This is a genomic window from Caldimonas hydrothermalis (assembly GCF_056746695.1).
This window is the reverse complement of the sequence record NZ_JBWQXA010000007.1, coordinates 57,672-113,078: the sequence shown is the minus strand read 5'-3', so window position 1 is coordinate 113,078 and position 55,407 is coordinate 57,672. Positions and strand designations below refer to the sequence as shown.

Annotated in this window: 52 protein-coding genes (2 of these 52 running past the window's edge); 13 read left to right on the top strand and 39 right to left on the bottom strand. The window is 69.9% G+C overall.

Features of this window, described 5'->3' with window-relative positions; translation table 11 throughout:
- The 3 genes in view from tolQ to tolA are tightly spaced (at most 27 nt apart) and all read left to right on the top strand, a layout consistent with a single transcriptional unit that may run on beyond the window.
- Nucleotides 1-456, top strand: the 3' portion of a protein-coding gene (gene tolQ, locus AC1ECW_RS10600; RefSeq protein WP_481201783.1) for a protein TolQ. The gene continues 258 nt to the left of window position 1, outside the view; the window shows 456 of its 714 coding nt (coding positions 259-714); its start codon lies beyond the left edge, outside the window; the stop codon is at nucleotides 454-456.
- A 13-nt stretch (nucleotides 457-469) separates the two neighbouring features.
- The gene (locus AC1ECW_RS10595; RefSeq protein WP_481201782.1) at nucleotides 470-898 is read left to right on the top strand and encodes a biopolymer transporter ExbD; all 429 of its coding nucleotides are present in this window, start codon (nucleotides 470-472) and stop codon (nucleotides 896-898) included.
- 27 nt (nucleotides 899-925) lie between these two features.
- Nucleotides 926-1,798: a cell envelope integrity protein TolA gene (tolA, locus tag AC1ECW_RS10590; RefSeq protein WP_409710210.1), complete on the top strand. Its 873-nt coding sequence runs from the start codon at nucleotides 926-928 to the stop codon at nucleotides 1,796-1,798.
- Nucleotides 1,799-1,998: 200 nt separating this feature from the next.
- On the opposite strand, the gene AC1ECW_RS10585 is transcribed toward tolA, so the two are convergent.
- The 10 genes from AC1ECW_RS10585 to AC1ECW_RS10540 form a co-directional block, all read right to left on the bottom strand.
- A complete protein-coding gene (locus AC1ECW_RS10585; protein ID WP_481201781.1) occupies nucleotides 1,999-3,123 on the bottom strand; it encodes an FAD-dependent oxidoreductase in 1,125 nt (374 codons plus the stop codon).
- Nucleotides 3,120-3,857: a DUF3047 domain-containing protein gene (locus AC1ECW_RS10580; RefSeq protein WP_481201780.1), complete on the bottom strand. Its 738-nt coding sequence runs from the start codon at nucleotides 3,855-3,857 to the stop codon at nucleotides 3,120-3,122. Before AC1ECW_RS10580 ends, AC1ECW_RS10585 begins: the two co-directional genes overlap by 4 nt.
- 46 nt (nucleotides 3,858-3,903) lie before the next feature.
- Nucleotides 3,904-6,057: an FAD-dependent oxidoreductase gene (locus AC1ECW_RS10575; protein WP_481201779.1), complete on the bottom strand. Its 2,154-nt coding sequence runs from the start codon at nucleotides 6,055-6,057 to the stop codon at nucleotides 3,904-3,906.
- Nucleotides 6,054-6,689, bottom strand: coding sequence for a CDP-alcohol phosphatidyltransferase family protein (locus AC1ECW_RS10570; RefSeq protein ID WP_481201778.1), 636 nt, complete (start codon nucleotides 6,687-6,689; stop codon nucleotides 6,054-6,056). Before AC1ECW_RS10570 ends, AC1ECW_RS10575 begins: the two co-directional genes overlap by 4 nt.
- Nucleotides 6,682-7,326: an ATP-binding cassette domain-containing protein gene (locus AC1ECW_RS10565; RefSeq protein ID WP_409704080.1), complete on the bottom strand. Its 645-nt coding sequence runs from the start codon at nucleotides 7,324-7,326 to the stop codon at nucleotides 6,682-6,684. Before AC1ECW_RS10565 ends, AC1ECW_RS10570 begins: the two co-directional genes overlap by 8 nt.
- Nucleotides 7,323-8,999 (bottom strand): ABC transporter permease, encoded by a 1,677-nt coding sequence (locus tag AC1ECW_RS10560; protein WP_481201777.1) that lies wholly within the window; start codon nucleotides 8,997-8,999, stop codon nucleotides 7,323-7,325. Before AC1ECW_RS10560 ends, AC1ECW_RS10565 begins: the two co-directional genes overlap by 4 nt.
- On the bottom strand, nucleotides 8,975-10,165 hold the full coding sequence (locus AC1ECW_RS10555) for an ABC transporter substrate-binding protein (RefSeq protein WP_481201776.1): 1,191 nt from the start codon (nucleotides 10,163-10,165) through the stop codon (nucleotides 8,975-8,977). Before AC1ECW_RS10555 ends, AC1ECW_RS10560 begins: the two co-directional genes overlap by 25 nt.
- Entirely contained in the window at nucleotides 10,162-10,725 is a 564-nt protein-coding gene (locus AC1ECW_RS10550; protein ID WP_409704073.1) for a DinB family protein, read from the bottom strand. Before AC1ECW_RS10550 ends, AC1ECW_RS10555 begins: the two co-directional genes overlap by 4 nt.
- Before the next feature lie 128 nt (nucleotides 10,726-10,853).
- Nucleotides 10,854-12,149, bottom strand: coding sequence for a GGDEF domain-containing protein (locus AC1ECW_RS10545; protein ID WP_481201775.1), 1,296 nt, complete (start codon nucleotides 12,147-12,149; stop codon nucleotides 10,854-10,856).
- A 4-nt stretch (nucleotides 12,150-12,153) separates the two neighbouring features.
- A complete protein-coding gene (locus tag AC1ECW_RS10540) occupies nucleotides 12,154-13,359 on the bottom strand; it encodes a GGDEF domain-containing protein (protein WP_481201774.1) in 1,206 nt (401 codons plus the stop codon).
- 214 nt (nucleotides 13,360-13,573) lie between these two features.
- Here AC1ECW_RS10540 and AC1ECW_RS10535 point away from each other — a divergent pair, with 214 nt between their 5' ends.
- Entirely contained in the window at nucleotides 13,574-16,090 is a 2,517-nt protein-coding gene (locus AC1ECW_RS10535) for a GspE/PulE family protein (protein ID WP_481201773.1), read from the top strand.
- Nucleotides 16,091-16,238: 148 nt separating this feature from the next.
- On the opposite strand, the gene AC1ECW_RS10530 is transcribed toward AC1ECW_RS10535, so the two are convergent.
- The 7 genes from AC1ECW_RS10530 to AC1ECW_RS10500 all read right to left on the bottom strand — a co-directional run bounded on the left by AC1ECW_RS10530 (nucleotide 16,239) and on the right by AC1ECW_RS10500 (nucleotide 22,107).
- Nucleotides 16,239-16,859 carry an ATP-dependent Clp protease proteolytic subunit gene (locus tag AC1ECW_RS10530; protein WP_409704065.1) on the bottom strand — a complete coding sequence of 207 codons (621 nt, stop codon included), beginning with the start codon at nucleotides 16,857-16,859 and terminating at the stop codon, nucleotides 16,239-16,241.
- 46 nt (nucleotides 16,860-16,905) lie between these two features.
- Nucleotides 16,906-17,781 carry an SAM-dependent methyltransferase gene (locus tag AC1ECW_RS10525; RefSeq protein ID WP_481201772.1) on the bottom strand — a complete coding sequence of 292 codons (876 nt, stop codon included), beginning with the start codon at nucleotides 17,779-17,781 and terminating at the stop codon, nucleotides 16,906-16,908.
- 79 nt (nucleotides 17,782-17,860) lie between these two features.
- Entirely contained in the window at nucleotides 17,861-18,160 is a 300-nt protein-coding gene (locus AC1ECW_RS10520; RefSeq protein WP_409704061.1) for a hypothetical protein, read from the bottom strand.
- Between the two features lie 5 nt (nucleotides 18,161-18,165).
- The gene (gene thiS / locus AC1ECW_RS10515) at nucleotides 18,166-18,420 is read right to left on the bottom strand and encodes a sulfur carrier protein ThiS (protein ID WP_409704059.1); all 255 of its coding nucleotides are present in this window, start codon (nucleotides 18,418-18,420) and stop codon (nucleotides 18,166-18,168) included.
- A 7-nt stretch (nucleotides 18,421-18,427) separates the two neighbouring features.
- Nucleotides 18,428-19,702 (bottom strand): NAD(P)/FAD-dependent oxidoreductase, encoded by a 1,275-nt coding sequence (locus tag AC1ECW_RS10510; protein ID WP_409704057.1) that lies wholly within the window; start codon nucleotides 19,700-19,702, stop codon nucleotides 18,428-18,430.
- A 68-nt stretch (nucleotides 19,703-19,770) separates the two neighbouring features.
- Nucleotides 19,771-21,618 carry an aldehyde ferredoxin oxidoreductase family protein gene (locus AC1ECW_RS10505; protein WP_409704055.1) on the bottom strand — a complete coding sequence of 616 codons (1,848 nt, stop codon included), beginning with the start codon at nucleotides 21,616-21,618 and terminating at the stop codon, nucleotides 19,771-19,773.
- Between the two features lie 12 nt (nucleotides 21,619-21,630).
- Complete coding sequence (locus tag AC1ECW_RS10500) at nucleotides 21,631-22,107, bottom strand: 4Fe-4S dicluster domain-containing protein (protein WP_409704053.1); 477 nt, start codon at nucleotides 22,105-22,107, stop codon at nucleotides 21,631-21,633.
- A gap of 305 nt (nucleotides 22,108-22,412) precedes the next feature.
- Between AC1ECW_RS10500 and AC1ECW_RS10495 the strand changes: the two genes are divergently transcribed.
- Nucleotides 22,413-23,579 carry a sigma-54-dependent Fis family transcriptional regulator gene (locus AC1ECW_RS10495; protein ID WP_409704051.1) on the top strand — a complete coding sequence of 389 codons (1,167 nt, stop codon included), beginning with the start codon at nucleotides 22,413-22,415 and terminating at the stop codon, nucleotides 23,577-23,579.
- A 7-nt stretch (nucleotides 23,580-23,586) separates the two neighbouring features.
- Here AC1ECW_RS10495 and AC1ECW_RS10490 read toward each other — a convergent pair whose 3' ends face one another.
- From AC1ECW_RS10490 to AC1ECW_RS10480, 3 genes are all read right to left on the bottom strand, one after another.
- The gene (locus AC1ECW_RS10490; protein ID WP_409704049.1) at nucleotides 23,587-24,420 is read right to left on the bottom strand and encodes an ABC transporter substrate-binding protein; all 834 of its coding nucleotides are present in this window, start codon (nucleotides 24,418-24,420) and stop codon (nucleotides 23,587-23,589) included.
- Nucleotides 24,411-25,148 carry an ABC transporter ATP-binding protein gene (locus AC1ECW_RS10485; protein ID WP_409704086.1) on the bottom strand — a complete coding sequence of 246 codons (738 nt, stop codon included), beginning with the start codon at nucleotides 25,146-25,148 and terminating at the stop codon, nucleotides 24,411-24,413. Before AC1ECW_RS10485 ends, AC1ECW_RS10490 begins: the two co-directional genes overlap by 10 nt.
- A 106-nt stretch (nucleotides 25,149-25,254) precedes the next feature.
- Nucleotides 25,255-25,968: an ABC transporter permease gene (locus tag AC1ECW_RS10480; protein ID WP_481201771.1), complete on the bottom strand. Its 714-nt coding sequence runs from the start codon at nucleotides 25,966-25,968 to the stop codon at nucleotides 25,255-25,257.
- A gap of 64 nt (nucleotides 25,969-26,032) precedes the next feature.
- On the opposite strand from AC1ECW_RS10480, the gene AC1ECW_RS10475 reads away from it, so the two are divergent.
- Nucleotides 26,033-27,127, top strand: coding sequence for a substrate-binding domain-containing protein (locus AC1ECW_RS10475; RefSeq protein WP_409704047.1), 1,095 nt, complete (start codon nucleotides 26,033-26,035; stop codon nucleotides 27,125-27,127).
- Between the two features lie 9 nt (nucleotides 27,128-27,136).
- Here the strand turns inward: AC1ECW_RS10475 and senA are convergent, their stop codons facing one another.
- Complete coding sequence (gene senA / locus AC1ECW_RS10470; protein WP_481201770.1) at nucleotides 27,137-28,339, bottom strand: selenoneine synthase SenA; 1,203 nt, start codon at nucleotides 28,337-28,339, stop codon at nucleotides 27,137-27,139.
- 84 nt (nucleotides 28,340-28,423) lie between these two features.
- On the opposite strand from senA, the gene selD reads away from it, so the two are divergent.
- Nucleotides 28,424-29,473, top strand: a complete 1,050-nt coding sequence (gene selD, locus AC1ECW_RS10465) for a selenide, water dikinase SelD (protein ID WP_481201769.1) — start codon at nucleotides 28,424-28,426, stop codon at nucleotides 29,471-29,473.
- Nucleotides 29,474-29,487: 14 nt separating this feature from the next.
- Here the strand turns inward: selD and dxs are convergent, their stop codons facing one another.
- Genes dxs through xseB form a run of 3 tightly spaced genes read right to left on the bottom strand, consistent with a single transcriptional unit; the run spans nucleotide 29,488 to nucleotide 32,515 of the window.
- Nucleotides 29,488-31,377 carry a 1-deoxy-D-xylulose-5-phosphate synthase gene (gene dxs, locus AC1ECW_RS10460; RefSeq protein WP_409706719.1) on the bottom strand — a complete coding sequence of 630 codons (1,890 nt, stop codon included), beginning with the start codon at nucleotides 31,375-31,377 and terminating at the stop codon, nucleotides 29,488-29,490.
- Entirely contained in the window at nucleotides 31,377-32,270 is an 894-nt protein-coding gene (locus tag AC1ECW_RS10455; RefSeq protein WP_409706722.1) for a polyprenyl synthetase family protein, read from the bottom strand. The genes dxs and AC1ECW_RS10455 overlap by 1 nt, the downstream gene beginning before the upstream one ends.
- Nucleotides 32,267-32,515 (bottom strand): exodeoxyribonuclease VII small subunit, encoded by a 249-nt coding sequence (gene xseB / locus AC1ECW_RS10450; protein WP_409706726.1) that lies wholly within the window; start codon nucleotides 32,513-32,515, stop codon nucleotides 32,267-32,269. The genes AC1ECW_RS10455 and xseB overlap by 4 nt, the downstream gene beginning before the upstream one ends.
- A 303-nt stretch (nucleotides 32,516-32,818) precedes the next feature.
- Between xseB and AC1ECW_RS10445 the strand changes: the two genes are divergently transcribed.
- The 5 genes from AC1ECW_RS10445 (at nucleotide 32,819) to AC1ECW_RS10425 (ending at nucleotide 38,044) form a co-directional block, all read left to right on the top strand.
- Nucleotides 32,819-33,919: an aromatic ring-hydroxylating oxygenase subunit alpha gene (locus AC1ECW_RS10445; RefSeq protein WP_409706729.1), complete on the top strand. Its 1,101-nt coding sequence runs from the start codon at nucleotides 32,819-32,821 to the stop codon at nucleotides 33,917-33,919.
- 90 nt (nucleotides 33,920-34,009) lie between these two features.
- Complete coding sequence (locus AC1ECW_RS10440; protein ID WP_409706732.1) at nucleotides 34,010-35,776, top strand: adenylate/guanylate cyclase domain-containing protein; 1,767 nt, start codon at nucleotides 34,010-34,012, stop codon at nucleotides 35,774-35,776.
- Nucleotides 35,777-35,790: 14 nt separating this feature from the next.
- Complete coding sequence (locus tag AC1ECW_RS10435) at nucleotides 35,791-36,666, top strand: DMT family transporter (protein ID WP_409706750.1); 876 nt, start codon at nucleotides 35,791-35,793, stop codon at nucleotides 36,664-36,666.
- Nucleotides 36,663-37,517 (top strand): sulfurtransferase, encoded by an 855-nt coding sequence (locus tag AC1ECW_RS10430; RefSeq protein ID WP_409706735.1) that lies wholly within the window; start codon nucleotides 36,663-36,665, stop codon nucleotides 37,515-37,517. The genes AC1ECW_RS10435 and AC1ECW_RS10430 overlap by 4 nt, the downstream gene beginning before the upstream one ends.
- Before the next feature lie 92 nt (nucleotides 37,518-37,609).
- Nucleotides 37,610-38,044, top strand: a complete 435-nt coding sequence (locus tag AC1ECW_RS10425; RefSeq protein ID WP_409706738.1) for a universal stress protein — start codon at nucleotides 37,610-37,612, stop codon at nucleotides 38,042-38,044.
- A 10-nt stretch (nucleotides 38,045-38,054) separates the two neighbouring features.
- Here the strand turns inward: AC1ECW_RS10425 and AC1ECW_RS10420 are convergent, their stop codons facing one another.
- On the bottom strand, nucleotides 38,055-38,831 hold the full coding sequence (locus tag AC1ECW_RS10420; protein WP_409706741.1) for a ZIP family metal transporter: 777 nt from the start codon (nucleotides 38,829-38,831) through the stop codon (nucleotides 38,055-38,057).
- 164 nt (nucleotides 38,832-38,995) lie between these two features.
- Here AC1ECW_RS10420 and ppx point away from each other — a divergent pair, with 164 nt between their 5' ends.
- A complete protein-coding gene (gene ppx, locus AC1ECW_RS10415) occupies nucleotides 38,996-40,567 on the top strand; it encodes an exopolyphosphatase (protein ID WP_409706744.1) in 1,572 nt (523 codons plus the stop codon).
- Nucleotides 40,568-40,580: 13 nt separating this feature from the next.
- On the opposite strand, the gene AC1ECW_RS10410 is transcribed toward ppx, so the two are convergent.
- The 14 genes from AC1ECW_RS10410 to apbC all read right to left on the bottom strand — a co-directional run.
- Nucleotides 40,581-41,372, bottom strand: a complete 792-nt coding sequence (locus tag AC1ECW_RS10410; RefSeq protein ID WP_481201768.1) for a heme ABC transporter ATP-binding protein — start codon at nucleotides 41,370-41,372, stop codon at nucleotides 40,581-40,583.
- Nucleotides 41,369-42,397 (bottom strand): FecCD family ABC transporter permease, encoded by a 1,029-nt coding sequence (locus tag AC1ECW_RS10405; protein ID WP_409708185.1) that lies wholly within the window; start codon nucleotides 42,395-42,397, stop codon nucleotides 41,369-41,371. The genes AC1ECW_RS10410 and AC1ECW_RS10405 overlap by 4 nt, the downstream gene beginning before the upstream one ends.
- Nucleotides 42,394-43,230, bottom strand: coding sequence for a heme/hemin ABC transporter substrate-binding protein (locus tag AC1ECW_RS10400; RefSeq protein WP_409708188.1), 837 nt, complete (start codon nucleotides 43,228-43,230; stop codon nucleotides 42,394-42,396). Before AC1ECW_RS10400 ends, AC1ECW_RS10405 begins: the two co-directional genes overlap by 4 nt.
- A 1-nt stretch (nucleotide 43,231) precedes the next feature.
- Nucleotides 43,232-44,269, bottom strand: a complete 1,038-nt coding sequence (locus AC1ECW_RS10395) for a hemin-degrading factor (RefSeq protein WP_409708191.1) — start codon at nucleotides 44,267-44,269, stop codon at nucleotides 43,232-43,234.
- Nucleotides 44,270-44,290: 21 nt separating this feature from the next.
- Nucleotides 44,291-45,547: an HmuY family protein gene (locus AC1ECW_RS10390; RefSeq protein WP_409708194.1), complete on the bottom strand. Its 1,257-nt coding sequence runs from the start codon at nucleotides 45,545-45,547 to the stop codon at nucleotides 44,291-44,293.
- 21 nt (nucleotides 45,548-45,568) lie between these two features.
- Entirely contained in the window at nucleotides 45,569-47,602 is a 2,034-nt protein-coding gene (locus tag AC1ECW_RS10385; protein WP_481201767.1) for a TonB-dependent receptor plug domain-containing protein, read from the bottom strand.
- A 210-nt stretch (nucleotides 47,603-47,812) separates the two neighbouring features.
- A complete protein-coding gene (gene sixA, locus AC1ECW_RS10380; RefSeq protein ID WP_409708200.1) occupies nucleotides 47,813-48,274 on the bottom strand; it encodes a phosphohistidine phosphatase SixA in 462 nt (153 codons plus the stop codon).
- Nucleotides 48,275-48,290: 16 nt separating this feature from the next.
- Nucleotides 48,291-50,414, bottom strand: coding sequence for a polyphosphate kinase 1 (gene ppk1, locus AC1ECW_RS10375; RefSeq protein ID WP_481201766.1), 2,124 nt, complete (start codon nucleotides 50,412-50,414; stop codon nucleotides 48,291-48,293).
- 71 nt (nucleotides 50,415-50,485) lie between these two features.
- Entirely contained in the window at nucleotides 50,486-51,388 is a 903-nt protein-coding gene (locus tag AC1ECW_RS10370; protein ID WP_481201765.1) for a UDP-2,3-diacylglucosamine diphosphatase, read from the bottom strand.
- Between the two features lie 68 nt (nucleotides 51,389-51,456).
- Nucleotides 51,457-52,080: a TorD/DmsD family molecular chaperone gene (locus AC1ECW_RS10365; protein ID WP_409708947.1), complete on the bottom strand. Its 624-nt coding sequence runs from the start codon at nucleotides 52,078-52,080 to the stop codon at nucleotides 51,457-51,459.
- Nucleotides 52,077-54,173, bottom strand: a complete 2,097-nt coding sequence (locus AC1ECW_RS10360) for a 4Fe-4S binding protein (RefSeq protein ID WP_481201764.1) — start codon at nucleotides 54,171-54,173, stop codon at nucleotides 52,077-52,079. Before AC1ECW_RS10360 ends, AC1ECW_RS10365 begins: the two co-directional genes overlap by 4 nt.
- Entirely contained in the window at nucleotides 54,121-54,753 is a 633-nt protein-coding gene (locus tag AC1ECW_RS10355) for a DUF3306 domain-containing protein (RefSeq protein WP_409708953.1), read from the bottom strand. Before AC1ECW_RS10355 ends, AC1ECW_RS10360 begins: the two co-directional genes overlap by 53 nt.
- Entirely contained in the window at nucleotides 54,746-55,258 is a 513-nt protein-coding gene (locus tag AC1ECW_RS10350) for a DUF3305 domain-containing protein (protein ID WP_481201763.1), read from the bottom strand. Before AC1ECW_RS10350 ends, AC1ECW_RS10355 begins: the two co-directional genes overlap by 8 nt.
- Before the next feature lie 12 nt (nucleotides 55,259-55,270).
- Nucleotides 55,271-55,407: the end of an iron-sulfur cluster carrier protein ApbC gene (gene apbC / locus AC1ECW_RS10345; protein WP_409707342.1), read on the bottom strand. The gene runs 955 nt beyond the window's last position; the window shows 137 of its 1,092 coding nt (coding positions 956-1,092); its start codon lies off the right edge, out of view — the gene reads right to left on this strand; its stop codon occupies nucleotides 55,271-55,273.

Genomic DNA, 55,407 nt, shown 5'->3' with positions numbered 1-55,407 from the left:
TCGGGCATGCGTGAATTCCTGAAGCTGCGCGAACGGCGTGTCACCGATGCGGGGGCGCTGCTCGACGGCGCCCGCCGCGCCATGCGGGCCAGCTTCCAGCGCGAGATGGACGCGATCGAGCACCATCTGTCCTTCCTGGCCACGGTGGGCTCGGTGGCGCCCTACATCGGCCTGTTCGGCACGGTGTGGGGCATCATGCACGCCTTCACCGGCCTGGCCAATCTGCAGCAGGTGACGCTGGCCACCGTGGCCCCCGGCATCGCCGAGGCCCTGGTGGCCACCGCGATCGGCCTGTTCGCCGCCATCCCGGCGGTGATGGCCTACAACCGCTTCGCACGCCAGATCGACCAGGTGGCCATCCGCATGGAGACCTTCATCGAGGAGTTCTCCAACATCCTGCAGCGCAACCTCGGCCAGGGCCCCCAAGGGCTGCCCGTGGGCGCGCCCACGCACTGACCCGGAGACTGCGATGCCTGCCGTTGCTTCCCGCTCCGGTGCCCGCCGCCGCACCATCAGCGAGATGAACATGGTGCCCTTCATCGACGTGATGCTGGTGCTGCTGATCATCTTCATGGTCAGCGCCCCGCTGATCACCACCGCCGTGGTGGATCTGCCCACCGTGGGCCGCGCTGCCGCGGCGCCGCAGCGGGTGGTCGAGGTGGTGGTGGGCGCCGACGAGATGCTGCGGCTGCGCGTGAACGGCAAGGAGACGGGCCGCACCACCCTGTCCCGACTCGAACAGGACGTGCGTGCCGCGATCCAGGGAGCGGACCCTGCTCCCATCGTGATCTCGGCCGACCGCAGCGTACGCTACGAAGCGGTGGTCAACGTGATGTCGCGGCTGCGCGCCGGCGGCTTCGAGCGCGTGGGCCTGCTCGTGCGCCAGCAAGGCGGCTGAGGACATGCCACAGGAGCCGTACCGTCCATGACGCCTTCCAGCGAACGCGACGACCTGCTGCCCCCCTCGCCCGATGCCCGCGGCCGCGGCCTGGCGATCGCGCTGGGCATGCACGCGGCCCTGATCGGAGCCCTGGCGCTGGGCGTGAACTGGAAGTCCAGCGCCCCCGACGCGGTCGAAGCCGAGCTGTGGGCCGCCGTGCCGCAGGCCGCGGCGGCGCCGCCCGCGCCGGCCCCGGCTCCCGCGCCCTCCCCGCCCGCACCGGCACCCGCTGCGGCCCCCCCACCACCCGCGCCCGACCGTGAGGCCGAGCTGGCCATCGAGAAGCAGCGCAAAGAAGCCGAGGCCAAACGCCAGCGCGAGTTGCAGGAAGCCGAACGCAAAAAGCGTGAGGAGGCCCAGCGCCGCGAAGCCGAACGCAAGAAGCAAGAAGAAGCCGAGCGGCTCAAGCGCGAGCTGGCCGAGAAGCAGCGCCTTGAACAACAACGCAAGGCCGAGGCCGAAAAGCGCCGCCAGGCCGAAGAGAAGCGCCTGGCCGAGCTGCGCGAGGCGCAGATGCAGCGCATCATCAGCCAGGCCGGCACCGGCACACAGGCCACTGGTGCAGCGCAGGGCAGCGCGGCCGGGACGCCCTCGGCCGGCTATGCGGGCCGGCTGCGCGCCCGCATCAAGCCCAACATCATTTTCGTGGACACGCTGACGAACAACCCGGCTGCCGAGGTGGAGGTGCGAGCTGCTCCCGATGGCACCATCCTCGGCGCACGGCTGGTGAAGTCCAGCGGCCATCCGGAATGGGACCAGGCGGTGCTGCGCGCCATCGAACGCACGGAAACCCTGCCGCGCGACGACAACGGCCGCGTGCCCTCCCCCATCCTGATCACCTTCCGGCCGAAGGACTGACCCCCCTTGATCCGGGGCGCGCACGCGCCCGACGGCGCCCCGCGCGCCGTCCTTGTCACACCGCGTTTCCAAAACCTGCTGGCTCCTGCCGGGAGGAGGAGCTTACGCTTTGGCACGGCGATTCGGGAAATGCACGTGTCCCTCAGCACGGTATGCGGGTGCACCATCCGTGGACTGCGAGAAGAACTGCCGCAAGACCTTCAGCGCAGCGACAGGGACCCGACCCGCGCCCCTTCACGGTAGGCCTCGACGAAGGCGCGGTCGATGCGGTCTTTCCAGCGCCACACCCAGGCCCCTCGGACCGACAGGGGCCCCCAGCTCGCCAGCGCCGTGCCATCCCCGCAGGACAGCAGCGCCAACGCCAGGCGCTGAGGGCGGTAGACGGTGAGGGGCTGCCCCGCCGCCCAGGCGCGCAGGTTGGCGGTGAGCACCGGACCGGCGCGCACGGCGTACACGCCGCTGCGGGGGTGGGGGGCGTCGATGCGGCGAGACACATCGCCCACCGCAAAGACCTCGGGGTGTGACACCGACTGCAGGGTGGCCCCGGTGGCAATGAAGCCATCGGGCGCCAGGCGCAGGCCGCTGTCGGACAGCCAGGCCGGCGGCTGCACGCCCAGGGCCACCACCGGCGCGTCACAGGGCAGGCGGCTGCCACCGGACAGGCGCAACTGGCCAGGTTCGATCTCGACGGCGTCGTCGGCGATCACGGTGACGGAGCGCGACTTGAGCACCGCGAGGGCCTGATGGCGCACGCCGCGCGGGAAGCTCGGCAGCAGGCCGGCGTTTCCGGCCACGAGCGTGACCCGCGCCTGGGCGACCAGCGCGCGGCGCATGGCCGCAGCCAGTTCGAAGCCGGCCGCCCCGCCGCCGATGACCACCACCTGCAGACCCGGCTGCCGCGCCGCCAGCGACTGCAGGCGCGGCCACAGTTGCACGAAGCTGTGCAGCGGGCGCACGAACAGGGCTTGATCGCGGGCTCCGTCGATGAGGTCGCGCGACAGTTCACCACCGGTATCAAGGCTGAGCGCGTCATAGGCCAGCTCGGCGCCGCCAGCCAGCCGGAGTCGGCGGGTCTCGGGCCGCAACGCGGCCACGGCATCGAGCACCAGGCGCACGCCTGCACGGCGGGCCAGGGCGGCCAGGTCGATCTGTGCCTCTTCGGGGGCGTAGCGGCCCGCGATCACGCCAGGCACCATGCCGGAGTACCACAGCACCGGCTGCGGCGTGACCAGAGTCACCTCGGCCCCAGGCAGGGGCTGGGCCGCGAGGGCGGCCAACACCTGGACGTGGGCATGGCCGCCACCGGCCAGCACGAGTTGTTTCATTCGGTTCCTCCCGGGCGGTGCTGCAAGCCCCGCACGAAGGCGAGGGCCTGGCTGCCCGTGTTGTCGGTGTCAGCTCCCACTGCGATGGCGCGCAGACGCGGGGCCTCGGTGGCCTCATCGCCAAAGGCACGCAGGAAATCCGCGGCAAGGTCGCGCGACTCGGCCTGCCACGGCGTGGGGGCGGCTTCGCCGCTGCGCAGCACGAGGTAGCGCACGCGGCGGCTGTAGGCATTGTCGATCATCGTGCCCGCAGGCAAGCTGGTGTCCCACACATAGCACAGTGTGGCGGCGGGCAGATCTTCGCCGCTGCGCGCACGGGCCAGCCGCAGCAACTGGCGCTCGACGAAGGGCACGCGCTCCAGGGCGTGGTCGAACAGGGCGCAGACCTTCACCGCGGTGTCGTCGCCGGCCTTGGTGCGCAAGTCGGTGGCGCTGGCGAACCGCTCGACGCGCCACTGCCATTGCAACCGGCCCGGCGCGCTGTCGATGGGGTGCAGCAAGTTGCCATAGGACGCCCGCGCTTCGATGCGCAGGCTCGGTGTCCCCTCCGTCTCGACCAGGCTGTACTGGGTGCGGGGCAGGGTCTGGGCCGGCAGGCCTGCAAAACGCCAGGGCGGTGCCGGCTGCGCGAGCGGCGCGCCGGTCCAGGGGCTCAGGTCGGCCGCCGCACCGGCTGTGCCCAGCACGAGCAGGGCCGGCAGGAAGCGCCACAGCCGAAATCGATCGGAGGTCATGAGGAGCAGAGTCCGCGGCAGCGGCAAAGTTCAGCCGCGGTCACCATCACTCACCACGTCGCCAGGCGTGATAGCGCTCGACCCAGCGCAGCAAGGCCTCGGGCTTGTGGGCCTTCTTCCACTGGCCGGCGGCGTACTTGTTGGCCTCGGCCAGGGTGGGATAGATGTGGATGGTGCCAAGGATCTTGTTCAGCCCCAGGCCGTGCTTCATCGCCAGCACGAATTCGGCCAGCAGGTCGGCGGCATGCTCACCGACGATGGTCACGCCCAGGATGCGGTCTTTGCCGGGGACGGTGAGCACCTTGACGAAGCCGTGGGCCTGGCCGTCGGCGATGGCCCGGTCGAGGTCGTCGATGCCGTAGCGCGTGAGCTCGTAGGCCACGCCCTGGCGCCGGGCCTCGTCTTCGCTCAGGCCCACACGGGCCACTTCGGGGTCGGTGAAGGTGGCCCAGGGGATGACCGAATAGTCGGCCTTGAAGGTCTTCAGTGGCCCGAAGAGCGCGTTCACGGCGGCATACCAGGCCTGGTGCGCGGCCACGTGCGTGAACTGGAAGGGGCCGGCCGCGTCACCGGCGGCATAGATGTTCGGGTAGAGGGTTTCGAGATACTCGTTGGTCTCGATGACGCGCCCGGTGGGGATGCCCAGGGCTTCGAGGCCGTGGCCTTGCAGGCGCGCCACACGGCCCACGGCGCACAGGATCTCGTCACCCTCGATCACGACCTCCCGGCCATCGTGTTCGGCGATGAGGCGTTTCCCGTCGGGGCCCGGCTCGCAGCGCAGCGCGCGGTGGGCGGTGAGCACGCGCACGCCATCGCGTTCGAGCGACGCACGCACGAGACCCGCCGCGTCCTCGTCCTCCTTGAGCATCAGGCGCGGCGCCATCTCGACCTGGGTGACCTCGGCCCCCAGCCGTGCAAAGGCCTGGGCCAGCTCGCAGCCGATGGGTCCGCCGCCCAGCACGATGAGGCGGCGCGGCAGCGCGCGCAAGCTCCACAGGGTGTCGGAGGTCAGGCAGCCCATCTCCTTCAGGCCCGGCAGGTCGGGCACGAAGGGTTCGGCGCCGGTGGCCAGGATCACCGCGCGGGTGGTCAGGGTCTGCACCGAGCCGTCTTCGCGGGTGATGGCCACCGTCCAGGGGTTGACGAGGCGGGCGTGACCCTGCACGACGTCCACGCCCAGGCCGGTGTAACGCGCCACCGAGTCGTGCGGCTCGATCTCGGCGATGACGCGGTGCACACGGTCCATCACCTGCGCGAAGTCGATCGACGGCGGCGTGTCGGCCAGGCCATGGCGCGAGGCGTGGCGCATCTGGTGAGCGAGCCTGGCCGTGCGGATCAGGGCCTTGCTGGGCACGCAGCCATAGTTCAGGCAATCGCCGCCCATCTTGTGGCGCTCGACCAGGGTGACCTTGGCGCGCACGGTGGCGGCGATGTAGGCCGACACCAGACCGGCGGCCCCGGCCCCGATGACAACGAGGTTGCGGTCGTAGCGGCGCGGGCGCACGCTGCGCCAGCGGGCATGGACGCGGCCGCGCTGCACGACGCGCACCACCCGCCTGGCGATCCAGGGGAAGACGCCCAGCAACACGAAGGAGCCGACCAGCGCGGGCGACAGGATGCCGGCCAGCGAGTCGATCCGCGCCAGTTGGGTGCCCGCGTTCACGTAGACCACGGTACCGGCCAACATGCCGAGCTGGCTCACCCCATAGAAGGTGCCCGCTTTCATGCGGGTGAGGCCCATCACCAGGTTGATGATGAAGAAGGGCACGATCGGCACGAGGCGCAGCGTGAAGAGGTAGAAGGCGCCATCGCGCTCGATGCCCGCGTTGATCTGCGCGAGCCGAGCGCCGAAGCGCCGCTGCACGGCCTCGCGCAGCAGGTAGCGCGCCACGAGGAAGGCCAGCAGCGCGCCGATGCTGGACGCAAACGAGACGATCACCGTGCCCGCCACGAGGCCGAAGAGCGCCCCCCCGGCCAGCGTGAGCACGGCGGCCCCCGGCAGCGACAGCGCCGTGACGGCCAGGTAGACAAGGAAGTAGGCGGCGATCACCCTCGCAGGGTGGCGCGCGTAGAGTTCGGCCAGGGCAGCCTGCTGGCGCTTGAGTTCATCGAGGCTGAGGTAGCGCTGCAGATCGAAGGCGAAGAAGGCCACGACACCAGCAAGCACCAACGACAGCAGCAGAAGTTTGCGCACGTTCATGGGGTGTCCTTGTTCGAGGGGTTCGCACGGCCGAAGACCTGCCAGCCGGCCGCAAGGCGCGTGACCACGGTGAGCCCGCACAGCGCGGCAAAGCCATGGGCCCACCAGGCAAAGTGCTGGGGCCACAGGCACATCAGTGCAAAGCAGGTCAGCGTCTCGGTGGCTTCGGTGAAGCCGCCGAGGTAGTAGAAACCTTTTTGCGGATAGGCCTGGCTGCGCAGGCCCTGGCGTTCGGCCAGCACGGCAAATGCGAGGAAGCTGCTGCCAGTGCCGATGAAGGCGGCCAGCAGCACGGCCGCCGGCAATGCATTGGCCGGTGGGTCGGCCAGCGCAAAGGCCAACGGGATGCTGGCGTAGAAGAGGAAGTCCAGCGTGATGTCCAGGAAGGCGCCGCGGGGCGTGGGCCCGCTCAGGCGCGCGAGCGCGCCGTCCAGGCCGTCGCACAGGCGGCTCAGGAGGATCAGCGCAAGGCCAAGCAGGGGTTGTGACAGGGCGATCGCCACCGCCCCTCCCAGGCCGATCACGAAGCCGGCCCAGGTGACGGCATCGGCCCTCAGGCCCATGCGATGCAGGCCACGGGCCATCGGGTGCAGCAGCGGCTGCAACAGTCGCAACGCAGGGCGGTCAAGCATCGTGCCTCTCCGAAGTGCCCAGGGTCAGGACCTGGGCGCCTTCAGGCACGTCGGTCGCATCATGGGTCACCAGCACCGTCGGTATGCCCGCCTCGCGCGCCTGCGCAAACACGAAGGCACGGAAGCGCTCGCGCAGGGCCACATCCAGTCGCGAGAACGGTTCATCGAGCAGCAGGGCCTCGGGTCGGGCCAGCAAGGCGCGCAGCACCGCCACGCGCGAACGCTGGCCGCCCGAGAGCTGGTGCGGCCGGCGATCGCCCAGGCCGGCCAGTTCGGCCCGCGCCAGGGCGGCCCGGGCCTGGGCGACGCGTTCGGCACGCGGCCCGGCGGGCAGGGCAAAAAGCAGGTTCTCCAGCGCCGTGAGATGCGGAAAGAGCAGGTCGTCCTGGAAGAGGATGCCCACACGGCGTTGGGCCAGCGGCAGCGTGTGGATTTCGCGCCCGTTCAGGCGGGCCCTGCCCTGCGCCTGCAAGGCCGGCGGCAGCGTGCCGCACAGCCAGGCCAGCAAGCTGGACTTGCCCGAGCCGCTGGGGCCCATCACGGCCAGCACCTCGCCGGGGCCGACGGTGGCGTTCAACTCGTCGATCAGCCTGCGCGGGCCCAGCCGCAGGCTCACGCGCTCCAGGACCAGGCTCACGTGCGTTCCCTCCACGCGGCGCGATGCCCGATCCGGGCGGCCGCGGCAAAGGCCAGCACCGGCACCAGCATCTGCAGGGCCGCGAAGGCCGCCAGGGTGTGGCGCTGGCCGCCGGCGGCCAGCGTGAGGGCCTCGGTGGTCACCGTGGGCACCCGGCCGGCCCCGAGAAACTGGGTGGGCAGGAACTGCGCCACGCTGACCGCCACGCCCACCGCCCACGCAGCGGCCAGCGGCGCACGCAGCAGCGGCAGCTTGATGGCCCACCAGTGGCGCCACTCGCTGCCGCGCAGCGACACCGCCACCTGGCGATAGCGCGCATCGTAGGCACGGTAGGCCGGTGCCAGCGCCACCCACACATAGGGCAGCACGAACAGGCCGTGCGCCCAGGCCACCGTCCACCACGTGCCGTCCAGGCCCAGTGCCAGTGCGCCACGGTACAGGCCCAGCGTGAGCAGCAGCGAGGGCAGCACCATGGGCGCATAGAGGGCCGGCGCACTGCGCAGGTCCCAGCGAGCGGGCGTGGCCTCCATCCAGGCCATCACCAGCAGCACGGCCGCAGACGACGACACCAGCGCCAGGCCCAGGGTGTGGCCCAGGACGACCGGCTGGCGCAGCGCCTGCGCCCAGGCCTGGGCCGTCCAACGCTCGGGCACCAGATCGGGAAAGGGCCAGACCCCGACGAAAGACACCCCCAGCACGGCGAGCATCACCAGACCGTACAGCGCGATGCCTGCGCCCAGCAGTGCCGGGCCGGACACCGGCGCGCGGCGGCTCGCAGAGCCTCGATCGCCTCGTGTGGCACGCCGGCGCCGCCAGCGCTGCGACAGCCGCCAAGTGAGCACGGCCAGCGCCAGGGTCGAGAGCCACAGGGCGCACAGCACGCCCACGGCCGCCGCCCCCTGGGCTTGGCGCTGCGGCGACGCATCGAGCAGCCATTGCCAGGCCAGCACGCCCAGGGTGGGTGGGGTGGTGGGCCCCAGCACCACGGCCATGTCCACCACCGTGATGCCATAGGCCAGCACGGCCGCCAGGGGCCACGCCAGCCGGGGCAGCAACTGGGGCCACAGCAGGCGATGCCAGGCGCGCACCGGCCCGTAGCCCATCGACGCGGCCACCGTCCGCTCGCGCTGCAGCCGCGCCCCTTCATGGCCCTGGTGCAGCAAGGCGGCCACGTTCCACAGGAGGTAAGGCACCTCCTTGGCCACGAGCGCCACCACGAGCGCCAGCCCCCAGCCATCGTTCACCGTGGGCCAGGGCGGCGGGGCGTCCCAACCGGCCCAGGGGGCCAGCAAACGCATCAAGACGCCGCTGGGCATCACCAGCAGCGCCAGGCCGATCGCAAAGGCCAGATGCGGCAGCGACAGCACCGGCCCGAGCACACGCATCATCCAGGCCCAGGCCGCGCCCCCATGGAGGCGCGGCACCCACCACAGCACCACGACCAGGGCCAACGCCGTGCTGCCCAGGCCCGTGACCAGGCTGAGGCGCAAAGCGGGCAGGAACTGCGGATCAGCCCCCAGGGCCCGCCACCCGTCGGCCGATGCCACCTCGGCCGCCGCCGTGGCCAGCGCCACGGCCAGTGGGGCGGCAAAGAGCGCCAGCATCGGCAGCCCCAGCGCCAGCCGGGCCGTCGATGGCAGCGCCGGGCTCACACGCCGTAGCGCCGCGTCCATTCGCGCTCGATGGGTTCGACCCAGCTCGCATGCGGCTCGGGCCAGGCCGGTGCCGGCTCACGCACCACCCCGGGCGCGTCGGCGCCGCTGAAATGGGCACGGTCGGCCGGGCTCAGGCGGTCCAGCGCCAGCACCGTGGGGTCGCCCCAGTGGCGGATGTCGGCCTTGCGCCCCTGGGCCAGCGGCGAGAGCAGGAAGTTGATCATCACCTGGGCCCCCTCCTTCGCGCGCGCGTTGAAAGGGATGGCGATGAAGTGCGTGTTGCCGATCGTCCCGCGCCGATGCTGCCAGCTCACCACCGTGTCGGGCAGCAGGCCTTGAGCGATGTGGTTGGCCGCGGCATTGGGGTTGAAGGTGAGTGCGATCCACAGCTCGCCGTCGCTCAGCATCTGGCGCAGCGCCGTGTCGTTGGCGGGGAACTGGCGGCCGCCGCGCCACAGGTGGCGATGGTGGGCGTCGAGCCAGGCCCACAGGGGGGCCGTGACCTCGGCGAAGGTCTCGGGCTGCACCGGGCGCTCCAACACACGGCGGTCGGGCAGGCTTTCCATCAGCACCTGCTTGAGGAAGGTGGTGCCGTGGAAGCTGGGCGGTCGGGGGTAGGTGAAGCGGCCGGGGTGGCGCGTGATGAAGGCGCCGAGTTCGTCCAGGCTGCGCGGCGGCGAGGGCACGCGCCGGCGGTCGCCAAAGAAGGTGAGCTGGGCCATGCCCCAGGGGGCCTCCATGCCCTCGACGGGCTCGGAGAAATCGATGCGCGTGGTGGGCTTGCCCTCGGTGTCCACCCAGAGGTGGTTGGGCAGGGTCTCGGCGAAGGGCCCGAAGAGCAGGCCTTCGCGCTTCATCGCCAGGAAGTTCTCGCCATTGATCCACACCGCATCGACGCTGCCGTCACGCAAGCGGCCGGCCTGTTTCTCGGTGCGCACGCGCCGCACCACCTCGGCGGTGTCGGTGATTCTCACGTGTTCGAGCCGCACGCCATGGCGGCGCATCAGCTCGGCCCCAGCCCATTGCAGGTAGGCATTGATCAGGTCGCTGCCGGCCCAGGCGTTGAAATGCACGGTCTGGCCGCGGGCAGCGCGTTCGATGGCGGCCCAGTCGTTGCGGGCCCAGGCGTGGGCGAACACGCCCATCAGGGGCAGGCTCAGCAGGCGGCGGCGGTTCAGGGTCATGGGCGGGACGTCTCCGGAAGGTTCACCAGCGCGATCAGGTCGGTCACGCCCGGGTCGATGCCGGCTTGCATCAGCAGCGTGGTCACCTGCCCGCGGTGGTGGGTCTGGTGGTTGAAGAAATGACTCAGGGCCTGCCAGGTGGGATGCTCGCGGGCTTCGCCCCGGGTGTTGGCGTAGCGCATGGGACGCGAGACGACCGGCACCGTGAGGCGCTCGGCCAGATCCTCGATGGCCGCGTCCATCACGTCGCGATGCGCACGCATGGCCTCGAAGTCGTCGAAGAGCGGCATGTCCAGGCCACGGAAGACGCCCAGGTGCACGACCTCGGCCGGCAGCAGGTCGAAGGGCGTGCCCTGGTCCCGCAAACGCCCCAGCCACAGCTTGTCGGCAACGACCAGATGGTTCAGCGTGGCATGCACCGATCCGAAGTAGGCCCCGCAGTCACGCTTGCGTTGCGCATCGTCCAGCCGGGCGGCGGCCTCGTACAGCCGCCGGTTGAACCAGCGGTTGTAGCGGGCCATCCAGCGGTAAGAGTCGGTCAGGTCAGCCGGTCGGGTCATGAGAGGTCGCCTCGGAGTTCTGCGTCGGGACGGGCCCGAGTCCACGGGGCCGCCGCACCGGGGCGATCCGTCGGCCTGAGCGTAGATTCGGTGCAAAGAGCCAACAGGTTACCTGCGTGGGCGCCCGTTCAGCGCCCGGCCGAGGAATTCCCCCAGGCGGGACGCGAAGCACCGAAGTCCGAGGGGGCGCTGGTCGTGGCGAACAGGCGCGAGTCCATCCGGCTGGAGACGACCTCGGGCGAGGCATAGAAGCGAAGCCGGTTGCGGCCGGCCCGTTTGGCTTCGTACAGGGCTTCGTCGGCCTGGTGCAGCAGGTCCACGAGGTCCACACGCCGGGACTGCAGCATCGCCGCCGACGCATAGGCCACGCCGATGCTCATCGTGCAGCGCAGGAAACGGCTGCCGGTGTCGATCTCCAGAACTTCGAAGCTGTGGCGCAGCCGCTCGGCGAAAACGCGGGCGCCGGGCACGTCGGTGCCGGGCAGCACGAGACAGAACTCCTCGCCGCCCAGCCGGGCGAACAGATCGGTCTCACGCTTGGCCCGGTGCACCAGCGCCGACAGCGCCTTGAGCACCCGATCGCCCACCTGGTGGCCATGCTGGTCATTGACGTTCTTGAAGTGGTCGATGTCCAGGACCAGCACGGTCACCGACTGGCCCAACTGGGCCGACAGCGCCATCAGACGGCTGCTGCGGTCTTCGAAGCCGCGCCGGTTGAGCGCCCCGGTGAGGGGGTCGCGCACGGCCTCGGCCCGCAGCTTCTCGGCCAGGCGGAAGTTGACCAGCAGCACGAACAGCAGGGCCAGCGTGCCCGAGGCGACGAAGGACAACATCAGCAGCCAGGCATTGGCCTCGGGCAAGGCGTCGCGCCAATGCTGCGGCCCCGCCTGTGCCAGCACGGCGCCCCGCGTGATCCACCCGGCCGCCAGCACCAGGGCGCTGAGCAGCAGCCCGAGGTGGATCGCCAGGAAGCCCGGCCTCATGCTGTGCCAGGCCACCCAACCGACGTTCAACCACATCAGCGCCGCCACCGCCGAAACCCACAAGAGGCTGCCGAAGGACCGCCCCCCGGCTTCGAACACGAGGATGACGCTCACGGCAGCCGCCACCACGGTCAGGACCCCTCGCATGCGCATGCGCTGGCCCTGGAAGCGCCGCAGGCCCTCGCCCAGCAGGCCGATCCCCAGCAGTAACAAGCCCGAACCGAAGGCATAGGCGATCCGCCAGGCCGTGCCGGTGTGCAGCGCGGCCACGCCAGCCAGGCCCATGCCCAGCACCACCCAGGCCAGCGCGCGCGTCCAGACCTCCGGGCCTGGTTGGTCGGCCGCCACACGCCGCAGCAGGGCCAGCAGGCCCAGCACGATCAGTGACAGCAACATCATGGCCAGCAGCAGGCCCCAGTACTGTGGTGCGCCCAGGTTCATGGCCCTACCCTCCCGCCACAAGGACGGCAGGCTCGGTGCGCGGCCCCTCGGCCGAGGCCGACGGGGCCAGCACGCAGCGGTTGCGCCCTTGGGCCTTGGCGTCATACAGCGCGGCATCGGCCCGGGCGATCAGCTCGGTCCAGGAGGCCTGTGCACCGGGAGCCGAGGCCACGCCGAAGCTGGCGGTCAGCGGCAGGCGCTGCCCCTGCACCGAAAAGGCATGGGCCGCCACCACCGCCCGCAGGCGTTCGGCCTCGCGCAGGGCCTCAGGGCCGTCGGCGCCGGGCAGGACCACGGCGAACTCCTCGCCGCCGAGGCGGCCGACGAGGTCGGCCTGGGGCAGGTGCTCGGCCAGGAGCGCGGCAAAATCCCGCAGCACCGCATCGCCCTGGGCATGGCCATGGGTGTCGTTCACGCGCTTGAAGTGGTCGATGTCACAGGCCAGCACCGCCACCGGACGGCCCACCCGCCGGGCGAAGGCCAGCACGGTGCCCATCGCATCGTCCAGACCGCGCCGGTTGAGCACCCCGGTGAGCGGGTCTCGGATGGTCAACTGCAGCAGGGCCTCGTTCATCCGGGCCGTCATCAGCAGGGTCAGACCGCAGATGACCGCCAGCACGCACAGCGTGGTGACCATGCTGGCCAGTTGGATGCCCAGCATGCGCCCCACCCCGGGCAGCGCAACCCCCAGGGCGAGCAAACCCAGCGCGAGCAGACGCAACACGGCCAGCAAGGCGATCAGGCCGCAAGCCCCCTGCAGGAACAGCCGCACCGCCCGAAGCCCACCACTGCCGATGCCGCGCAGGCTCCACACCGCCGCCCCCATCAGGATGGCAATGCCACCGGTGCGCACGGCCAAGCGGGCCTCGGGGTTGGGAAACACCGCGACGAAGAACGCCGACAGCACCATCCCGGCGAACACGACGGTCCCGGCCAGCGTCCAGGGCCGACCCAGACGCAGGTAGTGCCTCAACCCGATGAGCAACAGCGCATAGCCCAGCAGCAGCAGGGGCTCGCGCAACAGCAGCAGCAGCACCGGCAACTGCTCACCGCGCGCGATCAAGGCGCTGCCCAGGCCCAAGGGCAAAAAAGCCAAGACCCAGTAGCCCGCTCCCTCCGCGTCGGGGACGTAGGGAATCGTCAGGGCCAGCACCAGGGCCAGCAGCAGTCCCAGCACGGCGCTGGCCAGAGCAACGACGGAGAAGTCCAAGCGATGGGTCGTCAAAGCATGAGAAGGCGGCGCGCGTCGCACCAATGCGACAGTATGCCAAGCGCCGGCACACGCCAGCAAGGCGGGCGCTTCGCAGGCATCCGCGAAACAGGACGGCCGATGCCGGTTTATTCCGAGGCTCAGGCCAGTCGCCGGTGCCCGACAGTAGACGGCAGCCTGGGCAAGGTGCCCGCGGACTGCGCCGACCACGACCATGACGACCGACACCCTCCCGATGCCCTTGCACGAGGCGCCCGCTGTGCCTGCACGTGAGAAGTCCCGGCATGCCGCCTTCCGCTGGCCCACCCCGCCCTTTGCCGCCTACCCGGCCGCACAGGAACAGCAGCAGCCGATCGCATGTGACATCGAGGGCCTGAACCAGCGGCTCCTGTCGGGCCGGCTCATCTTCTTCGTGCCCGAGGAGCGGGTGGCCTATGTGCAAGTGCCGCCGGCACGCACGACGATGTCGCTGCGCTTCGAGCAGTTCCGCACCCTGACCCTGCGCGAGGTGCTGCCGGCCCAGCCTCTGGACGAGCAGGACAACCGCGCCGGGCTGCTCGATGCCCGCCCACGCACCCCTTACCGCGTGCACATGCGCCAGGGCCAGGCGCTGACCGGCGAGACGGTGGGCCATGTGGAGACCGACGCCGGGCTGTTCCTCTTCCCGCCGGTGGACGAGCACGGGGGCGTGCACCGGCTGTTCGTGCCGCGCTCGGCCTATGAGCGCGTCGAGCTCGGTCCACGCATCGGCGACGTGCTCGTCTCGCACCGGGCCGCCACGGCCGAGCAAGTCGAGCAGGCCGTGCGCGAGCAAGAGGCCCTGCGCGAGCGCAAGCTCGGCGACATCTTGCTCACTCGACAGATCGTCGAGCCCGAGCAGCTCAAGGCCGCCCTCGAACAGCAAGCGCGCATGCCGATGATGCGCATCGGCGAGGCCCTGGTGTCGCTGGGCATGATCACGCCGGCGCAGCTCGAAGAGGCCCTGGCGCAGCAACGCTCAGACCGCAGCGTGCCGCTGGGCGAGCTGCTGGTGCGCATGCAACTGGTCTCGCGCCAGGATCTGCAGACCGCGCTGGCCCACAAGATGGGCTATCCGTTGGTGGACGTGACGAACTTCCCCACCGACGTGGAGGCGCTGCGCAAGATCCCCTTCGCGATGGCCTCGCGCCTGGAGGTGCTGCCGCTGCTGCTGTGGGACGGGCGGCTCGCCGTGGCGATGGAAGATCCCTCGCAGCGCGAGGCCCTGGAGGAACTGGAGTTCGTCAGCCAGCTCAAGATCGTGCCCGCCCTGGCCCGGGTGGGCAGCCTGGGTCTGGCGATCCGCCAGGCCTACGAGAAGATCGGCAGCGACGTGTGGTCGCTGCACGCACAACTCGCGCCGATCGAGTTCGAGCCCGACACGGCCGGTCGTCTTGTCGAATCGCTGGAGAAGGACAGCCCCGCAGCCGCCGACGAGGGGATCGACGAGCCCTTGATCGAGCAGTCGGACAATTCGCTGGTGCGACTGATCAACACGATGATCGTCGATGCGCATCAGCAGGGGGCCTCCGACATCCACATCGAATGCTACCCGGGCCGCGAGAAGGTGAAGGTGCGCTTCCGCAAGGACGGCCTGCTGCAACCCTATCTGGAACTGCCCCACACCTACCGCAATGCCCTGGTCGCGCGCATCAAGATCATGTGCGACCTCGACATCTCCGAGCGCCGCAAGCCGCAAGACGGGAAGATCAACTTCGCCCGCTTCATGCCCGGGCACCGGCTTGAGCTTCGTGTGGCCACCATCCCCACGAACAACAACCTCGAAGACGTGGTGATGCGCATCCTGGCCTCGGCCAAGCCCATCCCGCTGGACCAGCTCGGCCTGGCCAGCGACAACCTCGAGCGACTGCAGCAGGCGATGGAGCGCCCGCACGGCCTGGTGCTGTGCGTGGGCCCCACCGGCTCGGGCAAGACCACCACGCTGCATTCGGCGTTGAGCTACATCAACGTGCCCGAACGAAAGATCTGGACGGCCGAGGACCCGGTGGAGATCACCCAGCCCGGGTTGCGCCAGGTGCAGGTCAACCCCAAGATCGACTGGACCTTTGCCAAGGCCCTGCGCGCCTTCCTGCGCGCCGACCCCGATGTGATCATGGTCGGCGAGATCCGCGATCAGGAAACCGCGCAGATCGCGATCGAGGCCTCGCTCACCGGACACCTCGTGCTGTCCACCCTGCACACCAACAGCGCACCGGAGACCGTCACGCGCCTGCTCGACATGGGCATGGACCCCTTCAACTTCGCCGACTCGCTGCTGGCCGTGCTGGCGCAGCGCCTGGTGCGCCGGCTGTGCAACGAATGCCGCACCAGCCGCCCCGCCACCGCCGAGGAAGTCGAGGAACTGCTGGCCGACTACCTGCACGTGTGCCCGAAGGACGACCCGCGCTTCACGCGCGAAGCCGTGCTGAACGGCTGGATCGAGCGCCACGGCCGTGACGGCCGCCTGATGCACCACGACAGCCCCGGCTGCGAAAAATGCAACCACACCGGCTTCAGGGGCCGGGCGGGCCTGCATGAGCTGATGGTGGTCAGCCGCGAGTTGCGCCACCTGATCCAGACCGGCGCGCGCGCCGACACCCTGTTGCGCCAGGCCCTGTCCGAGGGGCTGCGCACCCTGCGACAGGACGGCATCCTCAAGGTGCTGGCCGGCGTGACCACGCTGGCCGAGGTGCGCGCCACCAGCACCGCATAGGTGGCCTGAACCTCAACCCAGCCAGCGGCTAACACTCACGCACACCCTCGGCCGAGCACTGCACCCCACGCGAGCCGGGTCAGGCCGGCCAGGCACAGGTGTTGCGCCGGCACGGCGTGCGCGAGCACGACCAGGCGCCTTGCGGCGTTCAGCCCAGCTCCGTGTAGCGCTCGATGATGCGCGAGACGATGCCGTAGTCGATCGCCTCCTGCGCGTTCATCCAATAGTCGCGCTCCATGTCGGCCTGCACCTTCTCCAGCGGTTGCCCGGTGGCCGCCGCGGTGTGGCGGGCGATGCGCTCGCGGATGCGCAGGATCTCGCGCGCCTGGATGGCGATGTCGGTGGCCTGGCCGCCAGCGCCGCCGCCGGGCTGGTGGATCATGAAGCGCGTGTTGGGCAGGCACACACGGCGCTCCCTGGGCGCGGCCAGGAAGATGTGCGTGCCGGCACTGGCCACCCAGCCGGTACCGATGGTGGTGACCGGTGCACGCACGAAGCGGATCATGTCGTGGATGGCATCGCCCGACTCCACATGGCCGCCCGGCGAGGACACCAGCACGTGGATCGGGGCATCGGACTCCTGCGCCATCGCGATCAGCTTCTCGCAGGTCGTGCGCGCGACGGCCGGATTGATCTCGCCAAAGACCAGGATGAAGCGCGACTGGAAAACCAGACGCTCGGCGAGGTTGCCCGCCTTGTCGGACTTCTCGGCCTTGTCGCCCGGTTCACCGCCCCGCACGGGGTCGTTCGCAAGGAAGAAAGGATGCATGGTCGTCGGTTCCTCTGCACACAGGAATTCCTGCAACGATAGCGCATCAGGGCGCACTGCAGCCGGCGCCGCCGGCGCGCTCGAACCGCAGGCCCGTGCGTGCCCAGGCGGCATCGCCGGAGTGCACCAGGTGAAGCTGCCCGCCTTCGAGCGACCAGCGCCACGTCCCGTCCGTGCCGCGTCCTGCCTGCAGCGCGGCGAGCCACCGCCCGTGGATACGCCCCACCAGTCCCAATGCCGCCCGGCCCTCGCGGCCCAAGGTGGCATCGAACACCTGATGGCGCTGGCGCAGGCTCAGCGTCAGGCCTCGTCCGTCGCCGAGACCGCACCACAGCCCCTCCACCCGCGCCGGCACCACCCACAGGTACAAGCGGCTGAGCTTCTCGCGGCCCACCGGTTTGTCGGGCACGTCCAGGGTGCGGCTCTCATCGGGCAGCCAATCGCCCAGGTCCCAGTCGTGCGAAACGATGCGGGTGCCGGGGGCCAGTTGCTCCAGCCGCGGCCGCAGCGCCAGATTGACCTCGGGCAGCAGGTACATCGTGACCACGCTGGCATGCGACAGGTCGGTGTGGAACAGGTCCTGCACACGAAACTCGGTGCGGTCGGCCACGCCGGCCTGGCGCGCATTCACGATGCTGCGGGCCACCAGCTCCGGCACGATCTCCACCCCCAGACCGCGGGCCCCGAAGCGGCGTGCCGCGGTGATGACGATGCGGCCATCGCCCGAGCCGAGATCGACGAGGAAATCGTCCGGCCCTACTCGGGCGAGCTCCAGCATCGCCTGGGTCACGTGGTCGGGGGTGGTGATGAAGGGCACCTCGTCGGCGGCATGCACCGGGGCCATCGGCACCCAGCCAGCGACGGCGAGAAGACCGGGGATCGCCGCGCGCAGGCGGCGCAGCACGAGGGACAGGACGGACATGGAGGAACCCGCAGGGTGATGCTCGACAGCCGCCACCATACCAAGCCGGCCGCGTGCAGCAGGCGGGCCGGCGCCGGCCTCATCCCCCGCCGCGCTGCATGTACAAGTCAAAGTGGCGCATGAAGGCCTGTCGCTGCGCCGGCCCCACCCCCTCGAAGCGGAAGGACACGAACAGGCGCGGCAATTGCACCAGCGCGATCCGCCGCGGCGGCAGGGGCTGCCAGCGCAGATGCAGGCAGCCGGCGCCAAGCGCCACCTGCGCCCGTCCCGGCTGGAGCCGCAGCGCGGCCTGGGCGACCGCGCCCGGCAGCCATCCCAGCCATTCGGCCTCGGTGCAGCCCATCTCCCGCTCGAAGCACTCGGGATAGTGCGACTGCATGGCCCTCAGCCCCCGGCGATGGGGGGCCAGATCGCCAGCACGTCGCCCTCCTGCAGGCGGCGGGTGGAGCGCTCCTGCGGCGGCACGAAGACGCCGTTGACCAGCACCAGGTGCACGAGCTTCATCGGCAGGTTGAACGGGGCCACGATCTGCTCGATCGTGGCCTGCGGATCCACATCGAGCTCGATGCGGTTGTCGCTGCGCGCCTGCGGCGGCAGGTAATCGGTCAGTGTGGCGTAGAGCTTGAAGGTGATCTTCATGGGCACATCATGCCGCGGCTTTCAGCCGGGCCGCCTGCCACTGGTGCTGCGACTGCGCGCAGGCGAGGTAGGCCTCCATCAGCCGCGTGGGCTCGCGCAGCAGGCGGTCCTTCCACGCGCCCAGGCGCACCCGGCCTTCCACCAGGCCGCGCATCACCCCCACATGGTCGGTCCAGCCGATGCTGTTGCAGCCCACCAGACGATCCCCGTCGAACTGCAGGCTCAGGTGCTTCCAGCCGGCCTCGTCGGTGAGTTCCACCCGATCACCCCCCGGCACCCCTTGCCAGTCCCCGAAGCTCGTGCTGATGAGCCCCAGAGTGTCAAGCACGTTGATCTGCGTCACGCCTTTGAGCACGGCCGCCTTGCCGGCCATGTTCATCGCTGCGACGTAGGCCTGGTCGGCCGCGTTGGGCTGGATCGCGCTGACGATGGGCCGGCCCGTCACCAGGTCCAGCGCCTCGGCGCAGTCGCCGGCGGCATAGATGCCCGGGACGTTGGTGCGCATGTGCTCATCGGTCAACACCCCCTGCAGGCAAGTCACACCCGAGTTCTCGAGGAAGCCGATGTTGGGTTTCACGCCGGTGGCGCTGATCACGAGATCGACGCTCAGGTGCTGTCCGTTGGACAGACGCACCTTCAGCGGCGTGCCGCTCTCGATGGCCTCCACGCGCGTGCCGGTGAAGACCGTCACCCCCTTGGATTCCACCCAGCGCTTGATCATGCCACCGGCCGTGGGCCCCATCATGCGCGGCACCATGCGATCGCCCATTTCCACCACCGTGAGCTGCACGCCCCGCATGGCCAAGGCCTCCATGATGATGCAGCCGATGAAGCCGGCGCCCATCTGCAGCACACGTGCACCCTTGACCGCCAGGCGCTCGATGGCGCGCGCGTTCTCCAGCGTCCAGCAGGGATGCACGCCGGGCAGGTTCATGCCGGGGATGGGCGGGCGCACCGGGCTGGAGCCGGTGGCGATCAGCAAGGTGTCGAAGCCAAGCACGCTGTCGTCATCGAGCGTGAGGCGGCGCGCGGCTGCGTCGAGCCGCTTGGCGCGCTGCTGGCGCACCTGGATGTTCAGGCGCTGGAAGTGATCGGGGGCCTTGCGCAGGTAGGTGCCCGGCTCGCCGATGTTGCCGATCAGCAGGTAGGGAATGGCCATGCGCGAGTACGGTGGCTCGCGCTCGTCGCCGATCAGGACGATCTCGTCGCGCGGGGCGTGCTTGCGCAAGGTCTCCGCGGCGATCACGCCGGCCGGGCCGGCGCCGAGGATGACGTGCTTCATGAAAGGCTCCAAAAAACAAGGGGCGGCGCCAGCGCGCTGGGCCGCCCCACGGGGTCAGACAGCCGGGGTCACAGGCCCAGGCGGGCGCGCGTCTCCGGTTTGAGCTGGCCATCGGGTGTCCAGCCGCGCACCTCGTAATACTTGGGCAGCATCTCGGGCAGCTTGCTGGTCAGACCCTTGGCCGGTCCGGTCTTGGCCCCTTCGTTGAGCAGACGCGGCGGCAGGGTGTCGTCCTTGGCGGTGAAGCCGGCCCGGTTGTTGAAGTCGCGCTCCATGTTCCAGATGCGCTCGCCCACCTCGTTGAGGTATTCCAGCGTGAACTCCTCGCCACAGGCCGCGGCCACCTGCGGCTGCACATCGGCCAGGCCCCAGGCGAAGCTGGTGAAGATGCAGATACCGGCGGAGTCGAACACGGCCGTGGCGTCCTGGAAGGCCTTGACCAGCTCGGGCTTGCCATCGGCCACCAGCGGGTCGGTTTTCATCGGGATGCCCAGGATCTCGGAGGCCACGGTGTAGCTGCGCAGGTGGCAGGCTCCGCGGTTGCTGGTGGCATAGGTCAGGCCCATGCCTTGGATACCGCGGGCATCGTAGGCTGGGAACTCCTGGCCTTTGACACTCATCGACAGCTCGGGATGGCCGTACTTCGCGCAAAGCCGCTTGCTGCCCTGCCCGATCTCCTTGCCGAAGCCCACGCCCTTGGCCGTCATGTCGGCCAGCTCGCACAGGGCCTTGGCCGAGCCGAAGGGCGCCTCGATGCCGATCTGCTCCTTCTTGAGCACGCCCATCTCGTAGAGCTCCATCACCGCACCGATGGTGGCGCCAAAGGAGATCGGGTCCATGCCCTGTTCGTTGCAGATCAGGTTGGCATACTGCAGCGCCTCCAGGTCGTTCACGCCGTTGGCTGCGCCCAGCGCCCAGGCCGCCTCGTACTCCAGGCCGCCGGAGGCCCCCCAGTACTGCGGCTTGTTCTCCACCGAGAAGTGGGTCTGGTCGATCTTGCTGATGCGACCGCACGCGATGGTGCAGCCGAAGCAGGCCTGGTTGGTCACGAGCTGGGGTTTGCCATCGCTCTTGCGCGGCGTGGCCATGGCCTCGGCCGAGATGTCCTTGGCCCCTTCGAACTGGCTGTCACGGTGGTTGCGCGTGGGCAGCGCCCCCACCTCGTTGATCACGTTCATCAGCACCTGGGTGCCATAGGTGGGCAGGCCCTGGCCGGTGACGGCGTTGTCGGCGAGGATCTTCTTCTTCTCGAAGGTGACCTTCATGAACTCCTTGGGGTTGGCGATGTTGCCCACGCCCTTGGTGCCGCGCACGGCGATGGCCTTGAGGTTCTTGCTGCCCATCACCGCGCCCACGCCGGAGCGGCCGGCAGCGCGGTGCAGGTCGTTGACCACCGCGGCGAACAGGACCAGGTTCTCGCCCGCCTGCCCGATGCTGGAGATGCGGGTGAGCGGGTCCTGGTGCTGCTTCTTGATGATCTCCTCGGTCTCCCACACCGACTTGCCCCACAGATGGGCGGCATCGCGCAGCTCGGCCTTGTCGTCTTCGATGGACAGATAGACGGGCTTGGGTGACCGGCCCTCGAAGATGACCATGTCCCAGCCGGCCATCTTCAGCTCGGCGCCCCAGTAGCCGCCCGAGTTCGAGCAGGCGATGGCGCCGGTCAGCGGCCCCTTGGTGACCACCGTATAGCGCCCGCCGGTGGAGGCCATCGTGCCCGTCAGCGGGCCGGTGGCCCAGATGATCTTGTTGTCCGGCGACAGCGGATCGACCTTCGGGTCGATCTCGCTGGTCAGGTACTTCGATGCGAGGCCACGCGAACCCAGGTACTGCTTGGCCCAGGTCATGTTCAGCGGTTCGCTCTTGCACTCACCGGTGGTGAGGTTCACGCGCAGGATCTTGCCAGCCCAGGACATGATGCACTCCTTTCAGGCGGCTGCCGGTTGGTTGCCGAGCTTGTCGGCCCAGGCCTTCATGCGGTCCAGGCCGGTCCAGTTGGCATCGACGAAGGTGATGGCCTGGGTGGGGCAGGCTTCGGCACAGGCCGGCTTGCCGCCGCACAGATCGCATTTCTGGACCTTGCCGGTCTCCTGCACGTAGTTGATGGTGCCGAAGGGGCAGGCGATGGTGCAGACCTTGCACCCCACGCAGGTGGTTTCGCTCACCACCTTGGCGCCGGTCATCTTGTCGATCGTGATGGCCTCCACCGGGCAGGCATGCAGGCACCAGGCCTCGTCGCACTGTGTGCAGGTGTAGGGCACCTTGCGGCCGGTGTGGTGGAAGTCGAAGACCTTGATGCGCGACTTGGACGTCGCATACACCCCGTAGTTCTCGAAGCTGCAGGCCATCTCGCATTGCAGACAGCCGGTGCACTTCTCGGGATTGATGTGCAGAACCTTTTGCATGGCTCGCCTTTCGGTTGGCTGGTGGGTTCGTGCGGCGCGGCATGGCCGCGCCCTGGTCCGGTGCGATGCAATCTTCTTCCGAGGCCGCGAGGCTGCAAACCTAGGCCTAACCCGGGTTTTCCGGGGGGTCCGGCGCGGCCGCTGTTCCAGGCTGGGACACCTGCCCCCGGGCGGCCCCGCCTTGGCAAGCCGCCCCCCCGGTGCCACACTGGCAGGCGGTGATCGCCTCCGGCCGCCGTGTCGCGGCCGGGGCCCGGCGATCGCCGCCGCGGGCGACACGCCCGACCCGAAGGCCAGGAGACGCCATGCCCCCGTTCGACAGCCCCGCCGGACGCTCCCGCGAGCCCTGGGCACCCACCGGCTCGGCCCTGGTGCCAGCCGCCCACGACAGCGCGATTGCGCGCAGCCACGAACGCTGCGCCGCCCTGGGCGTGGACGCCCGTGCCGTGCCGGACCTGAGCCCCGTGCCCCAGACCCGCCTGCGCGAGATGCGCGAGCGCAACCAGCGGCTGTGGCGACATGCGGTGCCGGTGATGGAGATGCTGTTCGAGCAGATCGTCTTCACCCGCAGCCTGGTGGTGCTCACCGACAGCCAGGGCACCATCCTGCACAGCCTGGGCGACGACGGCTTCATGGAAAAGGCCCAGCAGATCGCCCTGGCGCCCGGCGTGAACTGGTCCGAGGCCACCAAGGGCACCAACGCGATCGGCACGGCCCTGTTCGACGAGACGCCCACGCTAGTGCATGGCAGCGAGCACTTCGTGCGGGCCAACCACTTCCTGACCTGCTCGGCCTGCCCCATCTTCGACCATGCGGGCCAGGTGATGGGAGTGCTGGACGTGACCGGCGACCAGCGTTCCTACCACCCGCACACGCTGGCGCTGGTGAGCCTGTCGGCCCAGATGATCGAAAACCACTGGTTCAGCGACCGCTTCCGCCAGGGGCTGCGGCTGCATTTCCATCCGCGGCCCGAGATGCTGGGCACGGTGCGCGAGGGCCTGCTGGCGGTGTCCCCCGACGGGGCTGTGCTGGGCGCGAACCGTACCGCCTTGCAGGAGCTCGGCCTCAGTGCCGCGGCCCTGCGGGTGCAGGGGCTGCAGGCCGTGCTCGGGGTCACCGTCGGCGAGGTCATCGACCATTGCCGGCGCCACGGCGACGAACCGCTGAAGGTCGCGTCGCAGTGCCCCGGCCGGCCCGAGCGGGCGCTCTATCTGCGCGCCTTCTTCAACTGGCCCACCCTGTGGCCCAGTGCACCCACGGCCGCAATGCCCCCGCCGGCGCTCGTCGAGCGGCCGGCGACGCCCGCCACCGCCGCTCCTGCGGCGGCCACGCTGCAGGCCGTCGAGCTGGAGACCATCCGCCGCGCCGTCGCCGCCGCTGGCGGCAATGTCTCGAAAGCGGCCCGGCAACTGGGCATCGGGCGCAACACCTTGTACCGCAAGCTGCGCAAGGCAGGCACCTCGCCGGCTTGACCTCCGCTCAAGGAGCGGTCTTCGCGTTCGGGAAGAACAAAGGCTCGCCACCGATGCGGTAGGCCGCGATCGCCGCCTGCCCGGCGTCGGAGACCACCCAGTCGACGAAGGCCTGCGCCAGCTCGCGCTTCACATGCGGATGGCGCGCCGGGTGGACCACGATCACGCCATATTGGTTGAACAGCCGCCGGTCCCCCTCGACCAACACGGCCAGGTCGCCGCGGTTCCTGAACGACAGCCAGGTGCCGCGGTCGGTGAGCACGTAGGCCTGGCTGCCGGACGCGATGTTCAGCGCCGGCCCCATGCCGCATCCGCAGGCCTTGTAGCCGCTCACGCGGGTGTCGGGCGCATCGATGCCCGCAGCCTTCCAATAGCGCAGTTCGGCCGCATGGGTGCCGCTCTTGTCGCCGCGGGAGATGAAGGGGGCGCCGGCGGCCGCCACCTTGCGCAAGCCGGCCACGATGTCGCGCCCCCTGACGCCCGCCGGGTCGCTGCTCGGGCCCACGAGCACGAAATCGTTGTACATCACCGCAAAGCGCTTCAGGCCGAAGCCTTCGGCGACGAACTTCTCCTCGGCGTCCTGGTCATGCACGAAGACAACATCCGCATCGCCCCGCCGGCCTATCTCCAGCGCCTGGCCGGTGCCCAGGGCCACCACCCGCACCTCGATCCCGGTGGCCTGCCGGAAGGCCGGCAGCAGGTGGGCGAACAGGCCGGACTGCTCGGTCGAAGTCGTCGAGGCCATCACGATGAAACGCTCCTGAGCCTGCGACAGGCCCGCTGCGGCGGCCAGCAGCCCGAGGGCGGCCAGGCGAATCAGTCGCCCGCGTGTCAGCGCCATGGCAGTTCTCCTTTGAGGAAGAGTTGCGCCTGTCGCGGCAGCTCGCCGTGGAAGAAGCGATCGACATCGACATCGGCCAGCAGCCGGCCCTGCTCGAGGTAGACGACACGGGTGGCCAGGCGCCGCACCTGGCCCAGGTTGTGCGAGCTCATCAGCACGGTGAGCCCCTGGCCGGCGAACTGCTCGATCAAGGCCTCCACCTCACGCTTGGCCGAGGGGTCCAGGCTGGCGGTGGGCTCGTCCAGCAGCAGCACATCGGGCTGCAGGGCCCAGGCCCGTGCCAACGCCACGCGCTGCTGCTGACCGCCCGACAGCACCCGGGCCGCCCGGTCGGCCTGGGTGTGCAGCCCCACCCGGCGCAGGGCTTCATCGGCACGCGCGGCGCATTCACGCCAGGGCACACCGGCCAGCCACAGGCCCAGGGCCACGTTGTGGCGCACGCTCAGCCGCAGCATGTGCGGGCGCTGGAACACCATCGCCTGGCGCCAGGCCCGTCCGTCCTCACGCCGGCCGCAGTACCGGCGGCCTTCGGTCAGCGGCACCAGCCCATGCAAGACCCGCAGCAGCGTGCTCTTGCCCGAACCATTGGCCCCGACGAAGGCGATCCGCTCGCCGGCATGCACTTTGAGGTCCACGCCGTGCAGCGCCGTCTTGCCGCCAAAACGCACGCTGGCGCCCTCCAGCCCGATCTGCAGGGCCGGCTGCGCGCGCGACGAGCGGCTCACCAGGCGCAAAGGCGTCGACGATGCGCTCACTGCACGATCCTCCGGTTGCTGCGTGACCGCGTCCCCGACGGAAGGACGCGCTCTCTTCGGAGCAGCCGTGCGCGAGCGCTCATGCGTCGGCCTCGTCCTGCCGTTCGCGCCACTGGCGCAAGGCCGCGATCAGCACGTTCAGCGCCAACACCACCGCCAGCAGCACCAGCCCCAGTCCCAGGGCCAGCGGCAGGTCGCCCTTGCTGGTCTCCAGCGCGATCGCGGTGGTCATCACGCGCGTGACGCCGTCGATGTTGCCGCCCACGATCATCACGGCGCCCACCTCGGCAATCGCGCGGCCGAAGGCCGCCAGGGCCACCGTGGCCAGCGCCGTGCGCTCGTCCCAGGCCAGGATCAGGGCACTGCACAAGCGCCCCGCCCCGAGCGAGCGCAACTGCTCGCCGTGATCGTTCATCGCACTTTCCAGATGCTGGCGCACCAGCGCGGTGACGATGGGCAGCACCAGCACCACCTGGGCGACCACCATCGCCGTGGGCGTAAAAAGGAGGCCCAGCGACCCCAGCGGCCCCGCGCGCGACAGCAGCAGGTAGACCATCAGCCCCACCACCACCGCCGGCAGGGCCAGCGAGGTGTTGAGCAGCACGAGCACCGCCTGGCGGCCGGCGAAACGGCTCACCGCGATCCAGGCGCCCAGCCCCAGCCCCAACCCCATCGCGATGAGGCTGGCTGCGCCACTGACCTGCAGCGACAGCGCCACGATACTCCACAGGCGCGGGTCGAAGGACAAAAGGAGCGCGATCGCCTGAGCGATGCTGTCGGCCAAGGTGTTCATGCAGAGGATCGGGTCATGCTCGTTATGCTAGGCCTCCCTTCCCGCCAAGGCGATATGAAGCCCCATGCATAGGATTTCGCTGCGCTATGCGCTGTGCGCACCGGACGAGCCGGTCGAAGACCTGCATCACCCGCTGATGCGGCTGCTCGAGGCCATCCACCGGGGGGGGTCCATCTCGGCTGCGGCGCGCGAGCTGAAGCTCTCCTACCGCCATGTGTGGGGCGAACTCAAGCGTTGGGAAGCCGAGCTGGGCCAGCCGCTGGTGCTGTGGGTGAAGGGGCAGCGCGCACAGCTCTCGCCCTTGGGCGACAAGCTGCTGTGGGCCGAGCGCCGCGCCCGTGCGAGGCTCACACCCCAGATCGAGGCCCTGCGCGGCGAGCTCGAGCGGGCCTTTGCCGTGGTCTTCGACGCGCAGGCCCTCGTGCTGAGCCTGCAAGCCAGCCACGATGAGGCCCTGCCGCGCCTGCGCGAGCGCTCGGCCCGCGCGGGCCTGCACCTGGATTTGCAGTTCAGCGGCAGCATCGATGCGCTGGAGGCGCTCAACGAGGGGCGCTGCTTGGTGGCCGGCTTCCATCTGCGTCTGGACGCCGATCGCCGCTCGGCCACGGCGCGCACCTACCGGCCCAGGCTGCGGCCGGGACGCCACAAGCTCATCGGCTTCGCGCAGCGCCACCAGGGCCTGATCGTCGCGCGCGGCAACCCGCTGGGCCTGCACGGCTTGGCCGACCTGATCCGCCCCGGCCTGCGCTTCGTGATCCGCCCGGCGGGCACGGGCTCGCGCGTGCTGTTCGAGGAACTGTGCGCACAGGCGGGGCTGGCGGTGCACCGGCTGTCCAGCGCGGCGCGCACCGAACCTTCGCATGCGGCCGTGGCCGAGGCCGTGGCCAGCGGCCAGGCCGATGCCGGCTTCGGCATCGAGACCGTCGCACGCCTGCGCGGCCTGGACTTCCTGCCGCTGGCCCAGGAGCGCTACGTGCTGGCCGTGCTCGCCCCGTCGCTGGAGCAACCGGCCGTGCAACGGCTGATGCAGGTGCTGCGAGACCCGTCCTGGCAGGCCGAACTGGCCGCCCTGCCCGGCTACACGCCCGAGCGCTGCGGCGAGGTGCTCAGCCTGCGCGCGGTGCTGCCGTGGTGGAGCTACCGGCAGCCCCGGGCCTGAGCCCGTGCCTCACAGGGCGCAGGAGCGAAAGCCGCAGAAGATGTCGTTGCGGTGCGGCAGGTGGAAGTGGCGGTACTTCGGATCCTTCAGCCTGCCGCGCGTGGCCATCGACCCGCCCTTGAGCACGCGGTGCGTGCCAAACCAGGGCAGCGAGTAGTCGCGGTCGGGATCGGGCTCGAAGCCCGCGTAAGGTTCGAAACGGCTGGCCGTCCATTCCCAGACCTCACCACTGCGCAGGCCCTGGCGACGGCCCAGGGCCTGCGCGGCCTCCCATTCCTCCTCGAAGGGCAGGCGCCGTCCGGCCCAGCGGCACCAGGCCTCGGCCTCGTGGCAGCTCACGTGCGTGGCCGGCGCAGCCAGCGGCACCTGGGTCAGCACCCCGAAGCGTCGCACCAGCACGCCGTGGCGCACCTGCTCGACATGGCGCGGCGCGGTGCGCGCCTCGCGCTGTACCCAGGCCCAGCCTGCCTCGCTCCACCAGCGGGGGTCGTCGTAGCCCCCATCGTCGATGAACTCCAGGTACTGGGCCCAGCTCACCGGCTGGGCATCGATCTCGAACTCGGGCAGACGCACCTCGTGGGCCCACTTCTCGTTGTCGAAGACGAAGCCCTCGCCGCGCGGACGGCCCAGCGTCCAGCGGCAGTGCGGCACCACCAGCGGAGCGCGCGGGGTGCACGGCTCGGGCGGGGCCACATCGGGCATCGCGATCCCCAAGGTCTGGGCCATGCAGGCGAAGGTCTCGGCGTGCCTGTCCTCATGGAACAGCGCCAGTCGGAAGAAATACAGGCCCTCGTCGGTCTCGGGGGCGCCGGCCAGCAGGTCGAGCGTGGCCTCCAGGGTGTCCACCAGGTAGGCGCGTGTCTCGGCGGCATCGGGCAGAACCAGCGACCAGCGCTCGTCGTGCGGCACGCGCGAGGGGTCGTACCAGGCGTCGGCCTGCGGCACGACGCAGGCCAGCTTCGGCCGGGTCGGGTCGGCCTGGGCGCCGCGGTAGCGTTCCACATTGCGGCCGATCCAGTGTTCCTGGAACCAGGCCACATGGCCCAGTACCCACAGCGGCGGGTCGAGTTCGGGCAGGCAGGGCACCTGCAGCCTGCCGGCCCGCTCGAAGGCCTCGAAGCGGCGCAACGTACAGTTGCGGGCATCGATCAAGGCCAGGGACAGGGCATCGCGCCCCAGCTGGCGCAACAAGGGTGTGTCGATGTCCACCATCGTCGATTCCCGCACAATTGCCGATGCGGGCATTGTCACACCACGGGCTGCCCGCGCCCGAACGACTGCCCGAGGCCTTCATCCATGACCGCTTGTGCCATTCCGCGTCTGACTTCGCTGTCCCACGGTGGGGGCTGCGGCTGCAAGATCGCTCCGGGGGTGCTGTCCGAGATCCTGCGCAGCACGCGCGGCCTGCCGGTGCCCGAGGCGCTGATGGTGGGCATCGAGACGGCCGACGATGCCGCCGTCTACCGTCTCAACGACCACCAGGCCCTGATCGCCACCACCGACTTCTTCATGCCCATCGTCGACGACCCGCACGACTTCGGACGCATCGCGGCCACCAATGCGATCTCCGACGTCTATGCCATGGGCGGGCGGCCCATCCTCGCGCTGGGTCTCGTGGGCATGCCGGTCAATGTACTGCCGCTGGAGGTCATCGGCCGCATCCTGCAAGGCGGCGAAAGCGTGTGCCGGCAGGCCGGCATCCCGATCGCCGGTGGGCACACCATCGACTCGGTCGAACCCATCTACGGCCTGGTGGTGCTCGGGCTGGTTCACCCCGACCGGGTCAAGCGCAACGCCGGGGCGCACCCCGGCGACGTGTTGGTGCTGGGCAAGCCCCTGGGCGTGGGCGTGCTCTCGGCGGCGCTGAAGAAGGACGCGCTGGACGAGGCCGGCTATCGCCGCATGATCGACACCACCACCCGCCTGAACACGCCGGGCATGGATTTGGCGGAACTGCCCGGCGTGCACGCCCTGACCGATGTCACCGGCTTCGGCCTGGCCGGACACGGCCTGGAGCTGGCGCGAGGGGCCGGCACCCGGGTGGTGATCGACTGGGCGAAAGTGCCTTTGCTCGAGGGCGTGCGCGAGCTGGCCTCGCGCGGCTTCGTCACCGGGGCCTCGGGTCGCAACTGGGCCAGCTACGGCGCCGAGGTGGACCTGCCCGAGGGCTTCGCCGACACCGACCGGGCCCTGCTCACCGATCCGCAGACCAGCGGCGGGCTGCTGGCGGCCTGTGCCCCCCAGGCCGTCGACGAGGTGCTGGACATCTTCCGTCGGCACGGATTCGGGGCCGCGGCGGTGGTGGGCCGCATCGAGGCGGGTCCGCCGCGCCTGGTAGTGACCTGAGCGCTGCGCGGCACTCAGGCCGCCGGCTTGACCCGTTCGAGCTTGGCACCAAAGCGCTGCAGGATGGAGCGCTCGATGCCTTCGGCATCCAGTCCATGCAGGGCCAGCAGCCGGGCCGGGTCACCGTGCTCGACAAATTCGTCCTTCAGGCCCAGCATCAGCACCGGCACCATCAGACCCGCCGCATGCAGGGCCTCGGCCACCGCACTGCCGGCACCGCCCATCACGCAGCCCTCCTCCACCGTCACCAAGGCATCGTGGGTGCGGGCCAGTTCCTCCACCAGGGCCGCATCGAGCGGTTTGACGAAGCGCATGTTGGCCACGGTGGCATCGAGCCGCTCGGCCGCGGCCAGGGCCGGGTAGAGCAAGGGGCCGAAGGCCAGGATGGCGATGCGCTGGCCGCGGCGGCGCAACTCGCCCTTGCCGAAGGGCAGGGCCGTCATCTCCTTCTTCACCTCGACACCGACGCCTGCGCCGCGCGGGTAGCGCACGGCCACCGGATGGTCCTGCAGGTAGGCGGTGTAGAGCATCTGCCGGCACTCGTTCTCGTCGGCCGGGGCGAGCACGCTCACGTGGGGGATGCAGCGCAGGAAGGCGATGTCGAAGGCGCCCATGTGGGTGGCGCCGTCGGCTCCGACGATGCCGGCGCGGTCCAGCGCCAGCACCATCGGCAGCTTCTGGATCGCCACGTCATGGATGAGCTGGTCGTAGGCGCGCTGCAAGAAGGTGGAGTAGATCGCGACCACCGGCTTGAGACCTTCGCAGGCCAGACCGGCGGCAAAGGTGACGGCGTGCTGCTCGGCGATGCCCACGTCGTGGTAGCGGGTCGGGAAGCGCTGGTGGAACTCGACCATGCCCGAGCCCTCGCGCATCGCCGGCGTGATGGCCACCAGCTTCGGGTCGGCCTCGGCCATGTCGCACAGCCACTGGCCGAACACCTGGGTGAACGTGGTCTTGGGCGGTGTCGCCGGCTTTTGCAGCCCGCGCGCGGGATCGAACTTGCCCGGGCCGTGGTAGGCGATCGGGTCGGCCTCGGCCAGCTTGTAGCCATAGCCCTTCTTCGTGACCACATGCAGGAACTGCGGGCCCTTCTTGTCGCGCAGGTTCTCCAGCGTGGGGATCAGAGCGTCGAGGTCGTGGCCGTCGATGGGCCCCACGTAGGTGAAGCCGAACTCCTCGAAGATCGTGCCAGGCACCACCATGCCCTTGGCATGCTCCTCGAAGCGGCGCGCCAGCTCGAACAGCGGCGGCGCGTTCTTCAGCACCGCCTTGGCCCCCTCGCGCGCGGCCGCGTAGAACTTGCCGCTCATCAGGCGTGCCAGGTACTTGTTCAGCGCGCCCACCGGCGGGCTGATCGACATGTCGTTGTCATTGAGCACCACCAGCATGTCGGCCGATCCCACCGCATGCTGTACACCGGCATTGTTCAGCGCCTCGAAGGCCATGCCGGCCGTCATCGCCCCGTCGCCGATGATGGCCACGGCACGGCGGTCCTCGCCCTTGAGCTTGGCCGCCAGGGCCATGCCCAGCGCCGCCGAGATGGAGGTGGACGAATGGGCGGTGCCGAAGGTGTCGTACTCGCTCTCGTCGCGGCGCGGAAAGCCGCTGATGCCGCCGAGCTGGCGCAGCGTGTGCATGCGCTCGCGCCGGCCGGTGAGGATCTTGTGCGGATAGGTCTGGTGGCCCACGTCCCACACCAGCCGGTCCTCGGGCGTGTTGAAAACGTAGTGCAGAGCGATCGTGAGCTCCACCGTCCCAAGGTTGGACGACAGGTGCCCCCCGGTCTGGGACACGCTGTGCAGCACGAACTCGCGCAGTTCGGCCGCCAAGCGCTTGAGCTCGCTGCGGGGCAGCCGCCGCAGATCGGCCGGGCTGTGGATGGTTTCGAGCAGGGGGTGGTTCATCAGTGTTCCCGATCGACGATGCGTTCGGCCAGCCGGGCCAGGCAGGCCGTGTCGGCCAGGCCGCTGCGCGCCAGCGCGGTGTGGGCCCGGTCGCGCAGCTCGTCCGCGTGGCGCCGCGCGGCCTCCAGGCCCATCAGCGAGACGTAAGTGGGCTTGCCGTCCTGGGCGTCCTTGCCGGCCGTCTTGCCCAGGGTCTCGGAGGCCTGGGTCACGTCCAGGATGTCGTCCACCACCTGGAAGGCCAGCCCGATGGCCCAGCCATAGTCCGACAGCGCCTGCATCGCAGCTTCCGTGGGGCTCCCGCACACCGCCCCCATCATCACGCTGCCGTGCAGCAAGGCGCCAGTCTTGCAGCGGTGCATGTGGCGCAGCTCGGCCTCGTTCAGCGTGCGGCCCACGGCCGCCAGATCGATGGCCTGCCCGCCCGCCATGCCGGCATGCCCGGCCGCGCGCGCGAGCAGGCCGCACAGACGCGCCTGCAGCGGCAGGGGCACTTCGGCCTCGTCCTGGGGCGTCAGCACCTCGAAAGCCAGCCCCTGCATCGCATCGCCGGCCAGCATGGCCTGCGCCTGCCCGAACCGCACATGCACCGTGGGCTTGCCCCGGCGCAGCACGTCATTGTCCATGCAGGGCATGTCGTCGTGGATCAGCGAATAGGCGTGGATCAACTCCACCGCGCAGGCCGCCCGCAGCGCCGGCTGCGCATGGCCGCCCACCGCCTCGGCGGCGGCCAGCACCAGCAGTGCGCGCAAGCGCTTGCCGCCGTCGAGCACGCCGTAGCGCATCGCCTCGCCCAGCCCGGCCGGCGCATCGGCCGGCACGAAGCGGTCCAGTGCGATCTCCACGCGCTGCAGCGCAGCGGCCGTCCAGTCCTGGAACTGTGCCGGGGTCATGCCGCGTTCCAGGGCTTGAGCTGCCCGTCCTCGATGACCTTGACCTGGGCCTCCACCGCTTCGAGCCGGCTGCGGCAAAAGGCCAGCAACTCCGCCCCGCGCTGGTAGGTCTGCAGCAGGCGGTCCAGCGGCAACTGCCCGGACTCGAGTTCGGCCACCAGGCGCTCGAGTTCGGCCAGCGCCTCCTCGTAGCTGGCGTGGCTGGCCGCGCTGGCGGCCGGCGCGGGTGTCGGGGTCTTGGGCATGGGGCGTGAGAAAAAGCCTCTGATTGTAGTCAAGCAGCCGGCGTGCGCCCAACGCACCGCCAGGCCCCACCCGCCCCACGATGCGGCATGCCGCACCACGCCGTAGGGCCACCCGGCCGGGGGACCCCCCCCCGCCGGTAAAATGCTAGGTTACCCGCCGCAGGCCCCGTCCCGGACCGCCCAGGTCCCGCACACACACCAACGGAGGCTTTCGCCATGGACGGCATCACTGGAGCCTGGCCGGGGAAGATGGGCCCACCGTGGGTGGTGGTTGGACATTGGTTTTTGGAGATCCTGGGGATCATGTCAGACCTAAGCGTTGCCCTTGAGCAAAGCCACACGCAACTGCCGGTATCGGCCTATTTCAGCGACGAACTGTTCCGTCGCGAGATGGAGCTCATCTTCCATGGCGGTCCGCGGTACCTCGGGCATGCGCTCGCGGTACCCGAGGTGGGTGACCACTACGCCCTGCCCCAGGAAGGCGAGGGCCGCGCGCTGGTGCGTTCGCATCGGGGCATCGAACTGATCTCCAACGTGTGCCGCCACCGTCAGGCCGTGATGCTGCGCGGGCGCGGCAACACCAAGAGCCAGATCGTCTGCCCCCTGCACCGCTGGACCTACGCGCTGGACGGCCAGTTGCTGGGCGCGCCGCACTTCGCGCAGGACCCGTGCCTGAACCTCAACAACTACCGCCTGCGCGAGTGGAACGGCCTGCTGTTCGAGGACAACGGCCGCGACATTGCTGCCGACCTGGCCGGGCTCGGTCCCGTGCAGGAATTCGACTTCTCGGGCTACGTCCTCGACCACGTCGAGATGCACGAGTGCGACTACAACTGGAAGACCTTCATCGAGGTCTACCTGGAGGACTACCACGTCGGCCCCTTCCATCCGGGCCTGGGCAACTTCGTGACCTGCGACGACCTGCGCTGGGAGTTCGGCCGCGAGTACTCGGTGCAGACCGTGGGTGTGGCCAATGCCCTGGGCAAGCCGGGCTCGGACGTGTACCGAAAATGGCATGAGGTGCTGCTGAACTACCGCGGCGGTGAGCCGCCCTCGCACGGGGCGATCTGGCTGACCTACTACCCCCACATCATGGTGGAGTGGTACCCGCATGTGCTGGTGGTGTCCACACTGCATCCCAAGGGCCCTCAAAAGACGCTCAACGTGGTGGAGTTCTTCTACCCGGAGGAGATCGCCGCCTTCGAGCGCGAGTTCGTCGAGGCCCAGCGTGCCGCCTACATGGAGACCTGCGTCGAAGACGACGAGATCGCGCTGCGCATGGACTGGGGCCGCAAGGCCCTGCTCGAGCGCGGCGACAACGAGGTCGGCCCCTACCAGAGCCCGATGGAAGACGGCATGCAGCACTTCCACGAGTGGTATCGTCACAAAATCGGTGCCCTCTGACCCGACCCCGCCATCGCACACCCGGCCCCGGCCGGGTGTTTCTTTTTCCGGCTGTCGCACAATGCCGGACGTTCCCTGCCCCGAACGCCCGTGACGCCGCCCCCGCCCGACACCCACAAGCGCTCGCTCAGCCGCACCTTGCCGGTCTCTGTGCTGCTGTTCACCGTCGTGCCGCTGGTGATCGCCGGGTTGCTGACGCTCACCGAAGGGGCCCAACGGCTGCGCGAGGAACAGGAGCTGCGGGCCCGCCAGACCGCCAGCCTGCTGGCCGGACGGGTGACCCAGTTGCTGGCGACGGCGCAGCGGCTGGCGCAGGCGATGGCGACCTCTCCCGGCATGGCCGCGGGCCTGCGACAACGCACCGGCGAGGACGACGCCTTCGCCGAGCCCTTGCCCCGCCTGGACGCGCTGGGAGGCGATTGGCTGGCACTGGTGCGCAGCTTTCCGGAGGTGGACCGCGTCGAGCTGCTGGACGCACGAGGCCGCGTGGCGCAAACCCTCCCGCCGCACGTGCGCGAGGCGCCTGCGGTACGCCAGCTCTCCCCCTCGCAGCCGCCCTGGCACCCCCGGGAGGACCTCGGCAGCGTCGAAGTGAGGGTCCCCCTGATGCAGGAGGGGGTCGAGGGCTGGGTGGTCGTGGGCGTCTCCGCCGGCGCGCTGGCCCAGGCGCTGGAACTGCCCGACCAGGACGGCGGCGAGCTGCGGGCCCTGCTGCGCGATGCACAAGACCGTGGGCTGATGCTGGTACGGCGCATCGCGGGTCAGCCGCCGTTGGTGCAGCCCCTGCCCGTGATGGAGGCGCTGGCCGCCGCCGATGCGCGCTCCCGCCCCGTGGTGGCCCGCTCGCCGCTGGGCGACAGCGGCTGGAGCGTGGAGGTCCAGGCGTCGTTGGATGCTTACCGCTCGCTGGTGCTGGCCGAGCTGCTGCGTTTTGGCCTCATGGTACTGGTGATTTCGGGGCTGAGCGCCTGGGTGGCCTGGCGTTTCGCGCGTTCGCTGGCGAGGGCGATCCGGGAGGTGGCCCGTGCGGCACGCGCCATCTTGAGGGGCCATTACCTCAACGCCCACGTGGCGCTGGAGCGCGACGACGAGCTGGGCCTGCTGGCCCAGTCCTTCAACCACATGAGCCGTGAGCTCGAGCAGCGCGAGCGCGAGCGCGATGTCTTCGGCCGCCTCGTCTCGCCCGAGGTGCGCGACCAGCTCGTGCAAGGCGAGCTGATGCTCGGCGGGCACGAGGTCGAGGTCACCGTGCTGTTTTCCGACATCCGCGGCTTCACCCAGTTGTGCGAGGGCCTCAAGCCGCGCGATGTGGTGCTCACGCTCAACGAGCATTTCACGCGCATGACCCATGCGGTGCAGCGCTTTGGCGGTTACGTCAACAACTACATGGGCGATGCGATGGTCGTGGTCTTCGGTGCGCCCACGCCCGACCCTCATCGGGTGGAGCGCGCGCTTTATGCAGCCGTGGCGATGCGCCGCGAACTGGCCGAGTTCAACCGGGAGCGCGCCAGCTATGGCGCCGCACCGCTGGAGATCGGCATCGGCCTGGCCAGCGGTACCGCGCTGGCCGGTCAGATCGGCTCGCCCGAGCGCTGCATCTATACAGTCGTGGGCGACACCGTGAACGTCGCGGCCCGCCTGGAAGGCCTGGCCAGGCTGGAAAGCGGCATGCTGGCCTTCATGAACCAGGCCACCCGCGACCTGCTGCCGCCGCACGTGCGTGAATGCCTGCGGCCCCTGGGCGAACGCGCCCTCAAGGGCCGCGGCACCCTGATCCCGGTCTGGGGCCTGCCCGAGGAGGCAGAACTGCCCGAGCCCGCCCCCCACCTGTTGCGTCCCGAGGAAGAGATCCTGTGAGTGCCCCTGTGCTGATGGTCCTGTCGTCCCTGCTGTTCGCCACGATGGGCGTGTGCGTCAAGTACGCCTCCGCGTATTACAGCAGCGGCGAGATCGTGTTCTACCGCGGTATCGTGGGCGCCACCACCATCGCCCTGATGGTCTGGCACCGTGGCGGCACTCTGCGCACCTCGGTGCCCGGCATGCACTTCTGGCGCAGCGTCAGCGGCGTGCTCGCCCTGAGCCTGTGGTTCTATGCCATTGGCGGGCTGCCGCTGGCCACGGCCATGACGCTGAACTACATGTCTTCGGTGTGGATGGCACTGTTCCTGCTGGGCGGGGCCATCATCATGGGCGGCGCGCGCATCGACGGCCGGCTCATCGCCGCGGTGCTCACCGGTTTTGCCGGCGTGGCCCTGATCCTGCGCCCCACCATCGACGACCAACAACTCTGGCACGGCCTGGTCGGGCTGATCTCGGGCATGCTCTCGGCCACGGCCTATCTGCAGGTCACGGCCCTGGGCCGCATCGGCGAGCCCGAGTACCGCGTGGTCTTCTATTTCTCACTCGGGGGTGTGGTGGCCGGTGCACTGACGATGCTGGCTGGCGGTGCCAGCTCGCACACGCTGGAGGGGGTGGCGCTGCTCTTGGCCGTCGGCGTGCTGGCCACCGTGGCCCAATTGCTGATGACCCGTGCCTACGCCACCGGCAAGACCCTGGTCAATGCCAGCCTGCAGTACCTGGGTATCGTCTTTGCCTTTCTCTATGGCGTGCTGCTCTTCCGCGACCCGGTGACATGGATGGCCGTCGTCGGCATGATCCTCATCGTGGTCGCGGGCATCGCCGCCACCTTCCTGCGCAGCAAGACGGCACCGAACGTGCCCCCCCACACCACGAGCACCGAGTCATGAACCTGCCCACCCCGCTGATCTCTCCCGAGGCGCTGCGCGCCGCCATGGCGTCGGACCCGGCGCCCGTGCTGATCGACGTGAGCTTCGACCTGGCCGACCCGGCCGCCGGCGAGGCCGCCTACCTGCAGGCCCACCTGCCCGGCGCCCATTACCTGCACCTTGAGCGCGACCTCAGCGGCGCGAAGACCGGGCGCAACGGCCGCCACCCCTTGCCCACACGCGAGGACTTCGCCGCACGCATCGCCGCGTTGGGCATCGGCCCGGACACGCCCGTGGTGGTCTACGACCGCCAGGGCGCGATGTTCGCCGCGCGGGCCTGGTGGATGCTGCGCTGGCTGGGACACCAAGCCGTGGCCGTGCTGGACGGCGGCCTGCCGGCCTGGCAGGCCATCGGCGCAGCGCTGCAGGCCGGGCCCGTCGCGCCGCCGGCCCCCCGGGCCTACCCGTTGCGACCCGCCGCCGTGGCGATGCGCGATGCGCAGGCCGTCCTGCAGGCCCTGGGCACGCCGGGGCAACGCCTGATCGACGCCCGCGCCCCCGAGCGCTACCGCGGCGATGTCGAGCCACTGGACCCGGTGGCGGGCCACATTCCGGGCGCGATCAACCGCTTCTTCAAGGACAACCTCGATGCCGACGGCCGCTTCCGCCCGGCGCAGGCCCTCCAAGCGGAGTTCCGCGCGCTCCTGGGTGACACGCCCGTGCAGGCCGTGGTACACCAGTGCGGCTCGGGCGTGACGGCCTGCCACAACCTGCTGGCCATGGAAGCCGCCGGGCTGCATGGATCGGCGCTGTACCCGGGTTCGTGGAGCGAGTGGTGCGCCGACCCGACCCGGCCGGTCGAGCGGGGCTGAAAACCCGCCTTGCCCCTGCGCTTGATATGCATCAACATGCTTGCGTACGGGATACGCAAGATGACGGCATCCCTCATCGACAGGAGGTCACCATGTACAAGCGCATCCTCGTCCCCACAGACGGCTCCGAGATCACCCAGCGCGCCGTCGCGACGGCGGTGAGCCTGGCCAAGCAGTTCGGCGCCGAGGTCTACACGCTCAGCGTCAAGGACCCTTATCCCTACAGTGCGATGTCGGAGATGCAGCCCACACTGCCGCAGGAGTTCCTCGATGCACAGGAACGGGTGGCGGCCAAGAACGTCGCGGCGGTCAAGGAGGCCTGCGCCGCCCAGGGCGTGCCTTGCACCGGCCACACGGTGGAATCGGTGAGCGTGTGGGAAGCCATCGTCGACTACGCCAAACAGCACCAGGTCGACCTGATCGTGATGGCTTCGCATGGCCGCCGCGGCGTGCAAGCCCTGCTGCTGGGCAGCGAGACCAACCGCGTGCTGACGCACACCAACGTGCCGGTGCTGGTGGTGCGCTGATTCCGGCGGGTCAGTGGCCGTGGAACTGGTCCACCAGCACGAGGATCAGGCCCAGGCCCGCGGCCAGCCACAGCAGTTGGGCCACCGTCTCGCGCCATGACAGCCTGCGCTGCAACTGGGGGATCAGGTCGGCCACCGCCACATAGATGAAGCTGGACGAGGCCACCACCAGCAGGTAAGGAAACAGGTCCTCCCAGGGCTTCACGACGAAGTAGCCGACCACCCCACCCACCACCGCCGCCAGGCCCGAGACGGCGTTGTACAGCAGCGCCTTGGCGCGCGAGAAGCCTGCATTGAGCAGCACGATGTAGTCGCCCACCTCCTGAGGAATCTCGTGGGCGATGATGGCCAGGGCCGTCACCACCCCCAGGCGGGCATCCACGAGGAAGGCGCCGGCGATGATGATGCCGTCGCAGAAGTTGTGGATGCTGTCGCCCACCAGCACGGTCCAGCCGCCGCGGCCGGCCTGCTCGTGGTCGAAGCCATGGTGGTGGTGGTCGCCGTCGCCCTCGTGATGGTGGCCGTGGCGGTAGAGCTCGACCTTTTCCAGCAGGAAAAAGAACAGCAGCCCCCCCAGCAGCGTCAGGAAGAGGTCGTGGGCACCAGCCGAGCTCTCGAAGGCCTCGGGCAGCAGATGGATCAGCGCCGTGCCCAGCAGCACGCCGGCCGACAGGCTCACCAGGCTGCGCACCACCCGGCTCAGCACACTCACCGTGAGGCTGGCAGCAATGACGACGGACAAGACACCACCGATCAGGGTGGCCAGGACGATGTAGGCAAGCGTCATGGGAGCGGGACGGTGGACAACAGCAAAGAAGGGCCCGCAGGCCCTTCGCTGTGCATTGATGCAACAGCGATCTTATCAATCATGTCAAGATGGCGCCGCGGCCGGCCCGGCACGACCCGATGCCCGGGGTGACGACGGCAGCCCTTGCAGGGACAATCACGGCCATGATCTCCTCCACGCCCCCTTCCGCCTATGCGGCCGCACCTGCCGTGCGGCAGCCCGAGGCCGCGCCCGGCGAAGCCGGATCGCCACTGGCTGCCATCGACATGGGCTCGAACAGCTTTCGCCTGGAGATCGGCCAGATCGAGCGCGGGCAATACCGACGCCTGGACTACATCAAGGAAACCGTGCGCCTGGGCGGCGGGCTGGATGCGCAGGGCATGCTCACCGAGGAGGCCGCGCTGCGCGGCCTGGCCTGCCTGGCGCGCTTTGCCGAACGCCTGCGCAGCTTTCGCCCCGGCCAGGTGCGGGCCGTGGCCACGCAGACGCTGCGCGAGGCGCGCAACCGCGACGCCTTCCTGCGCCGAGCCCAGACCGTGCTGGGCCATCCGATCGAGGTGATCTCCGGGCGCGAGGAGGCCCGCCTCATCTACGTGGGGGTGGCGCGGCTGATGCCGCCCAGCGACGGCCGACGTCTCGTCATCGACATTGGCGGACGCTCCACCGAGATGATCCTCGGCGAAGGCCGCTCGCCCCTGCAGGCCGAATCCTTCCAGATCGGCAGCGTGAGCCTGTCGCTGCGCTATTTCGGTGACGGGCGCTACACGGAAACAGCGTTCCGGCAGGCCCAGGTGGCCGCTGGCGCCGAGCTGGAAGAGGCCCTGGAGACCTTCGCCCCCACGCGCTGGCAGCAGGCGCTGGGCTCGTCGGGCACGGTCGGGGCGGTGTCGCAGTTGCTGCTGGCCAACGGCGTGACCGACGGCACGATCACGCCCGAGGGCCTGCGCTGGTGCATGGAACGCTGCCTTCGCGCCGGCCGCGCCGAGCGCCTGTCCCTGCCCGGCCTCAAGGAAGACCGCAAGGCCGTGCTGGGCGGCGGGCTGTCGATCCTCTACACGCTGGCCACGCATTTCGGTATCGTCGCGTTGCAGCCGGCCCGGGGTGCCTTGCGCCAGGGCGTGATCTTCGACCTCCAGGACCGCTTGCACGGCAGCCTGGACAGCGAGCACCCTCACGACATGCGCGACGATTCGGTCCTGCAGATGCAGCTGCGCTTCGGGATCGACCGGCTCCAGGCTGAACGGGTGCAGACCGTCGCCCGCACCTTGCACGCCAGCCTGGCGCCCCAGGCACCGCTGGAAGTGCAGCGCGAACTGGACTGGGCCTGCGCGCTGCACGAGATGGGCATGATGGTCTCTCACCACGACCACCACCGCCACAGCGCCTACCTGCTGGGCCATGTCGACGCGCCGGGCTTCTCGCAATCGCAACAGCGCCGCCTGGCCGACCTGGTGATGGGCCAGCGCGGCGGCCTGCGCAAGCTGGAGGAGGCCTTGCGCGAGGAAACCTTCGCGCTGCAGGTCCTGAGCCTGCGACTGGCGGTGATCCTGTGCCATGCACGCAACCTGCCGGTGCTGTCGGCCCTCACCGCCAGCCGCCACGGCCGCACCATCTTGCTCAACATGGAGGCCGGCTGGGCGCAGGCCCATCCTCGCACGCTCTACCTGCTGCGCGAGGAGCAGGCTGCCTGGGAACGCAGCGAACTCTTCAGGCTGAGTCTGCGCACGCGCGCCTGAACGCATCGTTTGCTCAGGACTCGAACAGCACCAGCCGCCGTCCCGCCCTGTGCGGGTGTTCGATCACCTTGGCCGGCAGGCCGTACACCGCCTCCAGCGCGGCCGGGCGAAGCACCTCGTCCACCGGACCCTGTGCCACGGCTCGCCCGCCGGACAACAGCAGCAACCGGTCGCAGGCCTGGGCGGCGAGGTTGACGTCGTGCAGCACCAGCATCACCGCCAGCCCCTCCTGCCGGGCCAGCCGCCGCACCGTGTGCATGAGCCCGACCTGATGGCGGGGATCGAGGCTGGCGGTGGGTTCGTCCAGCAGCAAGGCACGGTATTCGCCGGGCCCACGGCCGGCCAGCACCTGCACGAGGCAACGCGCGAACTGCACACGCTGCTGCTCGCCGCCGGACAGGCTGAGGTAGCGCCGCCCCGACAGCCCCGCCACATCGGCCTCATGCATCGCCCGTTCGCAGCACTCCCGCAGGGCCTGCGGGCTGAGCATGAGATGGGGGTAGCCGCCCATGCCGACGACAGTGTCCACCTCCAGATCGAAGCCCAGCGACGGCGACTGTGGCAGCACGGCGCGGCGCCGTGCCAGCGCCTGCACGTCCCACAGACCCAAGGGACGATCGTCCAGCGTCAGCGTGCCGGCCCGGGCAGGCAGCTCGCCGGCCAGCGCAGCCAGCAGCGAGGACTTGCCGGCACCGTTGGCCCCGAGCACGCCCAGCACCTCCCCGCCGTGCAGGTCCAGGTCCACCCCGCGCAGGACTACACGATCCTGACGCTGCAAGTGCAGGTTGCACGCCCGCAGCGTCACGACCGGCCTCGCGTCAGCAGCCACAGTAGGAAAGGGCCGCCCACCAGGCTCGTGACGATGCCGATCGGCAGTTCGGCCGGGATGACCGCCACGCGCGCCACGGTATCGGCCAGCAGCAAGGCCATGGCACCGAAGACACAACACAGCGGCAGCAGCCAGCGATGGTCGGCGCCCACGGCCAGGCGCACCAGGTGGGGCACCACCAGCCCAACGAAGGCGATGGTGCCGGTCACGGCCACCAGCGGCCCCACGAGCAGGGCCGAGCACAGCACGATGCGGCGCCTCAGCCGCTCGGGTGCGTGGCCTAGGTGGCGCGCCTCGCGCTCGCCCAGCAGCAAGGCGTTCATCGCCCGCCAGTCGCGCATCAGCCAGGCCGACAAACCCACCACCCAGGGCACGAGCCAGGCCAGCAGCGTCCAGTGGGCACCGGCCAGGCTGCCCAGGTTCCAGAAGGTGAGGTTGCGCAACTGCACGTCGCTGGCCTGGAAGGTGAACAGGCCGATCAGACTGGCGCAGATCGCATTGATGGCCACCCCGGCCAGCAGCAGATGGGCCACCCCTTCGTGCCGCCCCCCCAGACGGTAGGCCGCCAGGGTGGCCAGCAAACTGCCAAGGAAGGCCGGTAGCGCGACCGCCGGCAGGGTCTGCGCCCCGAGCACGATGGCCACCACCGCACCGGCCGCACCGCCCAGCGAGATGCCCACCAGGCCGGGCTCGGCCAGCGGGTTGCGGAACAAAGCCTGCATCGCCGCCCCGCAGACGGCCAGCGCGGCCCCGGCGAGCAGGCCCAGCACGATGCGCGGCAGACGCACCTCGATCACCACCTGACGCCACAGGGCCTCGTCCGCATCGACCGGAGCAGACCACAGCGCCGGCCCGAGCCGCGCGAGCGGCACACTCACCGCCCCGAGGGCAGCCGACAGCAGTGCCACAGCGCCCACCAGCAGCAAGCCCATGGCCAGCCATCGCGCCGGCGCCGGCCGGTAAGACCGGGGCTGTACCCGCGTGTCGGCCACCGGGCTCATCGCCCCTCCATACCGGCACGCAGCCGCTGCAGCGCCTGTGGCAACCGCGGCCCGAAGCCCAGCAGCAAAAGGTCGTCCATCACGACGATGCGGCGCTGCCTCGCCGCCGGGGTGCCGGCGATGCCCGGCTGAGCGGCAAAGCGTTCCAGGTTACCCGCGGCAGCCACCGAGGACTCGGTGGTGACGATGATCTCGGGCTGCAAGGCCGCGACGATCTCGGCCGACACCGGCTTGAAGCTGGTATGCGCATGGAACACGTTGGTGGCGCCGGCCAGGGTCAGCAGGGCGTCGGCCGCCGTGTCGCGCCCGGCCGCCTGCAGGCGCCCGGTGTGGCTGCTCAGCAGCAGCACGCGCGGCCTTACCGGCAGCGGCGCCAGCGCACGCACCTGCCGGCCGATATCGGCTGCCAGCGCGCGCCCCCGTTCCTCCTGCCCCAGCGCCTGGGCCACCCCCTGGATACGCGCCTCGAGCGCCTCCAGCGTCGGCCCCACCGGCAGCACCACCAGCCTCAGGCCCAGGCGGCGCAGCTGTTCCAGTGCGGCCGGCGGCCCAGCGTGCTCGGAGGCCAGCACCAGGTCGGGCCTCAGGCTCGCCACCCCCTCCACCGAGAAGTTGCGGTAATAGCCCACCTGGGGCAAGGCCCGCATCGACGGCGGGTACTGGCTGGACTGGTCCACGCCCACCAGCAGCGCATCCGCCCCCAAGGCATGGACGATCTCGGTGACCACGCCGCCCAGGCTCACCACCCGGGCCGGCCGGACAGCCACCGCTGGGCCCCCGGCCATCATCAGCACGAGCAGCCACCGGCGGCGCCAAGATGCGGGACGGTGCATCTCAGGCCGCCAGCGGTTGGGTGCACAGATCGGCGAGCAGCCGGCGCCAGGCCGGCTGCTCCGGCTGGCCCGGCTTGCGGGCGCCGAAGAACTGCACGATCAGCCCACCGTCAGCGGCGTAGGCCTCCAGCGAGGTGACCCAGCCGTCGCTGGTGGGCTTGTTCACCACCCAGCACGAGGCGATCGCCGTGGTGTCCAGGTGCAGGTTGAAGCGCTCGTCGAGGACGTTGAACCAGGGACCGGTGCGCAACAGCCGGTGCACCACACCAGTGTGGATCTGCACGATGCCGCGGTTGCTGACGAAGCACATGATGGGCAACGCCCCAGCCGCCACCGCATGCAACATGCGCTCGACGGCCTCGGGCTCCACCGGCTGCGCCAGATCGGCGCCGGCGGCGCGCAAGGCCCCCAGACGCGAGACCTTGAACCGACGCAGCATCGGGAAGAACTCGTGCGTGTCCTGCAATCCCAGCCAATGGGCCCGCAGGGCGGCCGCGTCCTCGGGGGCATCGGCCTCCTCGGCCTGCACCACCGGCTCGGGCTGCACCGGACGTTTATCCTCCAGAGCATGCCGGGCGACCAGGGCGTCCCAGGCCTGCATGTCGGTCGCCTCGGTGCGATAGACCTTGTGCACCGCCACGCCGGCGGCATCGAAGAACTGCAAACTGTGGCGCTCGTTCTCGATCACCGCATAGGCATGCACCCAGTGCTCGAAGAAGAGCCGCAGGTCGATGTCCGGGCCCAGCACCAGGCCCACGGCGCCATCGACGCGGACATCCTCATAGCAACCATGGCGCTCGTGCACACACCAGTCGTTGCGGCTGAGCGCCATCACAGGGCCCAGTGCGGGCAGCGCGCGGACGATGTCCCGGGGTGGGGCGTCCAGCTCGTAGGAGGTGACGCCGCAGTCGGCGGCCACCAGCTCGGCCTCGCTGGCCTGGAGCCGCGCAGCGCGCTCGCGCATGCGCAGGCGCGGCTGTTCGGCCACCAGCCGGTCGTGACGGGCGCGCAGGTCGATCATGCGGATCTGGGCATTCATCGGACGACTCCCGGCTCGATCTCAACGCGCGGGCTGGACTTCGAAATCGAAGGTCCAGGTCTGAGCGCTGCTGGCGTTGTTCGGGTCCGCATACGCGATCGAGCGCAAGCGCATGCGAGCGAAAGTGTTGCCCTCACCGCCGCGCAGCAGGCTGCCTCGTTCAGGCTGGGCCTGTAGCAGATGTGCCACCGCGGGCAAGCCGGCCGCCTGCGCCGAAGCGGCCGTGGGGTGGTAGACGTACCAGCCGTAATCCAAGGCATTGGGATAGCTGCCGCGGGAGGCCGGGTTCAAGGCCGAGGCCAGGGCGTCGCGCACCCAGGCGCTGGCGCTGGCCGGCGCACTCAGGTCGCTGGCTTGCAAATCCGGCAGGGTGTCGTCCGCCAAGGTGGCAGACTGGAACTTCGCAGCGACGGGCGCCCCATTGGCATCGTAAAAGCCCGCCGGCGTGCGCCCCACGAAACCAGCGACCGTGCCGCTGCCGGAGCTGCCGCCGTTGAGCTTGACGTTGTAGCGGTTGAACGCGATGTGCCACGTGCCGGCTTCGCTGCTGACCGCGCCTTGGACGAGGTCGAAATACACCCAGCCTGCGCGGGCATCGACCGTGGCCTCTCGCACCGTGGTCGGCGCACGCCGGTCCACCCAGCGAAACGACGGGTAGCCCGAGGTGGTGCCGCCGGTGCCGCCGTAGTAGCCGGTGATCTGCAACGCAAAGACGGGCGAGGTCTCTGTGCCCACGGCATCGGCCGAAGCAGCGTTCGTCGTGATCAGGAAGACACGGAAGTTGGGGTAGAGGCGATGGTCGTTGGCCCCGCCCACGCCATACTCGAAAGCAGCCGACTGGATGCTGTTGCTGCCCGAGAACACCCCGCTGGCCCCATCGGCGCGAAACACCGTGGCCGGCAGCGTGGTGGCGTCGGTGTAGGTCTGCAGGGCCGACCAGGTGTGATCGAAGGGGCCGCCGAAAGCCCCGCCGGCGCCGGTGCCGCTGGTGCCGCTGTTGGTCCACAAGCTGACGCTGCCGCGCGAGCCCACCGTCAGCTTGAGATCCCAGGCCGTGCCGCTGCAGCCGCTCACTTCGGCGCGCGCATTGAAGTCGTAGCACACCGAGCTGCCGGCGGCCGGCAGCGCGACAGTCCACGTGGCCTGCTGTGTGAACGCCGAAACCGGGGTCGGCGAGGTGTCGGAATCAGCGGAATCCTCGCCACCGCCCCCGCCGCAGGCGGCGAGCCATACGGTGGCGCAGAGGATCGGCAACAGACGGACGACGGCATTTGACATGGAGGGTTCTCCTTGTGCGATTCAGGATTGGGGACCGAGGCTCAGGCGCAGGCCCAAGTAAATGAAGCGGCCCGACGCCGGACTGAAGTCCTGGGCCTGCATGAAGTCACGCTGGGTGTCGAACACGTTGTCCACGCCGGCAAATAGCGTCCAGCCGGCTCGCCACACGTGGTTCAAGCGCAGGTCCACGGTGGTCCAGGCCGGCGAGCGCGCACCGCTGGCGCTATCGGCCAGCTCGTCGCTTTGATGACGCACACGCACAGACCATTCGTTCCGCTCGCTGACGGCCCAGTCCGCTCCCAGACGCGCGATGTGACGGGGCCGGCGCGTGAGCTCGCTGCCACTGTCGAGGTCACGGGTGTCGGTGTAGGTGTAGGCGCCCTGCAAGCGCAGCGAGGGCCAGGCCTGCCATTGCACGCCGGTCTCCAGCCCCTGGGTGCGGGCTCGCGCCACATTTCGGTAGGTGTAGTGCGCCACACCATCGATCACGACGGCGCGTGCCAGATCGGTTTGAATGAGATCGCGCACCCGGTTGTGAAAGAGGTTCGCCTCCAACGACAGCCCGGTGCCGATCTGCACGCTGGCGCCGAGCTGGGCGCTGGTGGAGGACTCCGGGCGCAGGTCGGGGTTGCCGATCACCCGGTAGCCCAGGGCGCTGTGGTCGAACAAGTAGTAGCGCTCCTTCAAATTGGGCACGCGGTAGCCCTGACCCAGGCTGGCGCGCAGGCTGCCGCGCCAATCGGCCTGCCCGCCGATGCGGCGGCGCACGCTCAGCTTGGGTGCCGTGTGTCCGCCAAAATCGGAGTCGTCTTGCCAACGCACCCCCAGCAGCAACTCCCAGCGCTCGTCCAACGCGATGTCGTTCTGCACGAACAATTCGTGACTGCGCCTGGCCACGCGGCCGTCGAGCACCACCTCCGATTGGCCGTTGTTCGTTTGGGACAAGCCTTCCCGGTGCACGTCGATGCCGAACTGCCAGAGCTGGCGGCCCAGCGGCGGTGCGTCGAGTTGAGCACTGAGATGGCTCAAGTCCAGCTCGGCCCGACGTCGCCCGGTCTGCTCGGCGTTGGAGTATGAGAAGGTGTCAGCCTGATAGCGCTCGTGCACCCCGCGAAGGTCCAGACTCCAGCCTGCGTCCCAGCGCCAGCGGGTCCCTGCGGCCAGGCGATCGCGGTGCGCGTCTTCGGTTTTGCGCTGGGGCACGAGGCGCGGGGGCACGTAGTAGTCGTAACGTTTTTCCGCGTCTTCCCGGTATTGGCTGGCATCCAACCAAACCTCGCCCTGACGCACTGGATGCCAGGCCAGACGTACCCCCGCCTGGGCGCGCTGCACGGCGTCGCCTTGCCGGGCCCAGGCCGCCGGATCCAGCGCAAAACCTTGGTCGTCCAACACGTCGCCGACGATGCGCAGCCGCCAGCGCTGGCTGCCACCTTGCACGCCCAGCTGCACATGCGACTGCGCCAGATCGAAGCGGCGCCCCGAGGGGTTTTGCGCGCCCCGGCTGCCGCCTTCGAGCAGCACGAATCCCCCACGCCCAGGCGCGATGCCACGGGTGATCACATTGACCACGCCCCCCATGGCCGAGCTGCCATACTGCGCCGATGCCGCACCTTTGACCACCTCGATGCGCTGCACATCGGTCAGCAGGTACTGGCTGAGATCCACCGTGGAGCCGGTGCTGGCCGTCAGAGGCAGACCGTCAATGAGCACCAGTACCTGGTCGCTGCCCAGGCCCTGCATCGACAGCTCATAGCCCGACTTGCCGTGGATCTCCCGCAGTTGCACGCCGGGAAGGTTTTCCAGTGCCTCCTTCAGGGTGCGCGCATGCGTGCGGCGCAGCTCCTCAGGCCCCACCACCTCGGTGCGCACCGGGGTGTCTTCGACAGATCTTTCGGTGCGTGTGCCCGTCACGACGATGGTGTCCAGGGCCGCGGCCAGGGGCTGGGCCTTCGGCCCGGCCGGCACCAGGGCCAAACCCAGGCACAGGGCCAGCGCCGGCATCGGCCCCGGGGAGCCGTGATGCAAAGGAGACAGACAGGACACAGGAAGAGGCATCGACGGAACGAACACAAATTTTAATGCTAATCGTTCTCATTCGCTACCTCAATCAATATCTGGCGGCCAACAGGGCTTCGCACCCCATGCACCGCCCCGACCGAGCAGTCGAGGCCCTCGCCGAAAAAGTGGCCGGGCCATCCTGAGGAGCCGGGGCCTGCGGGGACCCGCGAGGCCGGGCGGGCAGCGCCTCGCGGCCGGTCAGGGCGCTCAGAGGCAGTCCACCGACTGCACCGCCAGCAGCACCACGGCACGGCTGCCGTCGCGCTCGCGCTGGCGCAGCCACCACACCGCCCCCTTCTTGATCGACCAGGGCTGCTCCACACCGGCCAGCAACTGCGCGGCCACCAGGCCCAGCACCGGTTGGTGGCCGACGACGAGCACCGGCTCAGGGGAGTCAGGCCAGCGCGCCGCACGCAGCACGGCCTGCACCTCGGCCCCCGGCGCCAGCGCGGCCACCGTGCGGAAAGGCCGGCCGAGGGCCTGGGCCGTCTGCTGGGTGCGCACCGCGGGGCTCACGAGGATGCGGGTGGACTGGGCCAGACGCTGATTGAGCCACTCGGCCATGCGCGCCGCCTGGCGCTCGCCCTTGGGCGTGAGGGGCCTCGCCAGGTCGTCTTGATCGGCGCGTGCCAGGGCGGCCTCCGCATGGCGCCACAGGATCAGATCCATCGCGCGCCCCGCCCTTTCAGCTTGCAGACGCGTACCGCAGCATCAGCGCCTGCTGGGCACTGGGCCCGTCGATGCCGACGCGCTCGTAGTGGCCGTCGGGGTGTTGGGTCCACGCGTCGCGGGCGTCGAGCAGGTAGGGCGTCAGGCACTCGTCGATCAGCCGCTGGCGTAGCGCGGCGTCGCGCACCGGCCAGGCCACTTCGATGCGCCGGAACATGTTGCGGCTCATCCAGTCGGCGCTGGACAGGTACAGAACCTCCTGATCGTCCGAGGCCCCCCAACGGAAATACAACAGCCGGCTGTGCTCCAGGAAACGGCCCACCACCGAGCGCACACGGATGCGTTCGGTATGCCCCGGCACCCCAGCCGGCAGGATGCAGGCTCCGCGCACGATCAGGTCGATGCTGGCGCCGGCCTGCGCGGCCTGCACCAGGGCCTCGATCAGCGGCACGTCGGTCAGCGCGTTGATCTTGGCCACGATGCGCGCCGGCGCGCCGGCGCGTGCGGCGTCGGCCACCTGTTCAATGTGGCGCAGCATCTGCTTGTGCAGGCTGAAGGGGGCCATCAGCAGATGGCGCGGGGTGCGCACACGGGTGAGGCTGGCCAGTTGCTGGAACACCACGTCGGCATCGGCCGTCAACTCCGCATCGGCCGTGAGGCAGCCGATATCGGTGTACAGGCGGGCCGTCTTGGGGTTGTAGTTGCCGGTGGACAGATGGGCATAACGGCGCAGCACCGGGCCGCGGGCGCCCTCCTCGCGCCGCGTGACCAGCAGCAGCTTGGCGTGTGTCTTCAGACCCACGATGCCGTAGACCACCTGGGCACCCACCGCCTCCAGGCGCTCGGCCCAGTTGATGTTGGCCTCCTCGTCGAAGCGGGCCTTGAGCTCGACCACCGCCATCACCTCCTTGCCCCGGCGCGCGGCCTCGATCAGCAGGTCCATCAGCACCGATTCGCTGCCGGTGCGGTAGATCGTCTGCTTGATTGCCAGCACGTCCGGGTCATGGACGGCTTCACGCAGGAACTGCACCACCGGTTCGAACGACTCGAAGGGATGATGCAGCAGCACATCGCCACGCTTGAGGCGCTCGAACATCGACACCTGCCGCGGCAGATCGCGCGGCCAGGCCGGCTCGAAGGCGGGGAAACGCAGATGGGAGGCATCGGCCTGGTCGATGAGCTGGTTGAGCCGGACGAGGTTCACCGGCCCGTCCACCCGGTACAGTGCCGCCTCGGGCAGGCCGAACTGCCGCAGCAGGAAACCCGACAGCTCGGCCGGGCAGGTGCTGACCACCTCCAGGCGGATGGCCTGACCGAAGTGGCGGGTGGTGAGCGAAGATCGCAGCGCCTGGCGCAGGTTGGTCACGTCCTCCTCGTCGACCGCCAGGTCGGAGTCGCGCGTGACGCGGAACTGGGAGAAGGCCTCGACGCTGCGGCCCGGAAACAGCTCCTCCAGGTGTGCGCGGATCACGCTGGACAGCAGCACGAAGGCCTGCTGCCCGTCGGTCAGCTCCTGCGGCAGGCGGATCACGCGCGGCAGCACGCGGGGCACTTTGACGATGGCGATCGAGTTGTCGCGCCCGAAGGCGTCCTTGCCGCCGAGCTTGACGATGAAGTTCAGCGACTTGTTGGCCACCTGCGGAAAGGGATGGGCCGGGTCCAGCCCCAGGGGCACCAGCAGCGGGCGCACCTGGCGCTGGAAGAAGCGGTCCACCCAGCGCCGCTGGGCTTCGTTGCGCTCGGCATGGTTCAGGATGATGATGCCCTCGCGCTTGAGGGCGGGCATCACCTCCTGGTTGAACACCGCATACTGGTGGTCGATGAGCTCGTGTGCGGCCGCGGCCACCTCGGCCAGGTCGTGCTCCGACACTCCGCCGCCAGGCCGCCGGGCCGCCTCGAGGTAGTCGCCGAAGCGCACCTCGAAGAACTCGTCGAGGTTCGATGAGACGATGCAGATGTAGCGCAGCCGCTCCAGCAGCGGCACGTCCGGTCGCCGGGCCTGGGCCAGCACGCGGCGGTTGAACTCCAGGATGGCCCTTTCGCGGTTGAGCAGCTTCAGGCCGGTGGCGGGCATGCCGGCGGTCGTCGGCCCCGACGACACCCGCTCGATCGACAGGACGGGGGCGAAATCCGAATTCATTGATTCAGTATATGACCGGCGCGTGACGGCTCGACGACAGACGGGCCGCCCGATGGCGGCCGCAGCGGCCCTCAGGCCGGCACCGCAATACCGGACGGGTGCGTCCGTCCGCGCCCCTGCCGGGCAGCCCAGTCGAGGATCTCCAGGCGCCCATCCGCATGTTCCACCAAGGCCGTGAGGCTCTCCACCCAATCGCCGTCGTTCGCATAGAGCACCCCGTCGATGTCGCGCAGCTCGGCATGGTGGATGTGCCCGCACACGACCCCGTCGACACCCCGCCGGCGCGCCTCGCGGGCCAGTGCTTCCTCGAAGTCGCTGACATAGCTCACCGCCCGCTTGACCTTGAGCTTGAGGTACTTCGACAGCGACCAGTACGGCAGCCCCAGACGCGCGCGCAGCGAGTTGACGTGGCGGTTGAGCCTGAGCGTGAACTCGTAGAGCGAGTCGCCCAGGTAGGCGAGCCACTTGGCACACTGGATCACGCCATCGAAAAGATCGCCGTGGGTGATCCACAGGCGCCGGCCGTCGGCGGTCATGTGCACCCAGTCCTCGGCCAGGTCCACGCCGCCGAAGTTGTGCCCCACGTAACGGCGTGCGAACTCGTCGTGGTTGCCCGGGATGAAGATCACGCGCGTGCCCTTGCGGGCCTTGCGCAGCAGCTTCTGCACCACATCATTGTGGGCCTGCGGCCAGTACCAGTGGCGACGCAGTTGCCAGCCGTCGATGATGTCGCCCACCAGGAAGAGTGTCTCGCACTCCACCACCCGCAGAAAGTCCAGCAGCGCCGCGGCCTGGCAGCCCGGCGTGCCCAGGTGGATGTCGGAGATGAAGACGGTGCGCACCCTCAGTACGTCGTCGTCCCGATGCCCCGCCTCGGCCGAAGCGGCGGACTCGGCCCCGTCGGCGCCAAGCGCGCCCGCGGCCGCACGGGCTGCGTGCGACTGAAAGAACTCGGTGGGCGGGATCCATCGCATGGACCCACATCGTGACGTGACGCCGTGACGCCGCCGCGTCAGGGCCGTGACACTCCGATGAACACGCGCTACTCGATCATGTCGAAGCCCTGGGCCTCCACCTGCACGAAGGCGCGTGTCATCTCGGCCACGGCCCGGTAGACCCGGGCCCGGGGGTGTGCGGCCAGGGCGTCGCACAGAGCCTCGGCCCAGGGTTGCACATGGGTGCGGAAAAAGCGTCTTTGCTGTTCCAGGTTACACACCGCCGCATCCTCGCCGGCGATGAGATAACGCATCACCTCGAACACATAGGCCACGTGGTCCTCGGTCTCGCCGCGGGCCTCGTCGCGGGTCAGGCCCAAAGCCGCCAGGTCCTGCCGCAGCGCCACGAGCGGCTTTTCGTTGAGGAAGCCGGCCAGGTAGTACGAACCGTAGAGGAACACCTCGGGCTTGCCCACGCCCTGGAAGAGCGCGTCGTACTCGTCGGCCACCTCGGCCGGCGTGCTCTGGCGCAGCGCGGCCACCAGCGCCTCCCAGGGCTGCTGCAGGAAGGCGCCCTCGACCGGCGCCTCGGTCACGGCCACCGCAAACTGCCGCAGCAGCCTCTCGTCGGGAGCTGCCATGTACAGCCTGGACAGCACACCGTACATCTCGGCACGCGCCAGCTCCTCGGCGTCGTCAGGTGCCGCAAAGGCGATGGCCGTGGTGCTCATAGGTCGGTGATCCTCACTTCGTCGGACTGGCTGTACAGGTCGATCACACGGCAGTCGCCGCACATGCGCAGCCGCTCCAGCGCCGCCCCTTGGAAAGCGGCATGGCCGGCCAGCTTGCCGATCATCAATTCCACCGCCTTGAGCGTGCCGAAGGGCTTGCCGCAGCGCACGCAGCGATAGGGCTCGACCTCATGCAGCACCCGGGCCTGCTTGCGCGCCTTGCCCGCCTCGGCCAGCCACAAGCGCGGCTGCAGCGTGATGGCCCGCTCGGGGCAGGTGGTCTCGCACAAGCCGCACTGCACACAGTGCTTCTCGATGAAGCGGAGCTGGGGCCGCTCGGGGTTGTCGGCCAGGGCGCCCTCCGGGCAGGCCCCCACGCAGCTCAGGCACAGGGTGCACTTGTCGGTGTCCACCACCACGGTGCCGAACGGCGCGCCCGCCCGGGGCAGGGCGATCTCGTCCACCGGCTGCGGCGCCTGGGCCAGCAGGTGATCGAGGGCCAGGTCCAGCGTGACGCGCTTGTCGGCCTGGGTGGCAAAGCCCGCCGGCTGCCGCACCGTGCGGGCGGCCGGCACGCGCAGGGCCTGGTCCAGGGCCGCCAGGTCGCGCGCATCACGGGCCTCGATCAGCGCCACCGGCGTGCCGTCGAAGCCCAGGCCGTTGAGTATCGCGTTGGCCAGGGCCGCCTGCGCCGCCAGCGCCTCGCGGTATTCGGGCGCCTCCTCATCGGTCAGCAGCACCCAGACATGGGCCGCCCCGTAGGCGAAGGCGGCCAGCCACAGGTCCAGCCCCACGCTGGCGGTGTGCCACACCGCCACGGGCAGCACCCGGGCCGGCACGCCCCGGAGCGTCCCGTCCACCCGCGCGGCCCGGCCCAGGTCCTCCACCAGCCGGGCGCCCGCCCCCTCGCTGTGCAGCAGCAGGGCCGGGCTGCGGCCGCCGGCCTTCAGGTAAGTCGAGATCAGTGTGCGCAGCCGACGGCCCTGGTCCACCGTGTCGGGGTAGGCATAGGCCAGGGCCCCGCTGGGACACACCGTGGTGCAGGCCCCGCAGCCCACGCACAGGTGCGGCTCGACGAAGATGCCGCCTCCATCGTGAATCTCGGAGCGGATGGCGCGAGCCGAGCAGACCTCCACGCAGGCGTTGCAGCCCAGCTTCTCGTTGCGGCTGTGGGCGCACAGCTTGCGCTTGTACTGGAAGAACCTGGGCTTCTCGAACTCGCCCACCCGGTCCTTCAGCGTGAGCACGGCCTGCAGCACACGCGCCTCGTCGCGTCCTGCGTGCACATAGCCCTGCGGCGGCTGGTGCATCGCCAGGCGGGGAGTGTCCCCCAGGTCGAGCACGAGATCGAAGGTCTCTGAGACGGTCTGGGCCTCGCGCTGGAAGTCGATCGCCCCGGCCGCTTCGCACACGCGCACGCAGGCGCGGTGGGAACGGCAGCGGTCCAGGTCCACCTGATAGCTGAAGTCGATGGCCCCCTCCGGGCACACCTCGATGCAGGCGTTGCAGCGGGTGCACAGCTCCAGGTCGATGGGGTTGTCGCTGGTCCAGCTCGCCTCGAAGGCGCCCAGCCAGCCGCGCAACCCGACGAGCCGCCCGGCATGGACGGCCTGGGCGCGGCGCTGCGGCAGCGCCCCGCCACGCCCTTCCACCAGCACCGTCACCTCCAGCGCATCGGCCAGCAGCAAGGCCGCGCGCTGCGCCGCCTCGGCAGGGCCCACCACGAGGCAGCGCCCCGCACTGCGGTAGCTCACCGTGGGCACCGGGGCCGGGTCGGGCAACTGCGCCGCCGCGATCAGGGCGGCCAGCTTCGGAGTGGCCTGTGTCGCATCGCGGGACCATCCGGCCGTCTCGCGGATGTTGACAAAGCGGATCGGCCGTTCGGCCAGCGGCCGGGCGCCCTCGGTCGCTTCGTTCAGCTCCAGGAAGAGCCGGCTCTCCTGGGTGCAGGCCACGAGCAGCTCCTCGCCGCTGCGGGCCGCCCGCTGGAAGGCTCCGGCCTCGCGCCGGCACAGCACGGTGTGAGCCGACAGGTCGGCCTCAACGCCCGCCTGGCCCAGCGCCCGGTTCAGGGCCGCCTCGTCCAGGGGCATCGTGCGATTGCAACTGCAGATCAGGGTTTTCATCGTGGGCTGGCTCACGGCCCGCATCGACGGCGGGCTCCGACGTGGCCGGATCCGGACACTGTGTCACGTTGCCGCCGTCGGCGCCATTGGGCTTTGCCTCGGGCCTTTCCACTGGCGTGCGCTCCTCGCGCCACAGCCCCAGGGCCTGCGCCTGCACCATGCGGCGCAGCACCGCCTGCGGCACCGGGGTGAACTGGGTGTAGTCCTCGATGTAGACGTCCAGGCCGTCCATCCGGTTGAAGTGCGGGTCGCTGAAGAGTTTTTTCAGCGCCGCGTGCCGCACCGTCTGGTCGACGTCGGGGGCCATGAAGCGCGAGACGTCCGCGCCCGGGTCCAGCCGCTGCACGTCCTCCAGCGTGGGCGGTGGCGAGGCGGGTGCCGCGGCGGGATCGTCGGCAGGTGGAGGGACTTCGGCCGGCACGGCCGCTGGCGGCCCGGACGCCGCGGCATCGGGCAGCAGCGGCTGCACCGGCCCTGCGTCCGGCTGAGCCTGGCCGGCCTGGGCCTTGCGGCGCGACCAGCGGGCAAGGAAGCCTTCGTCAGCCATCGTGCGCTCCCGGGTCACGCCGGCCGGGCCCCAGGAAGGAAGCCGGGCGCTGGCGCTTCTTGGGTTCGGGCCGGTAATGCTCGTCGGTGTAGGCCTGCAGCCAGACCGCCACCTCGGCCTGCAGCGGCACGTTGTCCACCCGCTCCTGCGCATCGAGCCAGCGACCTGCCTCGTTGTACGACAGGCTCACCGCCGAGGGCCGGGCCCGGGTCCGGTCGTCGGCCTCGAGGCGCCACATCACGAACCACACAGGACGGCCCGAACTGAGGTTCAGGTGGTAGCCCTCGCCCTCGTCGCGGAACAGCTCGACCGCCAAGCCCGGGTACAGCCAGCGCGCACGCCGGCCATCGTCGATCAGCAGCCGCGGGGCCTGCCCGAAGCCGGGCTGCTGGGGCACGACCTCGACCACACGGAAGCGCCAGTCCTCCCAAGCGTTGGGTGCACGCTCCCGTTCCATCACCACGGCCACCTCCAGGCGACTGCGTTGCGGTGCGGACGGCGTCATGCACTCCCCCGCTCAGGTGGTCTTCGAGATCGATATCGTCGGAAACTTGGACGAGTAGTCCTTGGACTTCTCGGCGATTCTCACCGCGACCTTGCGCGCCACCTCCAGGTACAGGCGCGCGATCTCCCCGTCGGGCTCGCTCACCACCG

Bases quoted from the DNA above. Each gene is read 5' to 3' on its own strand.
- AC1ECW_RS10595 (WP_481201782.1), top strand. From the start codon at position 470: ATGCCTGCCGTTGCTTCCCGCTCCGGTGCCCGCCGCCGCACCATCAGC.
- tolA (WP_409710210.1), top strand. From the start codon at position 926: ATGACGCCTTCCAGCGAACGCGACGACCTGCTGCCCCCCTCGCCCGAT.
- AC1ECW_RS10585 (WP_481201781.1), bottom strand. From the start codon at position 3,123: ATGAAACAACTCGTGCTGGCCGGTGGCGGCCATGCCCACGTCCAGGTG.
- AC1ECW_RS10580 (WP_481201780.1), bottom strand. From the start codon at position 3,857: ATGACCTCCGATCGATTTCGGCTGTGGCGCTTCCTGCCGGCCCTGCTC.
- AC1ECW_RS10575 (WP_481201779.1), bottom strand. From the start codon at position 6,057: ATGAACGTGCGCAAACTTCTGCTGCTGTCGTTGGTGCTTGCTGGTGTC.
- AC1ECW_RS10570 (WP_481201778.1), bottom strand. From the start codon at position 6,689: ATGCTTGACCGCCCTGCGTTGCGACTGTTGCAGCCGCTGCTGCACCCG.
- AC1ECW_RS10560 (WP_481201777.1), bottom strand. From the start codon at position 8,999: ATGGACGCGGCGCTACGGCGTGTGAGCCCGGCGCTGCCATCGACGGCC.
- AC1ECW_RS10555 (WP_481201776.1), bottom strand. From the start codon at position 10,165: ATGACCCTGAACCGCCGCCGCCTGCTGAGCCTGCCCCTGATGGGCGTG.
- AC1ECW_RS10550 (WP_409704073.1), bottom strand. From the start codon at position 10,725: ATGACCCGACCGGCTGACCTGACCGACTCTTACCGCTGGATGGCCCGC.
- AC1ECW_RS10545 (WP_481201775.1), bottom strand. From the start codon at position 12,149: ATGAACCTGGGCGCACCACAGTACTGGGGCCTGCTGCTGGCCATGATG.
- AC1ECW_RS10535 (WP_481201773.1), top strand. From the start codon at position 13,574: ATGACGACCGACACCCTCCCGATGCCCTTGCACGAGGCGCCCGCTGTG.
- AC1ECW_RS10530 (WP_409704065.1), bottom strand. From the start codon at position 16,859: ATGCATCCTTTCTTCCTTGCGAACGACCCCGTGCGGGGCGGTGAACCG.
- AC1ECW_RS10525 (WP_481201772.1), bottom strand. From the start codon at position 17,781: ATGTCCGTCCTGTCCCTCGTGCTGCGCCGCCTGCGCGCGGCGATCCCC.
- AC1ECW_RS10520 (WP_409704061.1), bottom strand. From the start codon at position 18,160: ATGCAGTCGCACTATCCCGAGTGCTTCGAGCGGGAGATGGGCTGCACC.
- thiS (WP_409704059.1), bottom strand. From the start codon at position 18,420: ATGAAGATCACCTTCAAGCTCTACGCCACACTGACCGATTACCTGCCG.
- AC1ECW_RS10510 (WP_409704057.1), bottom strand. From the start codon at position 19,702: ATGAAGCACGTCATCCTCGGCGCCGGCCCGGCCGGCGTGATCGCCGCG.
- AC1ECW_RS10505 (WP_409704055.1), bottom strand. From the start codon at position 21,618: ATGTCCTGGGCTGGCAAGATCCTGCGCGTGAACCTCACCACCGGTGAG.
- AC1ECW_RS10500 (WP_409704053.1), bottom strand. From the start codon at position 22,107: ATGCAAAAGGTTCTGCACATCAATCCCGAGAAGTGCACCGGCTGTCTG.
- AC1ECW_RS10495 (WP_409704051.1), top strand. From the start codon at position 22,413: ATGCCCCCGTTCGACAGCCCCGCCGGACGCTCCCGCGAGCCCTGGGCA.
- AC1ECW_RS10490 (WP_409704049.1), bottom strand. From the start codon at position 24,420: ATGGCGCTGACACGCGGGCGACTGATTCGCCTGGCCGCCCTCGGGCTG.
- AC1ECW_RS10480 (WP_481201771.1), bottom strand. From the start codon at position 25,968: ATGAACACCTTGGCCGACAGCATCGCTCAGGCGATCGCGCTCCTTTTG.
- AC1ECW_RS10475 (WP_409704047.1), top strand. From the start codon at position 26,033: ATGCATAGGATTTCGCTGCGCTATGCGCTGTGCGCACCGGACGAGCCG.
- senA (WP_481201770.1), bottom strand. From the start codon at position 28,339: ATGGTGGACATCGACACACCCTTGTTGCGCCAGCTGGGGCGCGATGCC.
- selD (WP_481201769.1), top strand. From the start codon at position 28,424: ATGACCGCTTGTGCCATTCCGCGTCTGACTTCGCTGTCCCACGGTGGG.
- dxs (WP_409706719.1), bottom strand. From the start codon at position 31,377: ATGAACCACCCCCTGCTCGAAACCATCCACAGCCCGGCCGATCTGCGG.
- AC1ECW_RS10455 (WP_409706722.1), bottom strand. From the start codon at position 32,270: ATGACCCCGGCACAGTTCCAGGACTGGACGGCCGCTGCGCTGCAGCGC.
- xseB (WP_409706726.1), bottom strand. From the start codon at position 32,515: ATGCCCAAGACCCCGACACCCGCGCCGGCCGCCAGCGCGGCCAGCCAC.
- AC1ECW_RS10445 (WP_409706729.1), top strand. From the start codon at position 32,819: ATGTCAGACCTAAGCGTTGCCCTTGAGCAAAGCCACACGCAACTGCCG.
- AC1ECW_RS10435 (WP_409706750.1), top strand. From the start codon at position 35,791: ATGGTCCTGTCGTCCCTGCTGTTCGCCACGATGGGCGTGTGCGTCAAG.
- AC1ECW_RS10430 (WP_409706735.1), top strand. From the start codon at position 36,663: ATGAACCTGCCCACCCCGCTGATCTCTCCCGAGGCGCTGCGCGCCGCC.
- AC1ECW_RS10425 (WP_409706738.1), top strand. From the start codon at position 37,610: ATGTACAAGCGCATCCTCGTCCCCACAGACGGCTCCGAGATCACCCAG.
- AC1ECW_RS10420 (WP_409706741.1), bottom strand. From the start codon at position 38,831: ATGACGCTTGCCTACATCGTCCTGGCCACCCTGATCGGTGGTGTCTTG.
- ppx (WP_409706744.1), top strand. From the start codon at position 38,996: ATGATCTCCTCCACGCCCCCTTCCGCCTATGCGGCCGCACCTGCCGTG.
- AC1ECW_RS10405 (WP_409708185.1), bottom strand. From the start codon at position 42,397: ATGAGCCCGGTGGCCGACACGCGGGTACAGCCCCGGTCTTACCGGCCG.
- AC1ECW_RS10400 (WP_409708188.1), bottom strand. From the start codon at position 43,230: ATGCACCGTCCCGCATCTTGGCGCCGCCGGTGGCTGCTCGTGCTGATG.
- AC1ECW_RS10395 (WP_409708191.1), bottom strand. From the start codon at position 44,269: ATGAATGCCCAGATCCGCATGATCGACCTGCGCGCCCGTCACGACCGG.
- AC1ECW_RS10390 (WP_409708194.1), bottom strand. From the start codon at position 45,547: ATGTCAAATGCCGTCGTCCGTCTGTTGCCGATCCTCTGCGCCACCGTA.
- AC1ECW_RS10385 (WP_481201767.1), bottom strand. From the start codon at position 47,602: ATGCCTCTTCCTGTGTCCTGTCTGTCTCCTTTGCATCACGGCTCCCCG.
- sixA (WP_409708200.1), bottom strand. From the start codon at position 48,274: ATGGATCTGATCCTGTGGCGCCATGCGGAGGCCGCCCTGGCACGCGCC.
- ppk1 (WP_481201766.1), bottom strand. From the start codon at position 50,414: ATGAATTCGGATTTCGCCCCCGTCCTGTCGATCGAGCGGGTGTCGTCG.
- AC1ECW_RS10370 (WP_481201765.1), bottom strand. From the start codon at position 51,388: ATGCGATGGATCCCGCCCACCGAGTTCTTTCAGTCGCACGCAGCCCGT.
- AC1ECW_RS10365 (WP_409708947.1), bottom strand. From the start codon at position 52,080: ATGAGCACCACGGCCATCGCCTTTGCGGCACCTGACGACGCCGAGGAG.
- AC1ECW_RS10360 (WP_481201764.1), bottom strand. From the start codon at position 54,173: ATGCCCCTGGACGAGGCGGCCCTGAACCGGGCGCTGGGCCAGGCGGGC.
- AC1ECW_RS10355 (WP_409708953.1), bottom strand. From the start codon at position 54,753: ATGGCTGACGAAGGCTTCCTTGCCCGCTGGTCGCGCCGCAAGGCCCAG.
- AC1ECW_RS10350 (WP_481201763.1), bottom strand. From the start codon at position 55,258: ATGACGCCGTCCGCACCGCAACGCAGTCGCCTGGAGGTGGCCGTGGTG.